The 57,671-nt window shown below is 51.1% G+C and carries 43 protein-coding genes (1 of these 43 running past the window's edge); 16 read left to right on the top strand and 27 right to left on the bottom strand.

What is annotated here, in order from left to right:
• Positions 1-287: 287 nt before the first annotated feature.
• Positions 288-3,074 carry a gliding motility-associated C-terminal domain-containing protein gene (locus CRP01_RS33795; RefSeq protein ID WP_099154509.1) on the bottom strand — a complete coding sequence of 929 codons (2,787 nt, stop codon included), beginning with the start codon at positions 3,072-3,074 and terminating at the stop codon, positions 288-290.
• A 437-nt stretch (positions 3,075-3,511) separates the two neighbouring features.
• Between CRP01_RS33795 and CRP01_RS33800 the strand changes: the two genes are divergently transcribed.
• On the top strand, positions 3,512-4,636 hold the full coding sequence (locus CRP01_RS33800; RefSeq protein WP_099154510.1) for an alkaline phosphatase: 1,125 nt from the start codon (positions 3,512-3,514) through the stop codon (positions 4,634-4,636).
• Between the two features lie 48 nt (positions 4,637-4,684).
• Here the strand turns inward: CRP01_RS33800 and rfbD are convergent, their stop codons facing one another.
• The 6 genes from rfbD to CRP01_RS33830 all read right to left on the bottom strand — a co-directional run bounded on the left by rfbD (position 4,685) and on the right by CRP01_RS33830 (position 9,895).
• Complete coding sequence (gene rfbD, locus CRP01_RS33805; RefSeq protein ID WP_099154511.1) at positions 4,685-5,560, bottom strand: dTDP-4-dehydrorhamnose reductase; 876 nt, start codon at positions 5,558-5,560, stop codon at positions 4,685-4,687.
• A 29-nt stretch (positions 5,561-5,589) separates the two neighbouring features.
• Complete coding sequence (gene rfbC / locus CRP01_RS33810; RefSeq protein ID WP_099154512.1) at positions 5,590-6,132, bottom strand: dTDP-4-dehydrorhamnose 3,5-epimerase; 543 nt, start codon at positions 6,130-6,132, stop codon at positions 5,590-5,592.
• 86 nt (positions 6,133-6,218) lie between these two features.
• The gene (gene der / locus CRP01_RS33815) at positions 6,219-7,523 is read right to left on the bottom strand and encodes a ribosome biogenesis GTPase Der (protein WP_099154513.1); all 1,305 of its coding nucleotides are present in this window, start codon (positions 7,521-7,523) and stop codon (positions 6,219-6,221) included.
• A 135-nt stretch (positions 7,524-7,658) separates the two neighbouring features.
• Positions 7,659-8,552 carry a GTPase Era gene (gene era / locus CRP01_RS33820; RefSeq protein WP_099154514.1) on the bottom strand — a complete coding sequence of 298 codons (894 nt, stop codon included), beginning with the start codon at positions 8,550-8,552 and terminating at the stop codon, positions 7,659-7,661.
• A gap of 3 nt (positions 8,553-8,555) precedes the next feature.
• Positions 8,556-9,239: a hypothetical protein gene (locus CRP01_RS33825; protein WP_099154515.1), complete on the bottom strand. Its 684-nt coding sequence runs from the start codon at positions 9,237-9,239 to the stop codon at positions 8,556-8,558.
• 74 nt (positions 9,240-9,313) lie between these two features.
• Complete coding sequence (locus CRP01_RS33830) at positions 9,314-9,895, bottom strand: hypothetical protein (protein WP_099154516.1); 582 nt, start codon at positions 9,893-9,895, stop codon at positions 9,314-9,316.
• A gap of 62 nt (positions 9,896-9,957) precedes the next feature.
• On the opposite strand from CRP01_RS33830, the gene CRP01_RS33835 reads away from it, so the two are divergent.
• The gene (locus CRP01_RS33835; RefSeq protein WP_099154517.1) at positions 9,958-10,494 is read left to right on the top strand and encodes an AAA family ATPase; all 537 of its coding nucleotides are present in this window, start codon (positions 9,958-9,960) and stop codon (positions 10,492-10,494) included.
• A 105-nt stretch (positions 10,495-10,599) separates the two neighbouring features.
• Here CRP01_RS33835 and CRP01_RS33840 read toward each other — a convergent pair whose 3' ends face one another.
• The 3 genes from CRP01_RS33840 to CRP01_RS33850 form a co-directional block, all read right to left on the bottom strand.
• Entirely contained in the window at positions 10,600-11,310 is a 711-nt protein-coding gene (locus CRP01_RS33840) for a CPBP family intramembrane glutamic endopeptidase (RefSeq protein WP_099154518.1), read from the bottom strand.
• Positions 11,311-11,343: 33 nt separating this feature from the next.
• Positions 11,344-12,525 (bottom strand): hypothetical protein, encoded by a 1,182-nt coding sequence (locus tag CRP01_RS33845; protein WP_099154519.1) that lies wholly within the window; start codon positions 12,523-12,525, stop codon positions 11,344-11,346.
• A 232-nt stretch (positions 12,526-12,757) separates the two neighbouring features.
• Entirely contained in the window at positions 12,758-13,237 is a 480-nt protein-coding gene (locus CRP01_RS33850) for a hypothetical protein (RefSeq protein ID WP_099154520.1), read from the bottom strand.
• 904 nt (positions 13,238-14,141) lie between these two features.
• Here CRP01_RS33850 and CRP01_RS33860 point away from each other — a divergent pair.
• Positions 14,142-16,568 (top strand): TonB-dependent receptor, encoded by a 2,427-nt coding sequence (locus CRP01_RS33860; RefSeq protein WP_099154522.1) that lies wholly within the window; start codon positions 14,142-14,144, stop codon positions 16,566-16,568.
• 113 nt (positions 16,569-16,681) lie between these two features.
• Here the strand turns inward: CRP01_RS33860 and CRP01_RS33865 are convergent, their stop codons facing one another.
• A complete protein-coding gene (locus CRP01_RS33865) occupies positions 16,682-17,266 on the bottom strand; it encodes a hypothetical protein (protein ID WP_099154523.1) in 585 nt (194 codons plus the stop codon).
• A gap of 87 nt (positions 17,267-17,353) precedes the next feature.
• Positions 17,354-18,019 carry a TetR/AcrR family transcriptional regulator gene (locus CRP01_RS33870; RefSeq protein ID WP_099154524.1) on the bottom strand — a complete coding sequence of 222 codons (666 nt, stop codon included), beginning with the start codon at positions 18,017-18,019 and terminating at the stop codon, positions 17,354-17,356.
• Positions 18,020-18,118: 99 nt separating this feature from the next.
• On the opposite strand from CRP01_RS33870, the gene CRP01_RS33875 reads away from it, so the two are divergent.
• The 6 genes from CRP01_RS33875 (at position 18,119) to CRP01_RS33900 (ending at position 25,533) form a co-directional block, all read left to right on the top strand.
• Positions 18,119-18,355, top strand: a complete 237-nt coding sequence (locus CRP01_RS33875) for a hypothetical protein (RefSeq protein WP_099154525.1) — start codon at positions 18,119-18,121, stop codon at positions 18,353-18,355.
• 111 nt (positions 18,356-18,466) lie between these two features.
• Positions 18,467-18,808: a hypothetical protein gene (locus tag CRP01_RS33880; RefSeq protein ID WP_143473656.1), complete on the top strand. Its 342-nt coding sequence runs from the start codon at positions 18,467-18,469 to the stop codon at positions 18,806-18,808.
• A 238-nt stretch (positions 18,809-19,046) separates the two neighbouring features.
• Positions 19,047-19,973 carry a hypothetical protein gene (locus CRP01_RS33885; protein ID WP_099154527.1) on the top strand — a complete coding sequence of 309 codons (927 nt, stop codon included), beginning with the start codon at positions 19,047-19,049 and terminating at the stop codon, positions 19,971-19,973.
• 50 nt (positions 19,974-20,023) lie between these two features.
• Entirely contained in the window at positions 20,024-21,376 is a 1,353-nt protein-coding gene (locus CRP01_RS33890) for a M24 family metallopeptidase (protein WP_099154528.1), read from the top strand.
• Positions 21,377-21,573: 197 nt separating this feature from the next.
• A complete protein-coding gene (locus tag CRP01_RS33895; protein ID WP_099154529.1) occupies positions 21,574-24,711 on the top strand; it encodes a DNA repair ATPase in 3,138 nt (1,045 codons plus the stop codon).
• A gap of 228 nt (positions 24,712-24,939) precedes the next feature.
• A complete protein-coding gene (locus CRP01_RS33900; RefSeq protein WP_099154530.1) occupies positions 24,940-25,533 on the top strand; it encodes a riboflavin synthase in 594 nt (197 codons plus the stop codon).
• A gap of 145 nt (positions 25,534-25,678) precedes the next feature.
• Here the strand turns inward: CRP01_RS33900 and porN are convergent, their stop codons facing one another.
• From porN to CRP01_RS33950, 10 genes are all read right to left on the bottom strand, one after another.
• On the bottom strand, positions 25,679-26,548 hold the full coding sequence (gene porN, locus CRP01_RS33905) for a type IX secretion system ring subunit PorN/GldN (protein WP_099154531.1): 870 nt from the start codon (positions 26,546-26,548) through the stop codon (positions 25,679-25,681).
• 242 nt (positions 26,549-26,790) lie between these two features.
• On the bottom strand, positions 26,791-28,374 hold the full coding sequence (porM, locus tag CRP01_RS33910) for a type IX secretion system motor protein PorM/GldM (RefSeq protein WP_099154532.1): 1,584 nt from the start codon (positions 28,372-28,374) through the stop codon (positions 26,791-26,793).
• Positions 28,375-28,429: 55 nt separating this feature from the next.
• On the bottom strand, positions 28,430-29,041 hold the full coding sequence (gene porL, locus CRP01_RS33915; RefSeq protein WP_099154533.1) for a type IX secretion system motor protein PorL/GldL: 612 nt from the start codon (positions 29,039-29,041) through the stop codon (positions 28,430-28,432).
• Positions 29,042-29,301: 260 nt separating this feature from the next.
• Positions 29,302-30,099, bottom strand: a complete 798-nt coding sequence (locus tag CRP01_RS33920; RefSeq protein ID WP_099154534.1) for a class I SAM-dependent methyltransferase — start codon at positions 30,097-30,099, stop codon at positions 29,302-29,304.
• A 205-nt stretch (positions 30,100-30,304) separates the two neighbouring features.
• The gene (gene porK / locus CRP01_RS33925) at positions 30,305-31,540 is read right to left on the bottom strand and encodes a T9SS ring complex lipoprotein PorK/GldK (protein ID WP_099154535.1); all 1,236 of its coding nucleotides are present in this window, start codon (positions 31,538-31,540) and stop codon (positions 30,305-30,307) included.
• A 235-nt stretch (positions 31,541-31,775) separates the two neighbouring features.
• Entirely contained in the window at positions 31,776-32,738 is a 963-nt protein-coding gene (locus CRP01_RS33930) for a PorP/SprF family type IX secretion system membrane protein (RefSeq protein WP_099154536.1), read from the bottom strand.
• A 159-nt stretch (positions 32,739-32,897) separates the two neighbouring features.
• Positions 32,898-34,946: a thioredoxin domain-containing protein gene (locus tag CRP01_RS33935; RefSeq protein ID WP_099154537.1), complete on the bottom strand. Its 2,049-nt coding sequence runs from the start codon at positions 34,944-34,946 to the stop codon at positions 32,898-32,900.
• 329 nt (positions 34,947-35,275) lie between these two features.
• Positions 35,276-36,817, bottom strand: coding sequence for a hypothetical protein (locus tag CRP01_RS33940; RefSeq protein WP_099154538.1), 1,542 nt, complete (start codon positions 36,815-36,817; stop codon positions 35,276-35,278).
• 18 nt (positions 36,818-36,835) lie between these two features.
• Positions 36,836-37,687: a hypothetical protein gene (locus tag CRP01_RS33945; RefSeq protein ID WP_233752810.1), complete on the bottom strand. Its 852-nt coding sequence runs from the start codon at positions 37,685-37,687 to the stop codon at positions 36,836-36,838.
• A gap of 128 nt (positions 37,688-37,815) precedes the next feature.
• Positions 37,816-40,191 carry a S9 family peptidase gene (locus CRP01_RS33950; protein WP_170110655.1) on the bottom strand — a complete coding sequence of 792 codons (2,376 nt, stop codon included), beginning with the start codon at positions 40,189-40,191 and terminating at the stop codon, positions 37,816-37,818.
• A 309-nt stretch (positions 40,192-40,500) separates the two neighbouring features.
• Here CRP01_RS33950 and CRP01_RS33955 point away from each other — a divergent pair, with 309 nt between their 5' ends.
• Both CRP01_RS33955 and CRP01_RS33960 read left to right on the top strand, forming a co-directional pair.
• Complete coding sequence (locus tag CRP01_RS33955; protein ID WP_099154540.1) at positions 40,501-40,941, top strand: cytochrome B; 441 nt, start codon at positions 40,501-40,503, stop codon at positions 40,939-40,941.
• A gap of 86 nt (positions 40,942-41,027) precedes the next feature.
• The gene (locus tag CRP01_RS33960) at positions 41,028-41,708 is read left to right on the top strand and encodes a sulfotransferase family protein (protein ID WP_099154541.1); all 681 of its coding nucleotides are present in this window, start codon (positions 41,028-41,030) and stop codon (positions 41,706-41,708) included.
• An 84-nt stretch (positions 41,709-41,792) separates the two neighbouring features.
• Here the strand turns inward: CRP01_RS33960 and CRP01_RS33965 are convergent, their stop codons facing one another.
• Complete coding sequence (locus CRP01_RS33965; protein WP_233752811.1) at positions 41,793-42,494, bottom strand: DUF2490 domain-containing protein; 702 nt, start codon at positions 42,492-42,494, stop codon at positions 41,793-41,795.
• A 498-nt stretch (positions 42,495-42,992) separates the two neighbouring features.
• Here CRP01_RS33965 and CRP01_RS33970 point away from each other — a divergent pair, with 498 nt between their 5' ends.
• The 4 genes from CRP01_RS33970 (at position 42,993) to agaR (ending at position 47,476) form a co-directional block, all read left to right on the top strand.
• Positions 42,993-44,141: an SIS domain-containing protein gene (locus tag CRP01_RS33970; protein ID WP_099154542.1), complete on the top strand. Its 1,149-nt coding sequence runs from the start codon at positions 42,993-42,995 to the stop codon at positions 44,139-44,141.
• Positions 44,142-44,234: 93 nt separating this feature from the next.
• Positions 44,235-45,185 (top strand): carbohydrate kinase family protein, encoded by a 951-nt coding sequence (locus CRP01_RS33975; protein WP_222845881.1) that lies wholly within the window; start codon positions 44,235-44,237, stop codon positions 45,183-45,185.
• Positions 45,186-45,314: 129 nt separating this feature from the next.
• Positions 45,315-46,340: an amidohydrolase family protein gene (locus CRP01_RS33980; protein ID WP_099154543.1), complete on the top strand. Its 1,026-nt coding sequence runs from the start codon at positions 45,315-45,317 to the stop codon at positions 46,338-46,340.
• Between the two features lie 377 nt (positions 46,341-46,717).
• Positions 46,718-47,476, top strand: a complete 759-nt coding sequence (gene agaR / locus CRP01_RS33985; protein ID WP_099154544.1) for a transcriptional repressor AgaR — start codon at positions 46,718-46,720, stop codon at positions 47,474-47,476.
• Positions 47,477-47,491: 15 nt separating this feature from the next.
• Here agaR and CRP01_RS33990 read toward each other — a convergent pair whose 3' ends face one another.
• The 4 genes from CRP01_RS33990 to CRP01_RS34005 all read right to left on the bottom strand — a co-directional run bounded on the left by CRP01_RS33990 (position 47,492) and on the right by CRP01_RS34005 (position 53,416).
• On the bottom strand, positions 47,492-48,031 hold the full coding sequence (locus tag CRP01_RS33990) for a TlpA family protein disulfide reductase (protein WP_099154545.1): 540 nt from the start codon (positions 48,029-48,031) through the stop codon (positions 47,492-47,494).
• 27 nt (positions 48,032-48,058) lie between these two features.
• Positions 48,059-48,790 carry a hypothetical protein gene (locus CRP01_RS33995; protein WP_099154546.1) on the bottom strand — a complete coding sequence of 244 codons (732 nt, stop codon included), beginning with the start codon at positions 48,788-48,790 and terminating at the stop codon, positions 48,059-48,061.
• 106 nt (positions 48,791-48,896) lie between these two features.
• Positions 48,897-51,446, bottom strand: coding sequence for a DUF5686 and carboxypeptidase-like regulatory domain-containing protein (locus tag CRP01_RS34000; RefSeq protein WP_185154586.1), 2,550 nt, complete (start codon positions 51,444-51,446; stop codon positions 48,897-48,899).
• 191 nt (positions 51,447-51,637) lie between these two features.
• Positions 51,638-53,416: a tetratricopeptide repeat protein gene (locus CRP01_RS34005; RefSeq protein WP_143473657.1), complete on the bottom strand. Its 1,779-nt coding sequence runs from the start codon at positions 53,414-53,416 to the stop codon at positions 51,638-51,640.
• Positions 53,417-53,667: 251 nt separating this feature from the next.
• Here CRP01_RS34005 and CRP01_RS34015 point away from each other — a divergent pair, with 251 nt between their 5' ends.
• Positions 53,668-57,671, top strand: partial view of a hybrid sensor histidine kinase/response regulator transcription factor gene (locus CRP01_RS34015; RefSeq protein WP_099154550.1) — the 5' portion only. The gene runs 481 nt beyond the window's last position; 4,004 of the gene's 4,485 nt are visible here — the first part of the coding sequence; the start codon lies at positions 53,668-53,670; its stop codon lies beyond the right edge, outside the window.

Genomic DNA, 57,671 nt, shown 5'->3' on the forward strand with positions numbered 1-57,671 from the left:
TAATAAAATGTTTACCCCGAAAATAGGCAAATGTGCCTAGATTCGGGGTATTTTATTTGCCTTTTCCTAAGCTAATTTATTGAAAGTTAATCACCTAGAATTTACAGGGATGGCCTACTGTAACGCTGGCTTCCAGTCGGCCGGTGACTTTCGCGGTAGTGAATTATCCGACTTCCAGTCGGATTAACGAGCGGGTTGATGGGATATACATAAGAAAAGCGGCTGGGAAAAATTCCCAGCCGCTTTTCTTATGTATTAATCCGACTGGAAGTCGGATTTACGGCGGATCAACGGGTGCTCCGGATCAATTCGATGTAACCACTTAGCTCTTCCTCCAGCGGCACGATTCCATCTACCGTTTGGGCAAATACCCGGCAGGTATAATAGTAGGTACCATCGGCCAGTTGTTCGCCCCGTAGGTTATCACCGTTCCAGTTCAGGCTCGGATCACTGGTCTCGTAAACGACCTGCCCCCAGCGGTTGAAGACCTTGAACTCTACTTCCGCTACAAAACAGTAGGGATACGGTACAAATACATCGTTCTGCCCGTCCCCGTTCGGGGTGAATGCGTTCGGCAGATCGTAGATCGGGCAGTTCTCCACGCAGACGATATTACTCCGTTGGCTTTCGTTGCCCAGCCCGTCCAGAGCGGTAACTGCGTAGCAACCGGCAATACTTTCACCCGGCTGATGATCGAAGAAATTGTCGTTTGCGTCATTGGTCATGCCGATCAGCGTGAATTCTCCGTCCTGAGTGGGGGAATAATAGATATTGTAGCTGGCTACGTCATCCGTATCCTCGCAGGTCTCGTTCGGATTGGTCCAGTCCAGTTGATTGACTAGCAGGTCGATCTGCGTACAATCCACATTGTCATCACAAATATCATCTACGACCAGTTCCGGCGGGCAGGGAGGTACATTGTCAAATGGCGTTTGACAGGCGATCTGGGAATGGTTGATCAGTGGGCTCGGCACTCCGTCTACCCGGTAGGAGCCGCTGCTGCGGATCTTGTAGCAATACTCCTGTCCGTTGGTCAGTCCTTCATCGCGGTAATTCTGGGCCGACACCGTAGCCAGTTCCTCAAACTCGCCCTGATCGTTCTGCCGCAGAATGGTATATTCATCATTTTCCCAGGGAACCATTTCCGACCAGGATAACACATTGGCCTCATCGGTCGGGGCCACCGTCAGGAATACGGAAGATGCCGGGTTGGTGGATCCGAGCGGCACGTTTCCACCGCCTACGTAGAAATTGATCTTGTAGGTATACGCTTCGGCGAGGGTGTTGAGTCCCATATCCGTAAAACACGTATCATTTGCTCCGGCGAAGGTTTCACTGGTAAAGGAAATATTAATCGGGAAAAAGTCAGCATCATCCTCCGTGATCCCTGTGGCGCGCAGCACTTCGTAGGTATAGGGTCCGGGGTTCATCACCGTATCCAGGTCTTCGGCTTTCGGTTTGGTCCAACACACCCCAATCGTTCCTTCCGAAGCGGAAGTCGTTTCCACATCGACCTTCGTGATCAGCGGAATATCCCGGTTGAGTTGAACGCATACCTCGTCCGAGGGCAGGCTCTCCACCAGATTGTAAATGTAATTCCCGGTTTCCGTTATCCTCGAGAACTGCGCCGTTACCCGATAACAGTAATTACGCCCTCGTTCTACCTGATCGTCGAGGAAGTAATATCGACCATCTACAATAGTGGGTGTAGGATCGAAATTGAGTTGGGTATAGCCAATGAGTTCCGGCGCACAGGTGTCGATCGGCGGTGGGTTGCCACCTTCCCGGCGCCAGACGATGAATCCGCGGAATCCGTCATCCAAAGTCATATCACAAACGTAGGGATTGTCCCAGAACAGTTCTACCTGCCCCGATCCGGCCTCAACGTCCAGGTTTTCCGGCGGCGGTCCGATCACTTTTATCCGCAGGGTTTTCAGAGTCGCCAGCCCAGTCGTATCTCCAAACCAGTTATCCACGCCCCGGAAGACGACCGAGTAGTATTGATCGGAAATGTGTTCACACTGCGTTTCCCAGCGGAACGTCTTGGTCAACGGATCGGCCTGGAAAGAATTATCGTTCGGCAGGAAAGTAGCCGGACTGATGTCCACTTCGAAGGGTCCACCCAGCGCGGTAAGACGCACGAGTTGTTTATCTTCAAAAGCCGGAGCCGTCACCGTTACCGGCAATTCGATCACTTCACCGGCGATCACACAGATCTCATCGTAGGCCGTTTCCACGATCGGCGGCTGGTTCGCACAATCCTCGATGAGGATCTGCATGTCCCGCACGACCGTATCAATGGGTTCACCGTCGCGGTGGGACACAATGATCATGGCCAGGTTATATTCGCCCGGTTTCTGGGGGGCATTCCAGACGATATCCCCCGTGACTTCATCGATGGTGATCTGATTATTACTCCCGCTGTTGATCATATTCGGGAAGAAGTAGTTCGGAACTACCTGCCCGACCTCCTGCAGGGGTGTGATAAAGTGATAGGAAAGACTATCACCGTCCACATCGTAAGCGTTAGGGTTATGGGTAAAGATCTGCCCGACACAACCGATATCTATCGGAGGCTGTAAGAGCACCGGCGTATCGTTACACCCCTGAAACTGGGGGTTCGGGATGGTATACGTCGTTTGTATATGGAACCGGATCTGTTCCGAGTTCGGGAAATTCACATTGAGAATGCCTCCGTTCCGGTTGGGGTCCGTCATCGAGATCACGTAAGTACCACGCGCAGCGTAGGTATGTTCCGCAATGTAAATGTTGAATTTGGTATCGTTTTCCAGCAGTTCGCCATCGGGCGGATTACCCGGGCCGTTATTCCGCAGTACCCGCTGGCAGTTGCCGTCGCCCCAGCAAATGGTGAGCGTATCCCGGTCGGCGGGTCGGCTACTGGCCTTGGTGTAGGTAATGATCGTCGCTTCAATGGTGAGGCTCTGGGTACAATCTCCCACCTGCCGCACCGAGATCTGTCCCGCGCGGTTGTGCGTAGCCAAAGCTACCTGGCTCGCCAGAAGAATGATAAAAGCACTTAGGAGATAGCGTAGCATGTAATTGTTCTCAAACATAGTATCTGGATATAGTAGGTAAACGCAGATACCTACTCGTGGTTTGTATCGTTAGTAAACTATTTTTTTCAGCAGCTGCCGGAATTTATGGTTCAGGGGCTTTACCGGCCGTTTTCGACCCGAAGACCCGTGGGGATTTACCCGGGCAGCACTTACAGTCCCGGTCAGGGGGGACTCCAGAATTTGAATCGGCGTGTTACAACTAGTTTGGTGTAAATATCAGGTATACGAGTACCAATTTAACTATTTCAACAATAGAGAACCATAAAAAGATGGGCCAAACGGTAAAATGTGCGTGTAACCGACGAAAAATGCAAATCAATTGGTCCATCTATCGGCCCCTTTACAATAACTTAAACCAAGCGTATTATGATTTATGATTCCCCTGCTTATTTTTGCCCGATTAATTTTAGCTATCTAACTGAAGAGAAAACTTCATGAAAAAAATATTCCTTGTGGCCATTATCGGCCTTTTTGCATTCAGCGCCTGCCAGAGATCAGGTTCCGTTGCGTCCAGTTCCGTGGCCGCCAATCGTTCCCAATCCCCGAAAAACGTCATCCTGCTGGTCGGTGACGGCATGGGGCTGACGCAGGTGTCGACCAGTTTTTATTTCCAGGATAAGCCTTCCAACTTTTTGCGCTTTAAACATATCGGTCTACACCAGAATACGCCGACCAACGCCAAGATCACGGATTCCGCCTCCGGAGCTACGGCCTTCTCCACCGGTTACAAATCCTTTAACGGAGCGATCGGTGTGGATGGTGATTCGATCTCCCGCGGCACCATTCTGGAATACGCCGCCCGGGCCGGAAAAAGCACCGGACTCGTAGCTACCTCTTCGATCACCCACGCCACCCCGGCTTCCTTTTTCGCCCACGTACCGAGCCGCAACCAGCACGAAGATATCGCTATGGCTATGGCCGAACACCCGATAGATTTTGCAGCCGGCGGTGGGATCAAGTTTTTCCACAATCGCACGGATTCCAAGGATCTGCTGGCTACGCTCTCCTCCAAGGGCGTGGTAGTGGACACCACCAAACTGGGTGAGCACTATACGGCTTCCAAGCCCTATGTGGCTTTCCTCGCGGCCGACGGTATGCCGCCGATGACCGATGGCCGGGGAAAATTCCTACCCAAAGCTTCGGAAATGGCGATTGAACACCTCAATCAGAATGATAAAGGCTTTTTCCTGATGATCGAAGGTTCCCAGATCGACTGGGGTGGCCACGCCAATGACGGCACCTACATCATTGAGGAAATGAAAGACTTTGACGAAACGATCGGACGGGTAATGGATTTTGCGGAGAAAGATGGAAATACCCTCGTGGTGATCACCGCTGACCACGAGACCGGTGGTCTGGCGCTTTCTTCGCTCACTACTTTCGGCCGCAGTGACTACGGTCAGCTGAATCCGACCTTTTCTACCGGGGGGCATACGGCAGCCCTGATCCCCGTATTTGCCTACGGCCCCGGAGCGGACCGCTTTATGGGGATCTACCAGAATAATGACATTTATGGCAAGATGATGGAGGGATTTGTGAAAGAAACGCCGGGTCAGTAATGTCCCGGGCTTTGGGACGTTACTTCCGTGGACGGGTGCCCTCGCGGGTTATTGCCCGATAGCGGCCAGACAACGTCCCAAAGCCTCCCTCCAGTACGGGATCTCCAGCTGAAAGGTCTTTTTGATCCTGGTTTTGTTCAATACGCTGTAGTGGGGCCGCTCTACCGGACTGGGAAACTCGTGGGATTCCACCGCGTGGACGGTGCACTCCAAACCGCTTAATTCGAAAATGGCAAGGGCAAAGTCGTACCAGCTGCAAACACCTTCATTGCTGAAATTGAAGATACCGGCCATATCCTCCCCACTTACGGTTCCCTGCCGCCAGGCTTGCAACATCTGCAGGCTGGCCGCCGCCAGATCCGGCGCGTAGGTCGGCGTGCCGATCTGATCCGACACCACCTTTAATTCATCCCGCTCGCTACCCAGACGCAACATCGTCCGGACGAAATTGTGCCCCATACTGGCGTACACCCAGGAGGTCCGGATCACCGTAGTACCGGCGTGCGCCGCGAGGGCCGCCCGCTCTCCTTCCAGTTTGGTTACGGCGTAAACCCCTTTCGGAGCGGTCGCATCCGTTTCCCGAAAGGGAATTCCCCGCTCGGTATGATAGACGTAATCGCTGGAATAATGGAATAATGGAATGGCTTTCCGGCTGCAATAGCGAGCCAGGTGTTCCACGGCATCGACATTGATCTGCCGGGCCAGAGCTTCATCCTCTTCGGCCTGATTAACGTTGGTATAAGCGGCACAGTTGATCAGAACGTCCGGTTGCGAGGCCTCCAGCCACTGATCTACGGTGGATAAATCACTGAGATCGGCGATGGAACGATCCGCAAAATGGAATTGCCACTGAGGATAGGCGCCGGTAAGGGACTTAAACGACTGACCCAACTGGCCACCGGCCCCGGTAATACAGATATTCATGGTTTAAATTTATTGGAGGACATCAGTTGCTACACCCGGTGGGCTCCCAGATCGGGCCAGGTCCGGTCCCGCTCGGTCAGGATCGCCTTTTCCAGGTCAATTTCCCAGTCAATCTCCAGGGCCGGATCATCGTAGCGCAGGCCACCTTCGTGTTCCTTCGAGTAATAGTTGTCGCACTTGTAACAGAAGATCGCCTCTTCGCTCAGTACGGCATAACCGTGGGCAAAGCCCCGCGGAACGAACAACTGCTTTTTATTCGCGGCACTCAGCCGGATACTGAAATGACGGCCGTAGGTAGCCGAGTTTTTCCGGATATCCACCACAACATCCAGTACCTCTCCCAGCACTACCCGCACCAGCTTGGCCTGGGTGTACGGCGGCACCTGGTAGTGTAGTCCGCGCAAGATGCCGAAAGTAGACTTCGCTTCGTTATCCTGGATAAAATCCGTAGTGATCCCCGCTTCCGCAAAGATTTTCCGTTGGTAGGATTCGAAGAAATAGCCCCGATCATCGGTAAATACCCGGGGTTCGAAAACCATCAATCCGGAAAAATCAGTAGAGAGAAATGGCATGAAAACAATTTTTATTGGTTGAAACTCAAATGCGGTATACGGGGGGTACCGGACCAATGAGGACCTGATCCAATGAATATCGAACCTTATTTTTGGCGGAAAAATATGCCGATAGGCACGCCGGTAAAATCAAATTTCTTCCGCAGCTGATTTTCCAGGTAGTTTTTATAAGGCTCCCGGATGTGCTTGGGGTGATTGCAGAAGAAGGCAAAGGCCGGATAGTAGGTCGGCAACTGCGTCACGAACTTGATCTTGATCAGCCGACCCCGGTAAGCGGGCGGCGGGCGGCGCTCGATGGCCTCCAGCATGAATTCGTTCAACTCGCTGGTCTTGATCTTGCGTTCCCGGTTCTCGTGTACCTGCAGGGCAGCATCGATCGCCTGAAAGATCCGCTGCTTTTCCAGCACGGAGATAAACAGGATCGGCACATCGTTGAAAGGAGCGATCTTTTTGCGCATCTCCTGCTCCATGTCCCGGGCGGTATTGGTTTCCTTTTCCAACAGATCCCACTTGTTGACCAGTAGCACGATGCCTTTATTACGCCGTTGGGCCAGGCGCAGGATGTTCATATCCTGGGATTCGATACCCGTCTGGGCGTCGATCATGATGATACAGACATCAGCTTCTTCCACGGCCTTGATCGCCCGCATTACGGAATAGAACTCCAGGTTTTCGTGTACCTTGGATTTTTTCCGCAACCCGGCGGTATCGATCAGCAGGAATTCCTTGCCGAACTTGGAATATTTGGAGTGAATGGAATCGCGGGTGGTACCGGCGATATCCGTTACGATGTTGCGTTCTTCGCCCAGCAGGGCATTGGTGAAAGAGGATTTTCCGACATTTGGCTGGCCGAGGATGGCAATCTTCGGCAATTGATTCGGTTCCGGTTCTTCTTCTTCCGGCAGTTTTTCCACTACCAGGTCCAGCAATTCACCGCTACCGCTACCGGTCATGGAAGACAGGAAGAAGGTCTCTTCAAAACCCAGTCCCCAAAACTCATTGGCTTCCATTTGCCGTTCGGCATTATCCACTTTATTGACCGCGAGTAATACCGGTTTTTCGGTACGGCGCAGCATATCGGCGATCTCTTCGTCGAGATCCGTAATGCCGGTAGTCACATCCACCATAAAGATGATCACCGCCGCTTCGTCGATCGCGATGTTCACCTGGTCCCGGATCGCCGCTTCAAAGATATCATCCGAGCCCTTTACAAAACCTCCGGTATCGATAACCGTAAAGGTTTTACCGTTCCAAAAACTGCTTCCATATTGCCGGTCGCGGGTTACGCCACTGATATCGTCAATAATGGCCTGGCGTTCTCCGATGAGTCGATTGTACAAGGTACTTTTTCCCACGTTCGGGCGCCCCACGATGGCTACTATATTATTCATTGAAAATTACTGTCTGTTTGTTGCCGCAAAAATAGGGAAATACTTACTAATAAGGTAGGCCGGGCCCGACCGATACCCGGCAGCGGGAATATTATCGCTGCGGGCCGGCTCAGATGGCCACATTTTCATTGCTACCTACTGATAGCCAAAGGACTGGAGAGAGCGGTCATCATCCCGCCAGTTCTCTTTCACCTTTACGTAGAGTTCGAGGAAGACTTTGCGCTCCAAAAAGGTCTCCAGGGCTTTCCGGGCTTCGATGCCCAGCTTCTTGATCGCATCACCGCGCTTGCCGATGATGATGGCCTTCTGACTGCGCCGCATGACATAGATGAGGGCCCGGATGCGCGCGAGATCCTCGCCGCTGTTGGTCGTGGAATCCTCAAAACTCTCGATCGCTACTTCCACCGAATAGGGGATCTCCTGCTCGTACTGTTCCAGTATCTTTTCGCGGATGATCTCGGTGGTGAAGAAACGTTCGGGCCGGTCGGTAAACTGATCCTTGGGATAGTATACCGGACCTTCCGGCAGGTATTTCACGATGTGCTCCAGCAGGCGTTCCGTATTGGTGTGATGCAGCGCGGAAATGGGAAATATCTCGGTAAAATCAATCCGGTCTTTCCAGTCTTCGATCAACTTGAGGATCTCTTCCGGAGAGGCCTGGTCGATCTTATTGATGATCAGGAAAACGGGAGCTTTAACATTTTTCAGTTTTTCGATGGTGGCATCATCCGGATCGTATTTCTCGTGTACTTCCGTCACCAGCAGCATCAGGTCCCCGTCTTCGAAAGTGGATTGCACAAAGCGGTTCATCGCGTGGTGCATCTGGTAAGAAGGGTCTTCGACGATACCCGGCGTATCGGAAAGGATGATCTGGTAATCATCCGAGTTGACGATACCGATGATCCGATGCCGGGTGGTTTGGGGTTTATTGGTAATGATCGACATCCGCTCCCCCACCAAAGCATTGGTCAGGGTAGACTTGCCTACGTTGGGTCTGCCGATGATATTTACAAATCCGGATTTATGCATGTTTTAACTTAGCGTTTCCGCAAAGGTAAGCAGTTTATTCAGATCCGGCGCAGATTCCAGGTCCAGCTTGTGTTCTTTGATATAAGCCTCCAGTTCCTTTTTGTGCCCCAGGAGTTTGATCAGGGTCTTTTTATTCGGTTTGATGGTCTTCAATTCCCCGTTCTGCATGAGGTAATAATCTACCTTGGGAAAAAACCGTTTGAACTCCACGGTCTGTCCCACATTCTGGACTGTCTTCTCGGAAACGATCGCCCGAAAATCCCGGAACACCACCATCGTACTGCCCGAATAGATCAGATTCACGAAGTGATCCCGGAAGCGGGGGTGGAAACTCGCCTGAAAGACCAGCTTTTCATCCGCATTGTCGACCTTTTCGCCATCTTCGTTCACTTCGAATTCGATCCGCATAAACCGGTCATTAGCCAGCCGGATGAATTTATCACCCTGTCGCACCTCAAATTCGCCGGTATAGATATTGTAGCGCGTCGGCATATTGGGCACGCGCTTCATTTCTTTGGTGAGCAGATCCGCCGGATGCCATTCGTCACCGAACAGATAGGGCGAATCCTTAATATCCGGATATCGTTCTTCGTTGACATCCAGACCGTTGACAAAAATGAGATCTTCGGATTGAGCGCTCAGGTTGGTGGCCAAAATGACCAGAATGAACCAGTAAGTATATTTCATAATATTGGATTGATTATTTCGGTTGGGCGGACGTTAGGATACGTCAATCCTAATTTTCAGAACCCCACATCCTCTCAATACAACCGCTTCGTTGTTGTCTGCAATAACCCTTCAATCGCCTCGTAGATCGTTTTTGGTTTCTGCGGCCGCCAGTTGATATCGCTGAACGGGCCACCGAAATTGATAAACGACTGCAGGCGGGTATCCTGCATTTCCTCTTCCACGTGGGGCAGTGTATTCAGCAGGCAGACCCAGCCGTCCTCATCGCGGATATCCTCGTACCATTCTTCGTAGTAGCTGTCGTCGTCACCGTGGAAATTCAGTACATTTTCGCAGACCAGGATAAACTTGTAGATCTCTTCCTGGATCAGTGCATCGATGATCTCCCGCTTGAGGAACATAATGTCGTTGTGTAAACAGTCGTTCCATTCCCCGATCAGTTCCAGGATGGCGTACTGCTCGATATAATCGACAAAAATGATCTTCAGATACAGTGTAGCCGATCCGAAGCTGTCCCATTGAGGATGAATATAGTAATTATAGACTTTCTGGCTGAATTGAAATTCGTCGTATTGACGACCGAAGAAGGGAGAACGGGCATCTTCTTCCGCAGTATACTCGTCTCGCCATAGATAGTGTGGCTCAATATCGTGCATAATCTTAGTCCTTCATTTTTATTTTCACCGAAGGATCGTACGAAATTACGACCTTTACGGATATGTTATCAGTTAAAAAAATAGTGATCACCGGGCCGGAATCCAGCGGAAAATCGACCCTGAGTCAGCAACTGGCCGCGCACTACTGCACGCAGTGGGTACCCGAATTTGCCCGCAGCTATCTGGAGCAGCTAGACCGACCTTATCGTCAGGAAGATCTTTTGGAGATCGCCCGGGGGCAAGCGGCTATGGAAGATCGGAAAAAACTGGAAGCTTCGCAATACCTCTTTTGCGATACCGGACTGGAAGTGATAAAAATCTGGTCTTTATTCAAATACGGGACCGTCGACCAACGTATTGAAGACCTGCTGGCGAACCGGTCCTACGATTTCTTCCTCCTCTGCAAACCCGACCTGGAATGGACGCCTGATCCACTAAGAGAAACACCTAATTCGGAAGATCGTTGGCGGCTTTTTGAACTTTATCGGCAGGAGATCGAAGAATTGGACGTACCCTTTGCAGAGATCGGCGGCCAGGAGAGCAGGCGACTGCAGCTGGCGATCGCGGCGGTGCATGAGCAGTTTGTCGTTCGTACCTGATGGATTGGCTATAAAGCCGGATAAGCAGTATATGGCCGGATGAGTCAGGTTCCTCCTTCCTACCTATTTTGTTACTGTAATTACGATTGAAAAAATTTTCAGACCTTAACCATCCTCCCCCACCGGAACGGCCTGCGCTTCTGCTTTCACGAAATATTTGACATACAACAGCACCAAAATCGGTACCAGGATCATGCCCGTGAGAAAGTTCAGCAAGGAGGTCGTATCCGTCAATTCTTCTGCTCTCTGCAACACCAGCAGCAGTTCGCCCAGCGGACCTTTGGAAAAGACGGTATTGTAAAAGAAATTCCAGCCCAGATGAAATCCGAACGGCAGCATAATGGATCTGGTCTTGGCGAAAGCCCAGGCCCAGGCGTATCCCATCAGGCCGGTCCCGATGAATATCAGGATCATCGCTACGATATTACCTAAAATACCGAAGGAAAACCAGTGATATATACCGAAAGCTATGGCCGAGATCAGAATGCTCTTTGCCGTACCGATCCTCCGGATCAGAATATACAGCAGCGCTCCGCGAAAAATCAGTTCCTCCGTCAGGACCGACCGGACGTCCCACCAGAATGAACGGGCAATCGTGGCTCCGGAAATATTTTCATTCAGTACCCAGATGCCGGACCGCAGGAATGCTTCCAGATACTGGGCCATGATGCACAGCAGACCGGTAATTAGAAATCCGGTCAGAAACTGCCGGATCCGTTTAGTGACCGGCAACAGGCCCAGGGCTAGAATGTGTTGCTTTTCAAAGAAGTAAAGTAATAGCCAGGAAATGGCTATCGCTACTAAAATTCCAATCATTTAGTGTATAAGTTTTAGGTGGCAGACTTCCATTCACTTCCTCTCCGCCCGAATCCGCTCATTCTTTTGGAACAAAGGGGCATCCGCATCGCTCATTTTCCACAAATCCGCACGCTGGTCCCGATCGCCCTTAAGATACACATCAAAAAAACTTTTGATGAATGTAAACCAGAAATTGTGCTGGGCAACTACTTTTTCGGGCAATTCGGGTAGTGCGATCATGTTGCCCGTCAAAGGCGCATGGCCGAATTCCTGCAACACAAAGGAAAAACGATCGATGCGACTGAGAGAGTCAAAGATGGCCGTATTCAATTGGAGGGATTCATTCGGGGGATCCTCGTGCTGGTGAAATTCGGCAAAAGGCACCTGAATGTTATCCGGATTAAAATAAATGGAATTGCTGACGTATCCGTTGCCGTTGTTCTTTCCATCCCAGCCGTCGATATTGACAATAGCTTCCGCTTCCAGGTTTTTCATCTGATACAGCAGTGTAGACATGCCATCGGCATTCAGGCCCAACAAACCGCTTTGGTCTTCATCCACGAAATCAAAATGACGAAGCATTCCCCGCAGGATCTCGAACGTTCTTATTCTTCGATTGATCGCGATCTGCGGAGATTGCCGGAACAGCCGGGAGGTTTGGGAGAGCAATCCGGTAGAGATCACCACGTATCCGTGACTCGCCAGATATTCGGAGAGGGTACTCATCTTCCACACGCCACCATCGTGACCGGCCAGGATCACCGGAAATTTCCCCCCTACAGGTGGAGCCTCGGGTAAGGCCGCCGTTGCGGTATTGCCGATCGCTTCCAACTGGGCGGCACTCAGTTCAACTTTGAAACCGAATTTGGCAAAACTGGAAAAGATCTCCATAGCATTTTCCCGCTGCTCTGCGGACAGTTCGGCGAAGTCATTCTTTTGGGCGGTTTTGTAAAAGTATGCTTTGAAGCGGCAGGCACGCTCCTGATCCCATTCCGCGTCGGTCGGATACCAGATGGAGATCTGAATGGGAAAAAACCGGTTTTCATTTATAGTTCCGTTCTCGTCGTACTTTGGTCCCGTGGTCCGGCTGGAATCAACGAGTTCAATGGTTTTAAAACCGACATGGTAGCGGCCGGCCTCCATTTCCTGCCAAAGTGGATAAGTATTTTGTCCGAAGCAGAGCGTACCTGGAAAAAGCAATAATAACAGATAGGTGATGGGTAAGTTTTTCATTATTTAGCGGTTAATTTTCAATAATAATATTCCACGCCTGTACACAAGCTGGTACATCTGGAGATCCGGTGCAAACCGCATCGTTCAATAGCTTAGATCTTCAAAATTTTCGAATGAAACAAACTTGCGCAGGTGGGGCGTGCGGAGTGCAAGAGAAGCGGCCGCTGATCAGTATCGGCACTTCGTTTTAGAAATCACCTTCGTTAAAATAAACAGGAACAAGCAGAATGTACTACCTATCAAATTCCCGACCAGCTTTATTTCGAAAAAAGTCGATTAGCTTGCATAAATTTTCGTTGATCTCATGATCGGAATTCCATTCGATCTTCTTGTCTCCAAATTCGAGCCGGCAGAACAATCCATCCAGAGTGATCCCATCCCAGCCGGTCAACGCGAATTCAGCCTCCAGATGTCCTGTGAGTAGATCCATTTCTTTAGCTTCCAATTTTATTTCCCGACGTTTAATCGACAGCCGGTCGAGATTATAGATCCCTTTGTCAAACCGGGCATTATCGTACGCGGCATTCCAGGATAATAGGATCAATTTGCTTCGATCGGGATCGAACTGACTGATTGAAAATGCATGCGTTAGTAGCTGCCCGAGTTCCGTGTACCGGAACCTCAATTCGCCGAAGGATTCACTCCGTGGTCCGGATAGTTCGTGTATGATTTGATCCCAATAGGCGGTCCTGCTGTTTGAAAATCTTTCCATGTATTCTAAGTTGCCGGTGCAAATGATTGTAAATGACGGAATAGCGGCTACTGTATATCTGAAGTAGTCAACGTTTCTTTATTCCTTCCCGGTCCACCTGCAGCAGATATCGTCCTTCGCTTGTTCTCAGTAAGCATTCAATATCCGGGCGGTTGCTGACGAGTTGAAGCATGTAATTTACGGCAGCTTCCCGAGTTGAAAACCTCTTAAATATTTCCCCTACCCTGGTGTGAGTTGCCAGATCGACGGTAAGGATGATCCCGGTAGAGAATTCTGCATGGGCCACTAAAAACTCAGTTTTTGACATTTTCTGCTTTTCAGGATGGGTACTAATGACCATGGGGCCAATACTCAAGTTAAGGAAAAACCTGCTTAATCCGAATCCACTTTTGTTTCCACAAGTACTCCCGACAAACCGCCCCCAGGTCCCTCCAATTTCTTTTCGACTTCCACATCCCAAAATTCCTGTGTATCTTTGCGGCCACTTTAAGGGGTGCTACCCGTGGTGATGATTTGATAATTCGATAGTGTGTTGATTTGATGTGAAAAGCCTTAAGATCATAAACTGATGAGCAGGCGTTTGTTTCCACCTCATTCTTTCCCTCTCATTTATCATTCACAACACAGGCGGCTGAGATCATACCCTTTGTTCCGGAGGAGCAACGGAACAGGAACCTGCCCGGGTAATTCCGGGAAGGGAAATCCTACGGCTCCTAGTGGAGAACATGATTTTACGGTATTCGGTATCCTAGTATTCAGCTTTCGGTAAAAACCTACCGTCAACCGAACGCGCCGTACACCGTCAACCGTGACCTTTCTCCACCTCCGCACAAGGGTGTGGTGATTCAAACAACTTCCAGCGACCCCTGCCGGAAGTATTCGATTCACCCACAATGTCTTTTTTATGTTTCGTTATTTATTTTTCACTTTGTTCCTAAGTCTTTTCGTTGGCCAGCTTGGGGCGCAGGTAGCGATATCCGGCAGGATCACCGATACCGATGGTAGCCCGCTGGTAGGCGCCAATGTCCTGATCGAGGAAACTCAACAAGGCGCCATCACGGATACGGATGGGCAATACCGGCTCAACCGGGTCGATCCGGGCCGGTATACGCTGCAGGTATCCTACGTCGGTTACCAGGGCGAAAGCCAGTCGTTTAGCGTTCCGCAAAACGGTACTGCGGGGATTACGCTGAATTTTCGCCTGGCGGCACAAAGCACTACCCTGCAGGAACTAACCGTTTCCGCCACCCGGGCCGACGCCAAAACGCCCATGACCTACACCAACCTGAACGAGGAAGAACTCCAGGCCAACAACCTGGGCCAGGATGTGCCTTATCTGTTGCGCTGGACGCCCTCCACGGTGGTCACCTCCGACGCCGGCGCGGGCATCGGCTACACGGGTATTCGCATCCGCGGCACCGACCCCACCCGCATCAACGTCACCATCAACGGCATCCCGCTGAATGACGCGGAATCGCAGGGCACTTTCTGGGTAGACCTTCCGGATTTCATCAGTTCCACCAGCGATGTGCAGATCCAGCGGGGTGTAGGTACCTCCACCAATGGTGCCGGGGCATTCGGCGCTACCATCAACCTAAATACCTCCAAAAAACGGGATGATCCCTACTTTCAGACGAATACTTCGATTGGGTCTTTCAACACCCTCAAGGGGAATGTGGAGTTCGGCACGGGGGTGATGCGCAATAAGTTCAGCCTGGACGGACGGCTATCCCGCATCGGCTCGGATGGCTACATCGACCGGGCGCGGGCCGACCTCGACTCCTGGTACTTATCGGGTGCCTACTACGGCGAAAAGAGCATTCTGCGCTTTAATGCTTTCTCCGGCCACGAGGTCACCTATCAGGCCTGGAACGGCGTACCGGCCGACCTCGTCGACGACCGGGAGACGCGGACTTTCAACTCCGCCGGTACGGAAAAAGCGGGCGATCCCTACGACAATGAAGTAGACGACTACCGGCAAACCCACTATCAGTTGCTGTACGATCAGCAACTCGCCGACCAACTGGAACTCAGTCTGGCTTTTCACCTGACGCAGGGGGAAGGTTTCTTCGAGCAGTACAAGGCCGGAGAAGATCTCGAAGATTACGGCCTGGAACCCGTTGGAGAAGTAACTTCGACCGATCTGATCCGCCGCCGCTGGCTGGACAATGACTTTTACGGTACGGTCTACGCCCTGCGGTACACCAGCGACGACGACCGCCTCACCACTACCCTTGGCGGTGGTTATCACATTTACGAGGGCCGTCATTTCGGCGAGGTTATTTGGGCCCGTTTCGCTTCCAACAGCGAAATCCGGGAACCTTATTACGACAATGATGCAGAAAAACGGGATTTCAATATTTATGGGAAGGTCAACTACGAACTATTGCCGGACCTGAATGCCTACGTTGACCTCCAGATGCGCCGGGTGAGCTACGATTTCGTCGGCGTGAATAACCAGGGTGTACCGGTACCCGCCGGAGATGAGATGAGCTTTTTCAATCCCAAGGCCGGTATCTTTTACCAGATCAGTCCGCGCACCGAAGCATACGGTTCTTTTGCCGTGGCCAATCGCGAACCCAACCGCAATGATTATACCGAAAACCCGATCGGCAGCTGGCCTCTGCCCGAGCGCCTGTACAATACGGAGATCGGCCTGAGACATCGCTGGAACAAAGCCGCGCTAGGTGCCAATGTCTACCATATGGATTATCGGGACCAACTAGTACTGAACGGTCAGATCAACGATGTGGGAGAATACATGCGGATCAACGTTCCAAAAAGTTACCGTCTGGGGCTGGAACTGGTCGGTGGATTTGAGGTGAGCCCCAGACTGAACGTCAATGCCAATGTGACCCTCAGCCGGAACAAGGTGGACAACTACACCGAATACGTCGATGCCTACGATGCGGATTTCAACTGGCTGGAGCAACAGACCATCCGCCGGGAGGATACCGACCTGGCTTTTTCTCCTTCCGTAATTGCCGGCGGTGATATAAATTTCCAGGTATTACCGGAGGGCGGAGACCACCAGCTCGCCCTTAGCCTGCTGGGCAAATACGTCGGTAAACAGTACATCGATAATTCATCCGATGAAAATAATGTGCTGGATGCTTACTGGTTCAGTGATTTCCGTCTGCAATACCGCTGGAAGACGAGCTTTTTCAAAGAGATCGGACTAACGTTTCTGGTACAGAACGTATTCGATCAGCTCTACGAGACCAACGCCTGGTCTTATCGCTACAACTATGACGGAACGGATCTGGTGGATCAGGGACTATATCCGCAGGCGGGCAGGAATTATCTCCTGGGGCTGACCATCGGCTTCTGATAAACTTTCACAGGTCATTAGTAAGCCAACGGAGCGAAGGACGCCGGCTATTTTGAAAATGGCCGGCGTCTTTTCTTTTAATCGGTAGGTAATGTCTTGCGCGTCCGGGAAATCTAGAAATTATAGGTGATCCCGAGGCGGTAATCCAAGGGAGACTCGAAGGAATTACCCGGCTGGTTGACGTGATACATCAACAGCGCTTCAAAGGCGATCGGTCCGCCGCTTCCGGCATTGTAACCGCCGCCGATATAAAATGCCCCCCGCTCAAAACGGGATACAGAGAGGTCCGAATTGAAGATCGGTTCGTTCTCCAGGTTATATTCCAACTGTGCGAAAAAGGTCGGGAAAGGCCGAATACGACCAAATACCCCAACCGCCCAACTTGTGGTATTGACCTTGTCGACATTACCACCACCGTAATTGACGCGGTAATTGTAGTACAGGAGCGAAGCCCGTGGGCCTACCGAAATAATATCATTGAATTTGAAGCCGACCATGGGCGCCAGTCCGAACTGAAACAGAGACGTAAAACCGTTGCCGTTGAATCCCAGGGTAAAGTGGCTACCGTACCAGAGACGGTGTCCGATATTGCCGCTTTCATCAAAGTACTCATCGGTATCGCGTTTGCTCTGAGCCGAAACTTCCATCATGCTGCCGCAAAGGGCCAGCACAAAAATTAAGGTAAGGATCTTCTTCATTATTGGATGTTTTGTGCAAATATAGGCTGATGCTCATTTTATAAATGCGCATACCGGCCTGAATTGTAGGTTTTAAACCTTTTTTAACTACATTTTGCCCAAAATGGAAGGATAGCCGCGAAAGGGTGGATCGTTTTTTGAGGCCTTCCACCCGCGGTATTCCTCTAAGCCTTTTTCCGTCAAAAACGGGACCAGGCCACTCACCATCAGGTCCGCATAAAAGTGGAACATCCGATCCCCGAATTCATCAAAATGGACCAACGCATCCGACAACCAGGCATCGGAAAATATGATGGTCTGAATGATGAACCGGTCATAAAGGCCGGCCACCCGCTCTTCCTGCATGATCCCGTTGGCGATCATCTGATCAGCGAACATACGGAATTGTAATTGCCGCATGGCCACCAATTGCCGAAAATGATCTTTCACCTGCCGGTTTTTCCGGGTGACGGTCACAAAATCCAGCAGCAAAAAGCGGTAATCCCACATGACCCGGTAGTTTTTCACCGTTTGCTCGTAAAACCACTGTGTACTCAGTTTATGGGGCTGGAATTCCTGAATAGAAGCACTCAGCGCCTCCACCAGTTCCATGTACAGTTCGTAAACAATGGTGTCTACATTTTTAAAATGGTAGGTCAGATTGCCCGGACTGATCCCCACTGCATCGGCAATACTGCGGATACTCACCCGGTCGAATCCCTGCTCATTCAGTTGTCGTTTCGCTTCCCGTATTATTTTATCTCTGGTTTTCATCGATACGGCAAATATACTCGTCGAAATTCACTTTTAGTACACTTGTACTATTTTTCCATTTTTAGTACATTTGTACTAAAATTACAAAATCCTGGCTAAATGAATGAAGAACACCACAATAGCGAGCCGCCGGGCGCGGACCCGTCCGCCAAAATGATGGACTGGACCGGCAAAAAATACCGAAACTTCATGGATTACGTTGCTTTTCGCGACGACGATCCGACCTGGATGCTGGGCTACAAACTGGTCCTGCGCTTTTTCGGTATACTTTTTATTATTATTCTTTCGCCCTTTCTGATCCTCGGCCTGGCCATTGCGTTTATGGCCGTGTTTTAGATCGATAAACGTTTACACCCTTTTCCTTTAAGGCCCCGTGGCAAAAGCGCTGTGGGGCTTTATTTTGGAAATATCAATAGCCTTTCATCACCCAATAAGCACTCCCTTCCAATGTGGATCCATCCAATGTACCTGCTTGCCGGCACGATTTTCATCGCGCATCAACTGCTGCAAAAGGCCTGGCAGATTAGCATTCCCCTGGCCGATCAGTATCTGGACCCGCTGCTCTGCATGCCACTCCTGCTGGGCATCTGGCAGTGGGAAAAGAAATTACTGTTCCGGCACCAGATCACCACCGGAGAGATCTGGTTACTCACCCTATTGCTGAGCCTGCTCTTTGAGATCGGCTTCCCGCTACTCTCCCCCAACTTCACGGCCGACTGGCGGGACGCCCTCCTCTATTTCGCCGGAGCGTTCCTCTTCCTAACTTTTCGCACCAAAACCTCCAACTAAAAGACTGCCCACCCACTCTCCCACATTCAAACATTCATACGTTTCCACCTTCACACGTTTAAACATTTAAACGTCTAAACGTTCATCGAATTTGCCCCTAGGCTAGCCGAGAAAAGATCGATCTGTGGCGTTAAAGGAGTATTTTATAATTCTGAATTAACGTAATTTACAGTCCAATTCAGGCAGTATTCCAGCTATGGATCGCCTGTAGGCTAAACACCATTTAAATACTACGATCATGACTACGCGCTTGCAAACGGCTCTCGCCCGCCGGGAGCAACTGAAAAAAACCAAAGCTCACCTGCAGGAGTTGGATCAGCGCCTGGAGCAGATACAATTGACCGTGGGCGAGATCAACGAACAGATCGACCGTAACGCTTCTCCTTTACAAACCATTGCTATGGCTATCGGCCGGACGCTGGTCACGGCGGACGGTAACAGCCCGGAAGCTATTGCCGAGAGGGATCACCAGTTGCTGCTGCAGCGCAAAAGACTGCAGGATGAGATGGAGATGCTCCATTTTGAAAAGGAGATCCTGGAAGAGCAATTAAGTAGCCTGCCCGAAGTGGAGCGCGAGATCGAGCACCTCAAATCAGTACGGGAATCCCAACTGTTGCATTGCTCCGACGAGCAGAGTGAGCTTTTGCGCGACGTGTATCGCCGCCAGAGTGATCTACACGATTTCCGGCAGCAGATACAGCTCGTGGTGATCAGCGGCAGCCGGGCCAGTGCCCAGTTGTTGACGCTGGCCCATCAGTTGCAAAAACTGGCGGAAGCCGGTGGCCTGTATCTGGAAACCTATATAACGGAAAACGGTGACACCTTTGCGACCTATGATTATTTAGACCGCTTAAAATCAAAAGTCATCAATGTCGGTCAGTTGTTCCCGAAGTACGATGCCGACGTCTTCGAGTTGTATCGACTGTCCCGGGCGCGCCTGCCGGAGGCCCCCGAGCGTTTTTTCCGTTTCGGTCCGGCTTATTTCAACAGCTTACTCTACCGTGGTGAAATGCAGAACGACTTTCATCCGATCTATCTCGAACTGATCGAGCTGTGGCGGAGAGTGAATGCTTCCGTTACGCAGTTTAAGAATATGATCCGGCAGATCCAGCATCAGATCGATTACCTGGATACAAAAAAGGATCAGCTTTTGGAGAACGTTTAAGGTGCGATGGATATCTTTGGTGGTTCCTAATTACCAAATCCAAATTATTCATGCACCACTTCTTTCGAACTTTGGTCTTACTTTTTGCTTTCACCTCCTTTCAGAGCGCCTTTGCCCAAATGCCCGCCATTCTCTCCCTGCAGCAACAGGGAGAAGTGCGGGATCGCTGGTTGCAGGAACGGGTAGCCACCGTCCTGCCGGAGATCATGCGACGCGAAGGGATCGACATGTGGATCCTGATCTCCCGCGAATACAACGAGGATCCCGTACTAAAAACCATGTTGCCTTCCTTCTGGCTATCCGCCCGCCGCACCACCATGCTCGTGATCTACGACAACGGCGAGGAACTCGAAACACTGGCCTGCGCCCGCTATGATGTGGGTGAGGTATTCAAAAAAGCCTGGGACAAAGAACAGCAGCCCGATCAGTGGCAGCGACTGGCCGAGATCATTGCCGAACGGCAACCCCGCAAGATCGGGGTCAATCGTTCGGAACACTTCGGCCTGGCCGACGGCATCTCTTCCTATCATTACGATCAATTGCGGGAAGTCCTACCGGAAACTTACACGGACCGGCTGGTCTCCGCCGAGCGACTGGCTATCGGTTGGCTGGAAAGCCGGACACCCGATGAAATGGCGGTTTACCAACAGATCGTGCGCATTGCCCATCAGATCATCGCCGAAGGGTTTTCCGACGCCGTGATTCAACCGGGCGTCACCACTACTGACGAAGTGGTCTGGTGGTACCGGGAGCGCATCCGCGAACTCGGGCTCGTCACCTGGTTCCACCCTACCGTTGATATCCAGCGAGCCGATCCGGAATCCTTTGATCACCTGCGCGCTTTTTCCAAACGCCCGGACCAGCAGGTGATCCAGCCCGGAGATCTGCTCCACGTCGATTTTGGGATCACTTACCTGGGCCTCAATACGGATACCCAGGAGAACGCTTATGTGCTCCGGCCGGGTGAGACCGAAGCGCCGGATTATATTCAGGATGCTTTCCGGAAAGGTTTGCGTCTCATGGATATCCTCACCGGCGAGTATAAAGCCGGTCGCAGCGGAAATGAAGTACTCGCAAGTGCGCTGAAAAAAGCCAAAGCGGAGGGACTTCAGCCGACTATCTATACCCACCCCATCGGTTTTCACGGTCATGCTGCCGGCCCGACCATCGGTCTCTGGGACCAGCAGGGCGGTGTGCCGCACAAGGGCGATTATCCGCTTTTTCACAACACGGCCTACTCCATTGAGCTGAATACCGCCGTCGAGATCCCGCAGTGGAAAAAGACCATCCGCATGATGATGGAGGAAGATGCCTACTTCGATGAAACGGGCGTCCGCTATATCGACGGACGGCAGACCGAGTTGTTCCTGATCCCCCGGCAATCCCCCTATTTGGGTAAATAACCGACAGCCGGCCGGGAGCTCCGGATGCGAAAAACAAAGTCGATCGCATCCGGGGCTTCGTCTCTTGGAGTCCGCCAAGGTGGTCGAGTTTCTCCTAGGCTTAGCCGTGAAAAATGGCCATTTCAGCCCGAACGGCCTATTTTATGGAGAAATTAATTTGTTGTTGATCCTTCAACAATGACCAAACCTGCGTGCTCATGGAAAATACTCAAAGCAAAGTTCAATCTTCAACCCCCGAAAAGCAGCACAGCCTGGAGGCCGGTACCTACGAGATCATCCGGAACCGCCTACAGCAGCAGTCCGATAAGCTGGAACTGCGCCTGGAACAGCTCAACGCGCTCCGTAAAGAAACCTTCGGAACCGTTGAGCCGCAACTACTGGCCAACGAGCGGCTCAATACCGGCAACTTTTGCATTGCCCGGGATATGTTTGCGCTGGGGCAATACTGCATTTTCGGTTATAACGTACACATCGGACTCCGCTCCGGCATTCAGCTGGCGGATGTCTTCAATGTATACCGGCTGGAAGGTAACACTTTCCGCGAGGCCGGCCTGGAATTGCTCAAGCACGAGAAGTTCGAGATCGATTTCCAGAACCTCTACCGTTATTATAAGGACGCTTTTTTCGTGCGCTTTGTCCGGCAGGGCAGCTACTTGTACATGACCTTTCAGGTATCGAACAATGCCGGCGATATCAAAGCTTTCAAATGGCTGATCCGGGAAAACGACCTCCAGTACGTAGACGCCCGGAGTGAGCACGAGATCCGGGCCGTTCAACAGTTCGAATTTCGCTGGAAACGCATCGACCGGGATCAGCACCGCAAAGGGCTTCATCCCCACGTATCCGTGCTGGATCGCGTATTTGTGGAAACCGTCGGTGGTGATCTGACGATCAAGGTGGAGGATAATACCGAAGATGGTCGGGGCATTTACCGGGAGGAAGTGCTGCATCAGGATCAGACCCTCGATGATGCCGAATACCTCTACGCCGACCTCGGCAACCTCATCGTTCTGAAGATCCGGCCCTATCAGGAAGGCTTCCGCTATTTTGTTTTTAACGAAAAAATGCAGGAAGTCCAGCGCATCGATGCGCTGGCGGACAGCGGCGTCCTGCTGCCCGACGGACAGGGTCTGATCTTTTCCAACGGATACTATCTGCAAACGGGAGAATACAAACTGTTCGAATCGGTGGGACGGGGCTGGAAATTCGAGAGCCGGATCAATGCGCCGAACGGTGAGGATTACCTCTACAGTTTTTACAATCAGGCGGCCGGACAGTCCATACTCATGGCCTATAACGTGATCACCCAGGCCGTGGAAACGCCTATCCGCTGCCACGGTTTCGCCATTTTCGCGGACGGCACCATGGGCTATTTCCGTTCGGAAGAAGAAGCAACCAAGCACCACATGATCCAGCTCTGGCAAACGCCTTTCGGCAGTAACCCGGTGCTGGCGCGCGAACACACGGACAGTTACCTGTCCAAGCTCGGCAATAAAGAGATCGTCAAGGCCATGGCGGAATGCCGGGAGATCCTGAGCCTTACCCATAAAGAAGACAGCTACGCCGACCTGTACGCAGATCTGGTCAGTCGCTGTACCGATGTGCTGGATAGTTATTACTGGATCAACCACCAGGAGACCTTCCGTCTCGGGGAGGTGCTGCAGGAGTTGCGCGACACGGCGAAAACCGCCATTGATGAGTACGAAAAGAAACTCAGCATTCAACGTACCACCCAGTCCGCTATCGAGCGGGTTCGCGCTCAGGCCCTGGACCTGTTCCGGCAGATCGGGCAGGAGAATTTCGAATCTGTTGACGTCTTCGTATACGCGCTCAGTGAATTGCGGCGTCTGAAGGGAGCCATCGTTTCCCTGGAAGAACTCCGCTATACGGATAAGGAATTCATCGCGGAGATGATGGAACGGGCCGATCAGTACCAGGAAGACCTTTCCGGGCAGTGCATCCGGTTCCTGTTGAGTGACACAGCGCTTCTTCCCTATCAGGAAAGGATCAACCAGCACCGGGATGAACTGGAAAAGATCACAAGTGCTCTCGATGGAAAGGCCCTGGAGGAAGCAATAGAAAAAACCGCCCAGGAACTCCAGCTTCTGATCGAGATCGTCAACAATCTGCACATTACCGATGCCAATGATTCTACCCGGATCATCGACCAGATATCCGCTCTTTTCGCTACCCTCAACCAGCTAAAAGGCGGTATTCAGAAGAAACACCGGGAGCTGGCCGGTACCGAGGCGCAATCTGCCTTTCGGGCCCAGATCAAATTGCTGGACCAAAGCACCATCAATTTTCTGGATCTCGCCAAGACCGGTAAGCAGTGCGATGATTACCTGACCAAATTACTGGTCCAGGTCGAAGAACTGGAAGGTCAGTTCGCGGAATACGATCGCTTTATTCCTATCCTGAGTGAAAAGCGGGAGGAAATCTATATCGCGTTTGACAGCCGGAGAAAGGCCATTGCGGAAGCGCTGCACAAGCGTACCGATCAGTTGCAACTGGCGGCGGAGCGTATTCTAAAAGGAGTTTCCTCGCGTTTACAAAACTTTCGGGACGCCGAGGCCATCAACGGCTTTTTCGCGAGTGACATCATGATCGAGAAGGTCCGGGACATCATCCGGCAACTGCAGGAGTTGGAAGACTCCAATAAGGCCGCCGCACTGCAGACCCAATTGAAAAGTCTGCGGGAAGAAGCCGTCCGTCAGTTGCGCGACCGTCAGGACCTGTATCTCGACGGAGAGAACATCATCAAGCTCGGTCAGCACCACTTCGACGTCAATGTGCAACCGCTCGATCTGAGCATCATTGAACGCCGGGGTGCGCTGTACTACCACCTGACCGGAACGGATTTTTACGAACTGATCGAAGACGCCGAACTGAATGAATTGCAGGAAGTATGGTCTCAGGAACTCATTTCCGAAGATGCAGGCGTTTACCGGGCCGAATATCTCGCTTACCGGGTTTTTCAGCAGTGGCTCCGGCTCGAAGACCGGCAAAACGCGGATCTGGAGGCTCTGGTAAAAGAAGCGGTCAACCAAAGATACAACGAAGGTTACACGAAAGGTATTCACGATCAGGATGCCCTGCTGATCCTCGACGAACTCGTAAAGCTTTACGAGACGATCGATCTGCTCCGTTATCCTTCCGATATCCGGGCTTTCGCCTACCTGCTATGGCACCACGCCCTGACGGAAGCGGATCGCCAGCTACTGCAAACGCAACTCCGGGGAGCAGGGACACTACTGCGGGTATTCCCGAACGGAAGTACGTTTGATTATCTGCGGGAGGAAATTCAGGAGGCCCTGAGCAAGCAGGTAGAATAGATCCATCGAGCAAGATCTGATCCGTAGCAGCGGGTCTGGGGGCCGATTACACCGGTGTAAAAAGTTTCCCAGTTCCCGCTGAACCGGTTCTCCTTTCTGCGCGGAGATCCACCGGCCCGGCGAATTTTGGTTGGCTCAGCGTAAAAAAACTGCATTTAGCTACTGATTACCGGCATTAAGTTGATTCAATGCGCTCGTTCCAGTATTTTGCCGAAAATTTCAAAAGGTATGTTTACGGGAATAATTGAACAGTTGGGTACCGTTAAGGAGATCCGCCGGGAAGGTAGTAACGTTCACTTTACAATTGCGTCCGAGCTCGCCGGATCGCTCAAGATCGACCAGAGTTTGTCCCACAATGGCGTTTGCCTGACCGTGGTGGATATCCGGGACGGCGCCTATACGGTCACGGCCATTGAAGAGACCCTTAATCGTTCCAATTTGGGAGCGTTGAAGGTGGGCGACAAAGTAAACCTGGAACGCGCTATGGTCTACGGAGGACGACTGGACGGACACATCGTACAGGGCCACGTAGACGACACGGCCGTTTGTACCCGGATCGAGGAAGTGGAAGGTAGCTGGTATTTTCAGTTTCGTTACCGGCCAACGCCGGAGCACTTGCTGGTGGATAAGGGCTCCATCTGTGTGAACGGAGTAAGCCTGACTATCGTAAATCCCGAGGAAGACCTGTTCTCGGTAGCCATTATCCCCTACACTTACGAACATACTAATTTTCAGCAGTTTACCGTAGGCTCAAAGGTCAACCTGGAATTTGACGTACTCGGCAAATATCTGGCCCGCTACGCGGCGCTTTACATGAAATAGCGTTTAACGAATAACAGGCTGACAAAAGAAAAGGGACCCAGAACAAATCCGGATCCCTTTTCTCGTTTCTTAATGGTAGATACACTTATGCGTATCCAATATATAAGCGATCAGTTAGGTAGATCAGCAACTGACCGGCCTGATATTAGTACGACCAAAGATCGTGTTCGAAGTTGAAGATCTCCTGACGGATCTTGTCCGATTCCCACAGACGATCCACACCGGACAGATAATCCTGGATACGTTCGTCTTTTACGTTGGAAGCTTTGAAGATATAGCTGGCGAACTTACGCATCTCGAAAATATCTCCCCAAGATAGCGGAGAGTTATCATTTTCGCCGTTAAATGCGCGTTCACGGGCCAGGATTTCCCGGGCAGCCGGGTAGTATACCCAGAACAGCGGGCGCTCGTATTTGAAGTTACCGTTTTCATCGCGCTCATCCAGCAGTGGGGCGATACCCATGATCCGCACCTGCAGCGTAGAAGATTCCTGGTCGAAGAACCAGATCTCTTTCAGACGAAAACGTTTTACATCTTCGGGGTTCAGGTCGTTGGATACGATCTGAATTTGTTCTTCGTAAGTTTCGGGGTCGAAGGTGGTCACTGTGTCCACACTGGAACCGATCGAGTTAACTTCGTCGATGGTCATTTTGTTGGAGAACTTATCATCTTCCGCACTGTAAACAGTGATCTCGCCGGATTTGGCAGCATCCATCAGAATGGTAAAGAAAGGACGTTCCGGATAAGAGAAAGGAAGGTTCATTTTTTCGCGGACATCGATTACACGCCAGATGCGTTTTTCCCAGAGGATGTCGGCTTCGCGAACGTGATCATAAGCGAGTACCCGCTTTTGAACGATCGTTCTTTTTTCTACAATATCATCCAGCGGACGATCTTCTTCTACTTCTTCCTCGGCCCCGATCATCATAATATTGCCGGGCTCCTGGGCAGTTAACACACCGGAAAAGCAGAAGAGGAGCATGCTAAGCCCCAATAATTTCACAGCGATCTTCATGGTTCAATAGATTTTTTGAATAGCAAAAGTGCATCAGTTTAACGTAGTAAACAAGCAGGCTATTACACTTTAACAGGAATAAATACCCAAAAATAAGGTTTATCCCTAAAATAGTACACCTGCTTAAGCTAACGAGCTAAGCAGGTGCACTATTTTATCTAAAGGAAAAAATTTTTCAGGCTTGGGGCGGAGAGCCGGGAGCCTGGGTGATCCCAAGCTCCAAGCACCTGGCTCCATGCCATTTATTTAATCTTGAATACCATGGAGTTGATGGTACGACCGGCTTTATCACCAGGGCATCTTGCCTTCACATTTTCGAAGTAGTAGATGTCTCCGGGTTTGGCCTGGCCTACCAGACGACGTGACTTATCGTTGTAACGAGCACCCGGGTTTACAGATTCAACCGGATCCTGACGTTTCGGTACGTATACCAGGTTATAACCCTGAATATCGCACTTCGCGTCGAAGTCGAAGTTGTCCAGGAATGCACCTACACCCTGCTGAGCTTTGAACTCACCGTTACCCATTTCACCGCCAGAGCTTCTGGACAGACGAGCAACGGGGTCAGGGATACGCTTCACGCGGAAGTCGAAAGAAGTAGAGGACAAACCACCACCGGATACCGTGATCTTGGCTTCACCCGGCTGGCTTACGGTTGCGGTATATTTACCGTTACCGGCCCGGGACAGGCTCAGTCCGCCACCACTACCGGATACGCGCAGGTCGTTACTGGATACACCGGCAGCAACTACAGATACCGGGTTTTCAACACCGATGTAGAATACGTTCATCTTATCGGCAGAAACCGTTACCGAACGACGTCCAACCTCATATTCGAAGTCTTTGGAGTACGTTTCTACCTCACCGGTAGTCGGGTTGGTCAGGGTGATATCTACTTTGTAGGATTTCACACCCGTACCGCTTGTTCTGGTCTCGTAGCTGGCGATACCGTCTTCTACATTCAGAGAAGATCCGTTCACCTTGATAGACATGTTCTCGTATACAGATCTACTGGAAGCACCGATCGTGATATCCGCTTTGTAGGGCTCACCAGCGATCACGTAGCTCTTGGGAGCAGAAGCGATCGGGATGAAGTTGTCCACCTTGAAGGTTGTAGCACCTACCTGGTTCACGAGGTAGTTCAGTACAGCAGCTTCGGAAGATTTCATATCGTTCTGGAACTTCCGGAAGATCGGGAAAGTAGATGCCAGCGGCATGTGGTTGAAAGTGAAGTGTTGCCAGCTTACCGGCTTTTTCACCTTGGTTTCCCAATCATCACTGATGTTCAGCGTGATACTTTTCTCCAACTCGGCCAGTGATTCCTCGTTGATGCTGGTACCTTCCGTACCGTCCAGTTGGTTGATAACGCTCAACAGTTCCTGACGAGAGTTCAAGATCTTCTCTTTCAGTTCGGCACCTTCCGGTCCTTCACCGAGTACACGAGTAGTGATATCTTTATTTTTGTAGCCTTTCGGGCGGCCGGCATACTTTTCGTGATCTTCCGGATAGTATCCTCCGGTAGCGTCTACCAGTTGTTGCCGCAGGCTATCAATGTAGGTATTGAATTCGCGGGACAGGATTCTTACCTCTTTGGCCGCATCCACGAGAGGGCGGTATTTGGAGAGGTCCTGCTCTGCGTTTTTCTCCAATGCAGTCAATGTAAACTCATTGGACTCATCGATAACATTATTGGAACCTTCAATCCCTCTATCGATCATAAAGAAGGCGTTGATGATCTCAGCTGATACGTTCAGTGCCAGCATGGCAGTCAGTACCAGGTACATCAGGTTGATCATCAACTGCCGCGGTTCCTTTGGAATTGACATAATTTTCTAATTTTTTTCGGTTTTACAAAAGATTCCCGTTAAACGTCGCCGGCAATTAGCCTCTTACGCTTGACATGGCAGAGATCACGTTACCGTAAACGTTGTTCAGGGCAGCGTACTGCGCATTCAGGGAACTGATGTTGGAGTTCAGATGAGACAGGTTCTCCTTGTAAGCCTTAGCCTCTTCCACACTATCTCCCAGATCGGCCATCGCCTCGTTCAGCTTAGTGTAGAAGTTACCCATTGCTCTGATCTGATCCTTGGTACCGGAAAAGTCAACTTCCTGCAGGGCCTTCAGAGAAGAAAGGCTCTTAGACATTACCTGTAGCTCAGAAAGCATACCTCCCAGTTGCTGCTCCACTACCTCGCCGTTCAGGGCAGGAGTCTGGATCTGCGGCTGCTGCGGGCCGGCAGTCAGTGGCTGGAGCGTAGAGTTGTATTTGTCCAGTCCTGGGTACAGCTTGTGCCAGTAGTAATCCGGCTCAGGTCCAATGATACCCAGGAAAGCAAAGATAACCGCCTCAGTGATCATACCCACGGTCAACATAAAGTCCGCACCTTCCCAAGATTGAATTTTGAAAAGTGCTCCCAGCAGTACTAATGCAGCACCAATACCAATAATGAAATTCTTAAAATACTTAAAGCCTTTTGTTTTTACGAAGCTCATTTTATTAAAGTCTTTTACTGTGAATAAATGGATGGAGTTTTACCAATTTTCGGCTTTCGCCAAAAGCTTTTACGGTTTTATAATGCAGGAAACAAAAAAAGTAACACCCTGCAGAAAAAAAATTTAAATCTTTTTTGAGGAAGCGGTTTTTATACAATTTCCCGTTCTATTCCGGGCCGTTTCACCGTACTCAGCCAGGATTAGGGCCCCACGACCTGCCGGGTCGCAACGGCCGGAAAGTGCAGAGATCCTAACGGAATTTACTTGGCTTGTATCAGGTAATAGGCGCAGGTAGTCACAAAATTCCTCAGGTAAGGGACATTTCCCAGGATACCCATTTGCCTTCTTGGCTGAAGGTTGAACTTGTAACGATAAATCGGATTGATCAGGTATAATTGCTTGCCTAAAATGTTAAAATTTGTCTGTCGGGCTATACGCTCGAACTGACCGATGGACAAGCCGGTGTCCTTGATCTCCAATAATTCCTGCACCACGTGTGGCGCTTCGCCACCGGCTTCGAGTACCTTTTTATAGGCCGGGGCCGGCAACAGGTGATAATAGGGTAATTTGGAAAGCACGCGATGGCGGCAGATCTGCTGATGGCCGCCGAAGGGCATTTGCCAGGGTGGAAAGCCCAGAAAAATATATCCTCCCGGCCGGAGAAAAGAGCCCAGCTTGCGCAGCAGCTTTTCCTGATCGGGAATATGTTCGATCACATCTTTGAGTACAATGAGGTCGAAAGGGCGTTTAAAATCCCGTTCCGGCACTACATCGTACACATTTTTGGCCATCAGTTCCACCCGTTCGTCCCGCAGCGCGTCCGCCAGATAGTGGCGGGCCAGTTCCAGGCGTTGCGGCAGCAGCTCTACGCCCACTCCGGTGCACCCCAGATCCAGGAAAGCCTGCAGCACGCCGCCTTCGGCGCAACCCACTTCCAAAACGTGATCGTCCGCCCGTATACCGGCGTATTGCTGAATGAAGGGGACCACGTATTCCGCAGCGTTCTCCCGCTGCATTGCAAAATACCGGTCTTTATCCTGGTGAAATTCGAAGGCCATTTAACTAACGGGTCGAAAGATCTAAAGGTGGAAATGTTGAAAGGTCGGGAAATGGAAAAGTACAGAAATCCGATTCAATTGCACCTACAAATACTTTTCCACATTAACACCTATAAAACTTATACACATAATAAAACAATATGGATACCAGCCCGAGAGCTGATATCCATATTGTCACTACTGAGCAAAAATACTTGCCAATAGCTTAGAAATCATTGATAGAACGACCCAGGAAGGTCAATGCACAACGGAAACCGATGTAGGATTTGGTTGTGTCCTGGTATTCCCATTCGCGGGTACCGGTCTGCATCATGTACATGATGTCTTTCCAGGAGCCGCCGCGTACCACTTTACGCTTCCAGGCATCGGGATCATCGTCTCTCGCCTCGTAGGTAATGGTTGGGTTCAGGTCGTGTATGAAGGAAACTGCGTTTTCGTCAAAATAGGATTCGGTCCACTCGGCCACGTTACCGGCCATGTTGTACAGACCATAATCGTTGGGGAAGTAAGCATCCGCTTTTACGGTATACTGACCACCATCTTCCGGATAGTTACCTCTACCGGGTTTGAAGTTCGCCAGCAAACAGCCTTTGGCGTTGCGGACGTAGTAACCACCCCAGGGGAATGGAGCGAGCTCTTTGCCACCCCGTGCTGCGTATTCCCACTCGTATTCGGTAGGCAGACGGAAGTCTTCGGTGTTTACATCACTACCTTCGTAGGTGTTCCACAGGTTCGTACGCCAGTAACAGAACGCACGGGCCATGTGCCAATCTACCCCTACTACCGGATAATCATCGAAGGCTGGGTGCCAGAAATAGTTACGGGCCATCGGCTCGTTGTAGGAGTAAGCGTAGTCACGGATCCACACCATCGTATCCGGGTAGACACCTACTTTCGTACGCTTAATGAACGAGTTACGGGGAGACTTACCGCGATCGTGCGCAGCGCGTTTCCAGTCGTAGACCTCGTATTCGTATTCGAATTTATCAACATCCCATTCTTTACGGCCGGCAAAACGGTCATCGCCCTGATAGTAAAGATCTTCGAGGGTTTCATCTTCCCAGTCGATCTCATACTCCCAGTCGATCCGTTCTTCACCCGTCACGTCGTCCTCGATGTAGTGATCGAGATAGGCGTGCGCCAGTGAGTCTCTCACCCAGTATACAAACTGGCGGTACTCATTGTTGGTGATCTCCGTATCATCCATGTAGAATCCCTGGATGGAGATGGTCTTTTGTCGTTGAATGTAGGTATTACTGATATCCTGATCACTCGGACCGATGGTCACGGTTCCGGACGGGATATACACCATACCGTAGGGATTGATACCTTTCCAGGTGGGGCGGTCTAGTACGCCGGTCAACTGACCGCTTTCGCGTCTACCGCAAGAAGCTACCACTACTGCGAGCAGCACCACTAAAACTTTGACGAAGTTTTTCATGTTAACACCCAAGTTTTCCTTCAGATAAATAAAAATAAAAAAGAGCCGTAAATATAGACTGTTTATTGGTCTCCACAAAATCACGCCTCCACTTTCACACCCTCCAGTTTGTTAATTAACAAGCTGGAACAAGTTCCGGTAACTATTGGATGTGAATATAATATACTTTTCAATAATGTATATATCAATTTCACTGCAGCCGAACAGTGCAGCTGCGGGCAGCGAATGGGGCCATTTAGAGCGATCGGGGGTTGTAAATGATCGCCGGTGGCCGGCCACCCATAATCCGTTTATTCAAATTGTAGTTGATCATGATCTCGTGGGTACCGTTCTGGACGGTATTGAAACTGGAGATCGTGATGTCGTAAGCATACCCCAGTGTAACTTTTTCACTGAGTTTTAACCCTGCCAATATGCTAACGGCATCATTGGAAGTATTATTATAACCTCTAAACGCGGCACCTAAAAATATATTGTCGTTGTACTGAAATATTGCGGAAAAATCCATCTGAGTTTGCACCGCGTCCGACCGGACAAAAACGGAGGGATGTAAGACGATATTGTTGGTGAGGTCAAAATGGCCGGTCAGGGTAAGATAATAGGCCCGATTTAAAGCGAGTTGCAGGTTCTCCAGCGTCACCTCCGGCTCGGTAATATTCTGCACCGAGATCCCGCCTTCGATACGTTCGTTCTGAAAGTATACGCCGGCCCCAAAAGTAGTGACGTTAGCCGTTTCGATGGTATTGAACAATCCGATATCCTCGTGGTTGATGGCGCCATCCTGGTAGCTGCCGTCCGGTGTACGCAGCAGGCTGCCGTCAATACTGCGCTGGGCCCAGGCCGCCGAACCGCCAATGGACAGTATACTCTCACCGATGAATTTCTGATAATTGTAGGAAAGGGTCGCGGAGGTAAACTTGCGCGCCCCGGTGGCATCGTTCTCCAGATGAAGTCCCACCCCGCCGGAAGCGAGATACAAGGGCATGTGTATACTCACATTCTGGGTGGTCGGGCTGCCTTCCGGCCCCACCCACTGGCTGCGGTAAACGCCGGTAAAACTCAGGGAGTGGTCCAGCCCCGCGTAGGCGGGATTGAAGTTGACCCGGTTGTACATGTACAGGGAGTACTGTGCCGGCTGCTGAGCCTGCAACCCCAGGTAAAAGCCTAAAAAAAGGATCAGGGTAAAGCCGTACTTCATATAGCTGATAGTATGATGTTAGGATGCTGTGAGATTAAGCGTGTATCCGGAAGCTTTTCCCGGCAGTAAAAACGATCATTTTTGCAATAGCCCGTAGGCCCGCTATCTAATCCTCCTCCTCCAGCATCAACAGTGTTCGGACGCACCGCAGTGCGTCGCTTATTTAGTTTTCTCGATCTGTGTCATCAATGCCTCTATATTCGAAACGGGTAGTTGACAACTATAGTTTTGACAGAGGTATATTTTAGTGTCGTCCGTTACACTTTTTCCCCGCAACAGCGGAAAAGTATCGTTTTGCGTCTCGCTTAACATTATAATACTTCCCGGCAGATAATGTTCGCGCAACTTCCGAATCGTGGTTTCCGCCTCCCTTCCGAGTACGGCGATCTCCAGCGGAGGGAACACCGTGGCGCTCAAAGAAGCCGCCCAGTTGGCGAAGGAAGTCGGATATTTCCCGACGGTGTCCTGTACCTTACGCAACATCTCCTCCGCGATCTCCCGCCAGTCGTTCCGGTCGAACAAAATACTTAACTGCAGCAAATTGGCCAGCATGACCGAATTGCCGGAGGGAGTAGCCGAATCGTAGAGATCTTTACGGCGCAGTATCAGGTCCGATTGTTTGCGGGAAGTAAAATAAAATAATTTATGTTCTTCGTCAAGGAACTGCGTCACTACCCAGTCGGTCAGTTCCGCTGCTTTTTCCAGATATTCTGCCTCAAAGGTCAGGCGGTAGACCGCCAGTAAGGCATCGATCATGAAAGCGTAGTCGTCCAGAAAAGCATCGTACTGCCGGTGCCCCTCCTTATAGACATGGTAAAAGCCTTCACCGTCTTCCTGCAGGAAGTGTTCCCACAGGAAATGCAGGTTATTGACGGCTTCGCGCTTGTACTGCTCCTCTCCCAGCACGGCCGCCGCCCGGGCGTAGGCCTTTATCTGCAGGGCATTCCAGGAGAGAATGATCTTGTCGTCCAATCCCGGACGAACGCGATGCGAACGCGCGGCCAGCAGCAATTCCCGGGATCTTTTCAGGCTTTCCTGCAGATCCGGAAGCGCCATATTATGCCGTGCGGAAAATGCTTTTTCGTCATACGGACGCCATAATATATTGTGTCCTTCCCAGTTGCCGCCCTCGCTGACATCATAAAAGGCACAAAAAAGGGCGGCTTCATCACCCAAAATAGTTTCGATTTCGGACTTTTCCCATACGTAAAACTTCCCTTCTACTCCTTCCGAATCTGCATCCAGGGCGCTATAAAATCCTCCTCCCGGAGCGGTCATCTCCCGCTGGATAAAACCGAGCGTTTCGGTAATGGCCCGCCGGTATCGCTCCGCTCCTGTTACCTGGTAGGCATCCACCAGCAGGTCGACCAGCAGGGCATTGTCGTACAGCATTTTTTCGAAATGCGGCACCAGCCAGGCTTGATCCGTAGCGTAGCGGGCAAAACCTCCTCCCAGCTGATCGTAGATGCCGCCCCCGATCATTTTATCCAGCGAAAGCTGTACGTGCTGCAAAGCCTCCGGCGTATCGAAGTAAAAATGGTGCCGCAGGAGATATTTGAGCCCCATGGAACCGGGAAATTTCGGGGCGCCGCCAAAACCACCGTAAGTTCGGTCAAACTGCTGGGCCATCTGCCGGTAAAGGGCCTGGAGGTAATTCCGGTCCACCGCTACCGCCGCTTCCTTCCCCTGCGGCGCCCGCAGGAACAATTCATCACTGCGACGAATGGAATCCGTCAGCTGCTCGGCCTGGGCTTCTACTTTTTCCCGTTCCTCCCGAAAATTGTGGATCATGTATTCCAGCAAACGCGACCAGGACGGCCGGTTGCCCATCGGTCGCGGCGGATAATAAGTGCCGGCAAAGAACGGCCGGCCGTCCGGCAACAGGAAGCAATTCAGCGGCCAGCCCCCGGAACCGGAAATAGCCTGGCAGGCTTCCATATAGATCTGATCAACATCCGGGCGTTCTTCCCGGTCCACCTTGATGTTGATGAAATGCTCATTCATAAAGGCGGCCACCGCTTCGTTCTCAAAAGATTCTCGCTCCATTACGTGACACCAGTGGCAGGTGGAATAACCGATACTGACCAGGATGGGTTTATCTTCTTTTCGGGCCCGCTCGAAAGCCTCGGGTTTCCAGGCGTACCAATCGACCGGATTGTGGGCGTGTTGTAGTAAATATGGGCTGGTTTCGTGTTGCAGTCGATTCATAGACAGTATTCGCAGGTCCGGTGGTTAAAAATTAAAAGAAGGTTATTGGCGGTGGCAAGGTCTTCGGCATACGGCCAACCCGCCACTTTTCCGGCATGACGAGCATGTACCGGTCAAACCTACGCTATTTTAACAATATTTGGTGGTAATAGTTAGCCGGCGGCGGTATTGCGGTAAGGATGGTCGGCTCCAAGGGATTAGCCACGCCCGTACTGTTGTATTCTATGCTTGGCGCAAAGTGCCATAGTCCAAAAGTGCTGGTGGCAGTCAACTTCCCCAAACACTTCGATCCGTATAACCGAAGCGTCGGCTTCCGGCAGCCCGGTGAACTAATAGTTCTGAAGCACGTCCTTCCGGTGCAGCAGGAACTGATCATCCGGGATCAGTGCCAGCGCTCTCTGGATCAGCCAGCGGGCATTCACATAATCCGCATTCCGAAAATAATAGGCCGAAGCGGAAGTGTAGGCGGTAGTGATCCAGGATTCGCTCCGCGGTGTAAGTCCGGCCTGGGCCAACACCTGCTCAAAAGCTTCCAGGCATTCTCGGCCACGGGCTTCATCTTCACCATCGAAGGCCCGGCGGGTTCGTTCGGCCCGGTAGCAGAGCTCCATATCCAGAAACAGGGCTTCGTTGCGCAGAAAAGGATAATCCCGGCGATATTCTTCTACGATCTTCAACCCCTCGTCCGGATCCTTCTGATTGCAGAGTGACCGCAGCAATAGCGGCGTCAGAATGGCCTGTATCTTGGGATCATTGGGCCGGTAGTGGCTCAGACTATCCAGGTAGGTAGTTACCTGGTGCGGTTCGTGCCTGCCGGCGTGAAACTGTGCCATCTCAATAAAGTAGATCTCTTTCAACTGTTGCAGGATCGCTAGCTGACCGGAAAAAACCCGGCGGTATTGGTCGTACAGCCTTTCAAAGGAGGGCTGATCGTTTTCGCGAAGCAGATAATACTCTGCCAACTGGGCAAAACGACGAACCAGTTCCAGCGATATTTCGGAACGGGGATGCAGGCTGTATAGCTCAAACAGGGGCTCGACCATGGTCGAATCCTGACCGCTTTCGCTGGCCTGCCGGTAGAGAATGGCGTAGCGGACCAGGTCCAGCTTTGGGTCCGTGTAGTAGGTCCGGGCCCGTTCCAGTGCTTCCACGGCCGCAGTGGCCTTACCCTTCGCGTAAAAATCCAGGGCGCGGCGGTAGAACAACATGCCGGTCAGCTCTGCCGGCAAAAGACTTCTTTTTTCGGCTCCCGCACTGTAGGGCGTGACCATGGCCCGGTGCAGTGAATTTTCCGGTCCGAGTTGCAGCGCATCCAGCACGTTCAGCAAATGAGACTGTTCCTCTTCGCGGGCGCGCCGGGCCGGCCGGTTTTTCCCCCACTGATCGATGGGCAATAAGGTGCCGTCTTCCAGGGTGATCTTCGCCTGCCCCTGTTCCCAGTACAGCTCGTGTTCCATGGCCAGCTCGTCCAGCAGCATGGAGATCAGGGCCGCTGCCGTCAGTTCGTTGTATTGCCGGGCTTTAAACAGACTGCTAAAATCCGCCAGCCCCCTGTAGGAGCGTAGGTAGCGGTTTTCTACTTCATCCCGGATCAGTTCGATCGCTTTTTTCTGGCGTTTGCGTTTCACTTTCTGCCGCTCCAGCTTTTTGGCGGTAGCCCGGATCTCCTCCATGACGTAGGTCAATCCCCCGCCTTCATTCTCGGAGGTGGGCGCCAGGTACATCCTGATCTTGCTGGGGGTGGAAGTCTCACCGGTAGTTTTGAAACTGATCTTTCGGTTACTGTAATCGGTCGGAATATAGGTCTGCGCGCCGGCAAAACCAAGGGTGAGCAGACTCAGTAGAAAACATGGGATTAATGATCTTAGCATATCGGTCGGTTCTTATTCTCAATCCGCCGGCTTTTCGCCGGTACTCCGCAGGTTGACGATCTTTCGCAACAGATCGAACCAGAAGGGCGCTCCCAGAGAAATGGCGATGGCAGTAATGATCCATCCCAAAATCTTGACGGCCCAGTTATACACGCTCATCTCCGCCAGGTTGATATTTTGCCAGCCCATTCCCAGCGGAGAGCGCAAATCGTCTACATTGCCCTTCATTCTTCGCACCTGCTCCAGCGCGGCTTCGTACTCCAGGTCCGTCCGGACCATCCCGTCCACACTTTCGTTCTCCGCCACTGCTTCGGCCGCAGCTACCAGTTTGTCCAGAGTTTCCGGATTGGTTTCCAGGCTGCGGTACAGCGCCAGGGTATCCGCGTTGAGCACTACGGCCATCACGATACCGACGATGATCAGGATCTTCTGCGTCATGCGTTTGTAATAGCCCGATGCGCGATCCATGATGCTTTCGTACCACTCTCCGATTCGCTGCTTGAACACGTCGATCTTGCCGTCGGCATCCCGGATCAACTGCTTGAGGATGCGTCGCATCTCGTCGTTCTCCAGAGCATCGATCTTCGTCTTCAATTGTGATTCCAGACCATCTTCTCCCAGAATAATATCAAAGAGAATGGTTCGAAAGGAATCATTATCGATATAAGAGGGTGGGTTGGAAACGCCTCTTCCGTATTTAAAAGACAGCTGTTTATAAAGGGGATTGGTAATAAAGGCCTCGTAAACGCCACTACTACCTTTTTTTTCGTCTATCAACAAATTCTTGAGGGTCATCTTAAGGTTGCGCCCCCGTAATCTGAGCATCGCCGCCAGTAATTCCATGATACTGGTAGCAAATAAACTCAACATCAATAGCACAAATATAACGCCAAGTACAACGGTTAAAATTGCCATTTATTATGGATGATAAGGTGATTTAGTGTGGTAATGATCTGATTGTTTGACAGTTTGATGGCCAGATGCCTAAAGATAAGGAATCATTTCAATGTCTCTTGAAAAAGCCGGAATATCCTTTTGTATTCGTCGGTCCAGCTGCTGGGCTCCACAAAACCGTGGCTTTCCAGCGGAAAAACCGCAAACTCCCAATTGTCCTTACCCAGTTCGATCAGGCGCTGAGCCAGCCGTACCACATCCTGAAACTGCACATTGGAATCGACCATTCCGTGCAGGATCAGCAACTGATCTTCCAGGCCTTCCGCAAAGTTGATCGGCGAACTGCGCTGGTAGGCGATGCTGTCCGTAGTCGGCGTATTCAGTATGTTGGCAGTGTAGCCGTGGTTGTAATGCGCCCAGTCCGTTACCGAACGCAGCGCGGCTCCGCTTTTAAAGGTACCCGGATTGTTGAAAAGCGCCATCAGGGTAATGAAGCCCCCGTAGGAACCGCCGTAAATACCGATGCGGTCCGCGTCCACATCCCATTCATCCACCAGGTATTTGGCTCCATCCACCTGGTCGGACAGGTCTTTGCCGCCCATGTGGCGGTAAATGGCCGTCCGCCAGTCGCGGCCGTAGCCATCACTGGCGCGGTAATCGATGTCCAATACGGTATAACCGTTATCCACGAGGATATTGTGGAACATATACTCCCGGAAGTAACTGCTCCACCATTCGTGGACATTTTGCAGGTATCCGGCGCCGTGTACGAAGATCACCGCCGGTCCGTCCGGTGTCGGATTTTCCGGACGATAGATCCGGGCCGGTACCTGAGCCCCGTCCGCAGCGCGGAAGCGTACGATCTCGGGTTTGCGCCAGTCATAAGTACCGAAGGCTTCGGTGGTGGATTCCGTCAGGCGGGTCATTTCCGCACCGGCTTTATTCTCCATGACGTAGAGTTCCCAGGGTTGGTTGGAAGTGGAAAAGCGGATAGCCAGATATTTTTCGTCGGGCGAGATATCTACTTCGTGCCCGCCCTTGCTTTGGGTGATCTTCTGCATTTTACCTCCCATGGCCGGCAGGTGATAGAAGTGGTGTTCGTGGGGACTTTCGGCGTTCGAAACGATATAAAAGGTACTGCCGTCATTGGAAAGCTGCGCGCTGATGATCTCGAATTTGCCGTTGGTCAGCGCCTTCTTATCTCCGGTCTTCACATTCAGCAGATATAAGTGGGAAAACCCGGTTGCTTCGGATTGAAAATAGATGTGCTCGTTGTCCGGCAGCCAGCCGATGGTGCCTCCGGAAAAATTCCAGCCGGAAATACCGGGGCCGCCGACCCAGGCCTCGTCCCGCTGGCGATCCAGCAATTTCAGGGATCCGGTTTCCAGGTCCAGTTGCATGATCCAGCGATCTTTGTTATCCAGCGAACGAATGACGACCACGGCCTGCCCGTTATCGGAAAAATAAGGGCCGGCAACGATCACATCCCGGTCGTTCTTATACTCGCGTTCAAATTCCTCCTCTCCTTCGTGGTATTCGAAGAGATAGGCCGGTTTTTCTTTAATGCCGGGAATTTCACCCGTCTTGATGGTGTAAAAAGTATCCCGCTGACGATCGTATAAGTAGGAGTCGTAGCTATCCTGAATATCGCCTACCTTCGGGCGGGTGCGGGCCATTTCCGCGTATCCCGATTCGGTGACGTACTGGGGCATTTCGGATATTTTATCATCCACAGTGGTCGTCAGGCGGTACGCTACGTATCTCAGATCGGGACTGGCCGTCATCCCGCCGATCCGTTTGCTGCCGTAGTAGATCTCCACCGGCCGGTCCGGCTCCAGTTGCTCGCGACGTTTGCGGCGGGCGTCGCTCACGGCCTTGCGTTCGCGCAGCACGTCGAACAACTCCATCTGCTGGTCTTCCAGCCACTTTTTCTGGCCCTCGCTGGAACGGCTGGACCGCTTGTTGCCCTTAATGAAATTAGTCAGCTGGGTGATCTCACCGGTAGCGATCTCCCAGGTGAACAGGTTATTGTCCGATTCGTAGACGATAAACTGATCATCTCCGGAAAATTCCGGGCTGGATTCATACCCGACCGTATTGGTCAGCTGCCGGGTTTTTCCCGTGCCCGTTTCCATCCAGTAGAGATCCCCGTTCCGGCTGTAGACCATCTGATCCCGGTCCGTATTGTAACTCCCGCGTCCGGGCATAGCTTTGAGCTCTTCATCGGTCACTTTTACCGGGCGGTTTTCGCCAACCCGTATGCGGTAGTCCGAACGCAGGGTATCGCCATCGGGATTCCAGCTGAAATATATGGTGCGACTGTCCGTTCCCCAGCGAACGCTTTCCGGTAAATATCCCACAAAGTCCTCACCCTGCATGATCTGGCGGATCTCCAGGCTGGACCGGTTGGTGACGGAAGGTTGCGCGTAAGTGAACAAGGGAATGGTAAATAGGCAAAGGCAGTAGAAAGTTAAACGCATACTATCTCGAATAAATTAAAGTGGTCATGCAAACCGGCCAAAGACAACGGAAAGGAGAATAGAACACCGGACCTTTTTACCGGAAGCGTTCTTAATCCGATCTTCCGGCCGATCCACCGCTACCCCGCGACTTGCATCAATTAGGTGAATTCTTCAGCTGGAAAGATAAGGAATTCAGGCGCGAATATGTTTAGAATGTAAAAAATTAAAATCCCCCGCACGGCAGGCTCCAAATGTCCCGTAGCTATACTACCTTAGCAACCATCCACGAAACTATGTCATTATAGTTTCTAACCAAAAAAAGGCTATATGTATCAAATTCTAAAACACGCGCACTCCGGCCTGCGCTGGATTGTGCTGATCTTACTGATCGTTGCCATCGTGGGAGCATGGCAAAACTGGCAAAAGAAAAATACTTACGAACCCAAGGAACAACGGCTGGCGCTCTTTACCCTGATCGTTTGTCACCTGCAACTGTTGCTGGGTTTGGTGCTTTATTTCATCAGTCCGATGGTGCAGTTTTCCGGAGAGACCATGAGTAATGATGTACTTCGCTTCTTCACCGTGGAGCATACGACCGGCATGGCGCTCGGGATCGCGCTGATCACGATCGGATACAGCCGGGCCAAGCGGCAGGCACCCGCAGCGAAAGGGTTTAAAACCCTCGCTACCATGTACTTACTGGGGTTGATCCTGATCCTTATTTCCATCCCCTGGCCATTCCGTGGTCTGGGTGCAGGATGGTTTTAAAAGATCAGTCAAATAGCATATATTTGACCAGCGGCTGGCTTAACCTGGATTAAGTCAGTCGTCTCTTTTTTAACCAACGCAAAACGATGGCCATACAGATTATCGGTGCGGGTTTTCCGCGCACCGGAACAACGACCCTGAAGCGGTCTCTCGAAATTCTGGGATTCGAAAAATGCTACCACATGAAGGAGCTTTTGCTGAATCCCGACATGCTCCCCTACTGGCAGGAACTGGAAAAAACCGGGAGCACGGACTGGGACACGCTCTACGAGGGCTACGTCGGTTCGGTAGATTTCCCCTGCTATCCTTTCTATAAGGCCCACATGGAGCGCTATCCGGATGCCAAAGTGATCCTGACGGTCCGTCCGTTCGAATCCTGGTACAACAGCCTGTACACTACCGTCTGGCAGGCCGGGCCGCAAAACCTGCAACAGAAACTGGTGATGATGGCTAAAATGGCCTTTAACCCCCGGTTGCGGAAAGTGATCAACTGTATCAAATTCGTGCGCGGTTTCCTCTGGGAGAAACAGTTTGAGGGGAAATTCGAAGACAAAGCATTTGTGGAGGAGATCTTCCGCGACTACATTGAATCCGTCAAGGCCTTCGTACCCGCTGACAAACTCCTGGTTTACGATGTGCGCGACGGCTGGGAGCCGCTCTGTACATTCCTGGGGGTACCCGTTCCGGACGAACCCCTTCCCCACCTCAATAAAAAAGAGAACTTCAAGTCCATGCTCGGGGAATTGGTGAAAGGAAATAGAATTTGAGCCTGGAGATTTATACATCAGGACTTTGGAGTGACGGGAGAACTGCAGCTTCTCTTTTCAATTCCAAAGTCCTGAGATTACCTGCTAAAAACTATGGTGCAGGCTCAATTGTAGCTGGCCTTTGCTGATGTTGTCGGTAGTTTGCTGCATGTAGCCCAGTTGGGTGCGGAAGTTGTCCGCCAGGCTGTAACCGAGGGCCCCGTAGGTACGATTGCGGTCAAAAACTTCCACCATACGACCATCCCCGATATTTCGCCCACCGTTGATGAATAATTCATTGTACAATGCCAGATAGACGGCACCTTTTTCCAGGGTACTCTTGTTGAAGGGTACGTTCAGGAAAATAGCGTAACGCCAGCGGGTGCGGGTATCCTGGCCTTCCACCCAGCGCTGTTCAAAGCGGAAGCGGTGGGTCAGGTAAAAACGCGAGCCGACTTTCTGGGGCAGCAGTGCTTCCTGATAGATCCGGCTTTCGGCTACGGTAGCCGTTCCATCCCCGAATTCGCCGGTCGTGATGTTACCGTAGCCCAGAGTGAATTTGATGGATGAATTATTGGGTTGGTAGGTAAGTCCTCCACGGAGCAATAGTTGCTCCAGATCTCCGCCCAGGTCCCAGTTCCGGTACTGGATATCCCCCTGGAGTCCAAAATTACTCTCTCCAAAAGTTGTGTTCCAAAAATACATGTACCAGGCGCCGGTCTGGCTTTCATCTACCTGGCTGGACAAGGTAGTGGGTATAAGGCTCATACAGCTTAGGGCGAATAGGATAGGTAGTTGTTTCATCATTTGCAAGTGCTCTAATTCTTTTATTGATAACAAAGTTAACATTGATAATAGCAACACTTCAATATTAAGCATTGTTTTTAAGGGACCAGAAGCGCAAAGATCAAAGGCAGGTAAGGACACGAGCTATATTCCCGAAGGCCCGGGCTTCGGAGCCGTTGGATTAACGGCCCCGTTTTTCGGATTGGGTGAGGGTTTGGTTGGTTTTGTTTGCAAGCGAGGCACGTGCTCCGGATGACTTCATTGCAGCCTTGCGTGCGCAAGGCCGCAATTGAATGCTTAGGATTCCGAAGTCGTTAATCAAAACATCAGACCGCCACCGGTCAGGAGCGGCGGCCTTTCAACAATGAACAATTTTTCGCTTTAAATGCTTTCGCTAAGATAAAAAACTATCTAGATTAAAGAATAAAAGAAAATGTGAAAACTTTCGATTATTTGCCTTTTTACTATTTTTGTTCGTAGGAGTCACCAATTCACAGCCAAGTAAAACCATTTAGCAATATGAGTAAACAGGCCGCGGGTGAGCATACCAGGTGTGAGATCTTCGGGCAGCCCGATCTATGGCAGTCCGTCTATCAGTTGATTCTGGCTCAGGAAACCGACCTGCAGCTCTTCCTGACACCCCTGCTCCAGCGTGCCGATCTACAGATTCTGCTCACGGGTGCCGGTTCATCGGCCTTCATCGGCGAAGCCGCCCAGGGTATCGTCCAGGAAAATACGGGCATTCCCACCCGGGCGGTAGCCACCACCGATCTCGTGACCTATCCCACCCATTATCTCCAGGCGCACCACCCTACCCTGCTGGTTTCATTTGCCCGCTCCGGCAACAGTCCGGAAAGCGCGCAGGCCGTTATCCTGGCCAATAAGCACTGCCGGGAACTCTATCATCTGGTGATCACCTGCAACGGGGAGGGCCAGCTGCTAAAAAAAGTAAGCTTCGATCCCCGGAACGCTTTTTGCCTGGTATTACCGGATGCAGCCAACGACAAAAGCCTCGCTATGACGGGGAGTTTCACTTCCATGCTGCTCAGCATCCTCCTATTATCAGATTTCCGTAATATCCGGGCAAATGAGGCCCGTGTGGATTGCATCATTGCCCAGGCAAACCGTATCTTGGACCGGCGAAAAAACATCAGACTTCTCGGAGAAGCGGATTACGAGCGGGTAGTGTTTTTGGGATCCGGGCCTATGCTGGCAATTGCCCGGGAGTGTCACCTCAAATTGCAGGAATTAACCGATGGAAAGATCATTTGTAAACACGATTCCTTTCTCGGTTTCCGGCACGGTCCCATGGCAGTGGTAAATGCCAAAACGCTACTGGTTTATCTCTTCTCGGAAGATCAGCACGTTTTCCAGTACGAACGTGATCTGGCCCGGGAAGTGATGCGATCCGACCGGATAATGGGTACCGTTCATCTCGGGCGACACCTTCCCGGAGATCCGCACGAGCGGTTAAACATCGATCTTGATCCAGGATCAAAAGGTTTAAATGTTATTCCCGCCACACTGATCGGGCAACTACTTGGGTTCTATAAGTCTCTGGCTTTGGACCTGGATCCGGATAACCCATCGATATCCGGTACCATCAACCGGGTAGTGAAAGGTGTAATTCTCTACGAAAACCGGCCCAACTACACGGATACCCCATAATTTGCGTTAATAAAGAACCTACACTAGCCTCCCACTTTATGTCTGCACACCGTAACCGGAGTGTAACTGACGAACTGTGTAAATGAATATGATATGTCGATCCCTAAGAAGGGTTTGTTTGTAGTAGGCGAACTTAATGTAGATCTGATCTTTAACCAAATTAACGGATTTCCGCAGCTGGGCACTGAGATCGTGGCGAACGATATGGTCCTGACCCTCGGCAGTTCTTCGGCAATTCTGGCCGCCAATGCAGCGGCCATCGGCATCCCGACGGCTTTCTGCGGAGCGGTGGGCCATGATGCCTACGGGGATCTGGTCATTCGCGAGCTACAGGCGCAAGGGGTCAACACCGACTTCATCCGGATCTCCGAAGAACATTCCACCGGCATCACCGTGGTCATGAATTACGAACAGGAGCGCGCCAACGTCACCTATTGCGGTGCCATGGAAGCCCTTCGTATGCCGGATATTCCCTGGGAACATATCGCCCGCTTTAAGCACTTCCACATTTCCAATTTTTTCCTCCAAAAGGGGATCCGGGCGGATATCACCGAAATTTTTCAGCGGGTGAAAGCGGCCGGGCTTACCACTTCTCTTGATCTGCAATGGGATGTAAGTAATCGCTGGGAATTCGATTTCCGCGCCTGTCTTCCCCACGTGGACGTGTTCCTGCCCAACGAGGCGGAAATGCTGGCTCTGGCCCAATGCGACAACCTGGAGGCCAGCATCGAGCAACTGGCCCCCTATACCAATATCATGGCGATCAAACTGGGCCAGCAGGGCAGCCTCGGTATTCAGGGGGGCAACCGCTTTCGGGTGAAAGCCTTTGAACTGCCCGATTACGTGGATTCAGTAGGAGCCGGGGATTCGTTCAATGCCGGATTTCTTAAAAAATTCCTGGAAAATGCACCGCTGGAAACCTGCCTGAAGTTCGGCAACCTCATGGGAGCCCTCAATACCACAGCGGCCGGCGGCACTACGGCCTTCAGGTGCGGGCTGGGCATCGAACACCAGATCAAAAGGCTGCTGCCGAACGGCTGCTAGACCGCCAGTGCCAGCCGGCGGGATGTCTCCTGGCAACAAAGCGACCGATTTACGATCATTTTTTTTACGCCTAAAGAAAAAGTTACGAACTTAGTCGGGCAGAACTTAAAGTTGTGAAAATCGTCGTTTATGCTCAAGCGCTTTATTGACGCCCACGTCCATTTAAACGCTTACTCTCCGGCACTGATGAAGTTCGCCGAAGAGCAGGGGGCCCAATTCCTCTCCATCAATACCGATGTACCTATTTTTCCCAGCCTGGATGAGCAGGCCCGGGTGATTGCCACCTATCAGTCCGGACATCCCGAAAAAGTACGGCATACCACCAGCTTCGACATGCAGGACTGGCAGAAGAAGGACTGGTCCATGCGGGCAATCGACCGGATCAAAAAAGGGATAGACCAGGGAGCAACCGGGATCAAGATCTGGAAGAATATCGGTATGGACCCCACGCTGGTCTATTCCGACGGCCGCTTCCTGATGATCGACGATCCCAAGCTGGCCCCTGTACTGGAATTTATTCAGGAAAATGACCTCCTGCTGATCGCTCATCTTGGAGAACCGCGCAACTGCTGGCTGCCCCTCGAAGCAATGACCGTGGATTCGGATCGGGAATATTTTGAAGAGCATCCGCACTACCATATGTACCGCCATCCGCAGTATCCGTCCTACGAAACTCAGATCCGGGTCCGGGACCAGATCCTGGAACGCTATCCGAACCTGCGATTTGTGGGGCTCCACCTTTTCAGTCTGGAATGGAACCTCCGGGAAGTAGAACAAAGACTCAATCGCTACCCACACACCATGACGGATCTGGCCGAGCGGATCTGCCACGTGCAGCTGCAAAGTATACAAGACCGGGAAGCGGTGCGGGATTTTTTCATCCGGCAGCAGGATCGGGTGATCTACGGAACGGATTTCATCTACGATGGCTCCCAATCCCCCCGAGAAGCCGGCCGGCATCTCCGGGATCTCTGGGAAAGGCACTGGCGTTTTTTCGCCACCGAAGACCGGTTGCAGGCACCTCAGTTTTCCGGTACTTTCCGCGGCCTCGGGCTGCCTCTCCACGTTCTGAAAAAGATCTTTTACGAAAATGCAGTCAAAACTTACGGCTTTAGCCAGGCAGTACAGCACGCAACTGTCGAAAATTTTTCTTAACTACGCAATCAGTTGCGTAAATGTCCTCACCAAAGCTGGCTTTATCGGCTGATTAGGCCTTTCTCCAGGAATAGATTCCTATCTTTGGGGAGATAGGAGAATTTTTGACGAATTCCTGCTAAGGAAGGAGCCGCGTTTTTTTGTTGTAGTTTTCAGCCACAAAGTATACCAGTCTGCCCCTGTATGAGTTAGTGAACCGATCGCTCAAATTATCGATTCTTATAATTTGGGGATCTTTTGTGTCAACACCACTTGTACTCCGGCTCTGGTGGATTGTCCTTCGAAAACCCAATAACAAGATGTAAGCCCCCCTTGAACAACCAATACTTGCGAATACCGGTAATGAAGAAAAGCTTTATAATCAGTCAGTAAACACCATGAGTAAAACCGCAGAACGTAGATCCAGGATCCTGAAGGAACTGGATGAGAAAGGACAGGTGAACGTATCTTTTCTCAGTGAAACCCTGGGAGTTAGTGAAGTTACCATTCGCAATGACCTGGATAAACTCGAAAAAAATAAATTGCTGATCCGTACCCACGGAGGAGCATTTAAAGCAAGTAACATTGCGCTTACGGTTAGTGAAAAGAAGAAGATCAACCTTGAGGTCAAAAGGTTGATCGGCAAAAAAGCGGCTACCCTCATCAAAGACGAGGACAGCATTATCCTGGATTCCGGCACGACCACTTTTGAGGTATCCAATCATCTCGGACATTTCCAGAAACTGACCGTAATCACCAATGCCCTGGATATCGTCAACAACATTTCCAAGTACGAGAATATCGAGGTATTTATGCCGGGCGGGTATTTGAAGGAATTTTCCATGTCGCTCGTCGGCCCCATGGCCGAGCGCAATTTCCGCCAGTTATTCTGTAACAAACTTTTCCTCGGAGTGGATGCGATCAAACCGGAGATCGGGGTTTTCACCCACCACGTAGAAGAGGCATACCTTAACCAGATCATGATCGAGATCGCCGAAGAGGTGATCATCGTGGCCGATTCCACAAAGTTCAAGAAGTCCAGCCTGGCGTTTATCTCAAGCTTTGATCGCGTAAGCCGGATCATTACGGACGATAAGATCGATCCGCTCTTCGCCAAACAGCTCGAAAAACAGAACGTAGAAGTGATCATTGCCTGACCCCGCGTTGCTAATTCAGAGTTTTTTCATGTTGCGGGCCAGCGCTTTCAACTCGGAAGGCCGGGGGGCGTAGACTTTAGCCAGTTTGGCTTCTTCGTCGAAGATCATATACCAGGGGATCTGTACCCCGCCACCGTTATTGAAGAGTGCCCGTAATTGTTTTTCCAGAGCCGGATTCACCAGCAGGTGATATCCCTTGAGATTGAAATGTTGGATAGCTGCTTTCCACTGCTGCTCCCGTCTGGGTTCATCTACCGAAAGGTAGAGAATATCAAAATCATGTTCCCGGGCCAGTTCCTGCAGTTTTTCATTGTGCTCGAATTCCTCAATGCACGGTCCGCACCAGGTCGCCCAGATATCAACGTATACTTTTTTCCCGTTCAGAGCGCCTACTACCTCTTCCAGAGACTGGAATTGCTCACTGTTCTCGATAAAATGAATTTCATTTTCAACGGACGTACCCGTGACTACCGTCGATGTAGAAAAGGCCAGGCTGCCCTCTGCCACGGGTAGTTCCGGCGTAAGCATACTCAGTATCAGATATAAGATCACCATAGCGCTACTTTTTAATTCGGAAAAAATTTAAACCAACTCATCCTCACTGTAATCCGGTTGTTCCGGCCGCTCATCCCGGGGCCCTTCCATATTGATGCCCTTCGCTATATCAACGTGGGAAAAGCCGGACCAGTTACTGGCTGCCGGGTCAATTTTGTAGATCCCGGGGCCGTTGGTCCCAACCTTATCCAGATATTGATCGATCAGCTGGATCTCCGCCGGTGCGAAGTGGGCGAGCAATTCGGCCATCCGCTTGCGGTCCGTAATCCCGTGGGCGACCGGTACCGGATGGAATTCGGCCCAAAACGGGTAGCCGTGCGGGTTGTCGTTGTAAAGCGCAACCGTAGGGATAAGTTTTCCGGGGACCAGATCCTCTTTCGGCAATCGGGTCTCCACGATCTTCAGCACCGGGAAGCGACCATACCCTTTAGTCATATCGGAAGCGACAGCCACCAGCACGGGATCCAGTGAAATGACCCGACCGGGATTTACGTCCCCTCCTTTGAAACGGTTATAAACGGTAGCCCAGTACCAGACATTGTACAATAAAGCCCCCAGGAAAATGAGCCCAAAGATCCAGTGCACTTTCAACATTAAAAAAAGAGAAACGGCCACACTTCCGAGCGCCTTGAGCGAGCGGGATGGGTTCATCTTAATCCATTGGAAATAGTTGACCTGCATTTTACCGGGAACGGTAGGCTGGGCCTGCCCGTCGAAGAAAAGTCCTTTATGGGGCTGATCATCAGAGAAATCGCTCATTGCTGTTATTTTTTAAAACTCCCATCAATATCGCCAATAAAAATTACCGATAAAAACTTTAGCGCATGCTTTTGCCGGAGGCCCGGGAAAACGCCGACCGCAATGTTTAAAAATCGAATGCTACCGAAAGGCGAAAGGCGAGGTTCTCCCCCACTCCACCCGGCAGGTGATAGGCCCCGTAGCGGTAATATACGCCACCGCCGAATCCCAAGTAAGCAAAGTTCACATAGTTGAGTCGAATGATGTTATCCAGTACCAGGCCGGCTTCCGCGTAGCCTTTCTCCAGGGTATTGAAGGTGATGCCCTCGTGCCGGTCGGGATCGGATAAAGTTCCGACAGTAAAATGATGTTCCAGGCTGATAGACGGCTGCAGCCACTTCGTTTTGAACAGAAGGGTACCGAATTCCTGTCGGAAGAAAAAGGAGACATAACGATCCGACAGAAATTCGTACGGATCCATGGTCTGAAAAGTATTGCCCACCGTCAGCCACTGGAACTCGCGGCCCGAACCGGCGCTGTTGTAGAGTCGGCTAACGGGTACCGCACCATCCGTGACACCGCCTTCCAGCCGATAAATGGTCTTGCCCAAATAAAGCAGACGAAAACGCTGGTCAATAGCCAGCCTTACCTGCCAGTAGGGATACTCGCCTTTCCACAAACTACCAAAGCCTCTTTTTACGCTGAGCGAAAGTGCGGGATAAGCATGCTCCGAGCCATCCGGTACCCGGTTGCCAAACAGGCGGCGATACTGCTGCCCGTAGGCATAATGCAGATGAATTGCCGCTTCCGGAAGATCATACTCCCGATCCGGCTCCGATTCCGGCGTCGGCCGGAAGGCATAATCGTAAAGGGGTTCCAATACGGAACGTGAAACTTCCAGTCCAACCTGAAGATACCGTAGGGACTGGATACGTAGGAAAGTCCCGTAGCGCTCTTCGCGATCCATCCGTCCGGCGTACAGCCGCCGGGAAATGAAGTCGGAAAGCAAGGGAAAATCCATGGCTCCCGCCTCCCGAATGTCCTGCTGGTAATACCACTGCCATTCCCAGCGCCGGTCCCAGTCCGGAAAAAAGCGGATCTCGCCACCGTATTTCCAGGCTCGGTCCCGCAAGCCATATCCGGCGTATCCGCCCAGGGTGAACCAGGAAGCCAGGTTTTCGCCGGTGTAGAGTCCCAGCCCGAGTCGAATATTCTCATACTGATTGAACTGGACCAGTTTGGGTAGCGAAAGATCCAGCCAGCCCAGGGGCCACCGGCCCCTTCCGAGCGCTTCCAGCCGCTGCATCCAACCATCAAAATTATGCTCAGCGCCCAGGCTATCCACCAGCTCGTAGGTCCGGGTTTCCAGCGTATCCAGCGGTTGGGGACGGTGCTGGATCCAGGTTTCGTCGGCCACCTGGAACGCCGAATCCGTGAAAACGTAGCGGTCATTTTGTTTGAATGCCTGCCGGTCCAGATCTGGGTTCATCTCTGCCTCCCGGATATAACTTTTCCCGCGGATCTGCAATCCCAGGTCAGGGCTCGGATATTTCGGCATTCTAATCTCATAGTTCAGTTGTGCCGGAAACCAGTGAAGCGTATCCGGCCGATCGTATAATTGCTCGATCCGAAAATGGATCAGTCCGGTGTCGGCCGGCTCGGCAATGATATTTTGTAGGCCGTAGCGATGGGTATTGACGTACAGTACCCCTTTCAGTCCATTGAAATTCTTATGTTGCCGGGGATGGAAGGTGATAAGGTAGATCGTATCGGTTTGCCGGTACAGGGTATCCTCCAGGTGGAAAAAATACCGCTGCGGGCTACCCGGGCTGATGGGGTTCAGGAATGCCTTATCCAGCAGCATTACCTGCTCATCGTAAAAGGAAAATGGCTGTACATCATTGGCCAGAGCGGTGAAGGGGGCTTCCTGCAGGCCGGACACCCGGTTCGCCAGGATGGTTTCCGCATAAGCGGCCGGGGAACGATATCGCCGCTCGGTCAGCGATTCCATAAGAAAGAGGTGGTGCTCATCGGCGCTCTCCATCAATTTCAGCAGGTTGGCCTGCTGCCGGTTGAGCGTCACACTATCTGCCTCCTCGTTCTCTTCACTGATCTTTTCCCGAAAATTGTCCGTTCGGGGCAGCCAGGACATCACCACTTTATTGTAGGTGCGGCAACGGTAGCTGTCCAGCTTTTCCGGATTGTTCCGGTGTCGGTTCCGGATCACCTTTTGCATGATCAGATCGGCAGGATTGACGCCGGCCACTACTTCCACCGCCGCAAATTCGTAGGCGGTCTCCTGCATGCGGATCCGCCAGGGCGGCTTTGTATCTATAGTATCCAGTGATAAATACAGGTCTTCATAACCCACAAAACTAAAATGGAGCTGCCGAACCGGAGGCGCGGCCGGCAGTTGAAAGCGGCCGTCAATATCCGTGGTGGTACCCAGTCGGGTATCCTGGTTGACAACGATATTTACAAAAGGGAGTGGATGTCCCGCCGCATCGAGTACTGTTCCGGACAGAGGTATCTGTGCCACCGTGGGGAGGCAAATACCCAGCAGCAGCCACACTACAGCCAGTACCCGGTACGGATGGAAAAATAGCTTCAGATCGGATATCGAATTTACGGATCGGTTCACTTCGGACGGACTTATGGTTTTTTTTCTGAAACTCAAAGATGGAGCATTTGTTGGGAAGCGGATTGCATTTTAGACCAGTAAGTCCGATCCCCATTCCTCATTAGGTTTTTGATTATGAATGCAAGGGTGAGAAGGTACGGGGCATACATTAGGCCTAAAACCAGAACAAACTATACTGGAATAAGAATGAATTTCGCCTCTGTCAATTATCACCAGTAGGTCCAATACTATCCCTTAGGGTGCACGAAATTCTCAAAGGGCGGATATCCCTGTAATGGAACGAATAAAAAGTCGTTTTCGTAACCGCTGGGATCATAAGGATGGGCTTTATTAAAGGCTTCTCTTATCAGATCCATGGCCCTTTCTTTATCATTTTGCCGGGCGTAAAGATGCGCCTGAGCGATCAGATAACCGGCATCCTTGGTTTTATCGTACCATTTATCCATCTCCAGCAGCGTATCCTGTGCTTTGGCACGTTCGCCAAGCGCCAGATAGCAACTACCCAGTCTCGATAACTGCAGCCAACCCGGCCCCTCTTTGGTCACCTGTAACCAGTTCGGTCCCTTTTCCCGGGTAGCCTTCTGTAACCATGGCAACGCCTTTTGGAACTGGCCGGCCAGATAATACAGATTGCCCAGCAGGTAACTATTGGTTTCCTGGGTGTCGCTCTGTTCCATCGCCCAGGCCAGGCCCCGTTCGGCCCAGTAGTTCTGCTCCGTTTCCCGCTTTCGGTGCCCATAGCGCTCGGAAACAAACAAAAAAGTCAACAATTTATCCGATACTAAGCGGTCGCTGTGCAGCAGGTCCTGCATCAGATCCTCCAGCCTTTCTTCCTGGTGTTTGGCGATCAGGATCTCCGCCATCCGATCGTAATAATTCCAATGCTTGCGCAAATTGGGAGGAATACGCTTCAGGATCTGTTCCGCCTCTTCGTAGCGCCCGAGTCGATAGAGATTATGAGCGTAATGCCGATGCCACCAGGTATTGAACTCATGCCTCAGATCGACGTGCTCCGGGTCGATTGCCCCCAGAATACGCACGGATTTTTCCGGCATATTCAGGTCATTGGCGATGATTCCCGTTTCCAGATTGGTCATCAATTGCTTCGGGTCGATCTCGAAATTCTTGATGATCGCTTCGTAGGCAGTCCGCAGGTCTTTATTCAAAATAGCCTTCCAGTGTAAATACCACTGCATATGCGTCTGGGGCAGGCGTTCGATATCAATCCGGCGATTGATCAGGCCAAAAACAGAATCCGCCTTCACTTTTTCGCCATCCATGAAATAAGCTCCGGTCACAAACAGATAGGGCATGAAAAAACTACTGTCTTTCTGAATGGCCTGATTGAGTAACTCGATACATCCCGCAAAATTGGTACTGTAAAGATCCGTTCCTTTCTGGTACAACTGGTAGGCATCATAGGCCGGCGGATCCTGGGCGACTCCCGGGGAAAATTCGTGTCCCTTTGCAGCAAATGCAGTTGCAAATTTTTGCTGAAGCTGACTGACCAGAAGCAGTTGCTTCCCTTTTGGACCCTTCACGGTAGGCATCACTAATTCTGCCTGACCGGTTTCCGTGTCAATTACCTCGCTTTGAAAAACCAGTTCCTGCCCATCAAGCTGGTAAGTTCCCTTCAACACCTTTTCGGCGCCCGTCCTGGCCGCAAATTGTTCCCAACCATTATCGTTTTGGGCAAATTTGAGGTTATCCTGAATGTTTTCGAAGCTGACGATTTGTACGTTGCCCAGATAGACCAGCCCCTGGATAATCCAATCAGAAGCCATGACCCCCAGCACATCCAGACTGGGATCATCGGTATGGTTCTCGAACGGTAATACGGCAATTCTGGCTTCCCTGATCGCCCTGGACACCAGACGATTAGGAGTAAACAGGAGGTCCTTGAGGATGGTCCAGGAAATTATAGCTGTAAATAGAATGGTTATTATTACAAAAATCCTTGACCACCCGATCGTTTTTTGGGAGGGATTAGCAGGTTTAGCTGACATTCTTCAGATTCTTTTAAAAAAATCTAATTGCTACAACTTGTTTCAGTCGATCACTGAGGAACAGCGGAATCAAAAATGATACTTTTTTTGCTTACGAAGGTCACTATTCGCGGGTTTCCTTTACGACTTTTGGGAGAAAGTACCCAGCCGATACAAAACCTACCCGGCGATTTGCCAAAGATTAATGGGAATTTGCTTACCTTTTCTTTTCTGAATAAATCTACGAACGCTACAACCGGGATAATGCAATCATGCCATTTTACTGCTTCTTTCTATTGTTGCTAGCTTTATGCTTGAGCGGTTGCCACGCCAATCAGGAGGAGGAAACCTATCCGAACCACTACTCTGTCAAAGCCGAAAAAATTACTCCGATCCCTTTTTATGTCACGCCAAACGGAGATACCGTAGATATCAGCCAACCGATCCGCGCAAAAATTTCCCTGGATACCAGTTATGCTTTATCAAAAAATGCTGTTCCCATTCTAGGTCAGCAGGTATCCCTACTGACCGCGAATAAGCAAGCAACCAGCTCTCCGGTCCGGATTGCCCCGGGGGCAGCACTTTCGGACATTTTGGTCCACGGCGATACTTTGCGCACACAAGAACAGGCGCTCCGTGGAAAAAAAATGAAGATCTCCAAATCCGCCTACCAGAAGCTGGACCCACCGGTCTTACTCGATAACACGGATCAGGCAATCCGTACGCTCGGCGCCGACCAGGGCCTACCCCCCAGGCCGCACCAGTTACAACTTAAGGATAACAAGGGCAATCTTTGGTTTACTTCCCCTTTGAGTATCAGCAGGTACGACGGCGTGTCCATGAGCGATTATATTTTGCCCAGCTCGGGGCTGAACGGGAACAAAACCCTGTTTCAGGATTCCCGGGGAAATATCTGGATCGGAACGCAAAACAAAATCATCCAATACAATGGAACGGATCTTACGGTATACGACAAATCCGACTTTGGAGACACCGAATTTGCCGAAGATCAGCGGGGAAATATCTGGTTCGCCAGCGGAGGCAGTCTGTCTTACCTTAAGGATTCTACACTTGTCCGGTTTACGGACCTGGATCAACACGGTCTTATTGCTAAAAAATTGTGGGCAGACACCCGGGGGCATATCTGGGTATCCGCCCAAAGCCGGGCGCAGTCTGCATCCCCCACCCGGCAATATCTGCTTCTATACGACGGAAAAAATATCCGCAAAATCAGAGATAGCATTCCGCAGGTCACAAGTATGCCGTTTAGCAGTATCCAGGCGGATAATAAGGGAAATATCTGGATGCTGGGCGTTTGGCAGGAGCAAACCACCCTGGTGAAATACGATGGGACCTACTTTTATCAATACCAGGAAGTACCAGGTTTTGACCGCAACTCCCCGTCTGCCGATCAGCTCTTTTTAGCGGGGGAGGATCGCATGATCATCAAGCGCTCAGATGGAAAGCTGATCGATTTTGACGGCATGCACTTTGACCGGATCCATCTGGATACCTCAATTGCGGATATTAACGGAATCATCCTGGACGATGCCGGAAATAGATGGTTTACGGTCTCCGGCAATCCCAATCTCTATGTATACAGCGCCAAAAAATTCGAGTATTTTGATCAGACTGACATGCAGGAACTGGGAATGGCCGACCCCAATTCCTTCATGGACCGAAAAGGCCGCGTGTGGTGGAAAAACAGTAAGGCAACTCAGCAAAACGGTTGGTCCGTACTCTCGGGAGATACACTGACCAATCTCACTTTCCCGGAATCCATCAAAAATCCTTTCTGGTCAGACAGCGATGGAGGGATTTGGGATAAAGGGGAAAATGGAGTCAGCCGCTATTCCAATGGATTGGTCGAAACTATTCCAAGCAGCGGAGCGGTAGAGCGGATTGCCGAGGATAATGCAGGCAACTTTTGGATACCAACCGCCGATCAGCACCTGCATATGCTGACTGACACTGGTTTATTGACTACCACCTACGAACAGGACCTGTTCGAGAGCATCACGGGATATAATATGGACGGTATCCTGGTGGACAGTCGGCAGCAATTTTGGACCATAGGAAAGCTCAATTCCAATATTGCCCGATTCGATGGTACCTACTGGACCTACTTTCGTTTCCCTACAACGGAAGAAAAAAGCCTGAAATTTAATGCCGCCATCGATCCCATTGAGGATAATGCCGGTAATATCTGGTTCATCCTCGGAAAACATGCCCTGCTCAAATACGATGGGGAAGCATTCTGGACCTATAACTTTGACCATCTTAGCGAGATCAGCACCTTCATCAAAGATGATAAGGGAAGGATCTGGCTGACGACTACAAACGATGGGATAGGCGTGTTTGACGGGCAGCAGCTACAGCTCTTTTCCCAAAGGGAGGGACTGCTGGACAATCAGGTATATTCCATTTATAAGGATTTTGATAACAGGATCTGGGTCACTTCCGTGAACGGCATCTCTATTGTTGAAGAAAAGAGCGCTCAAAACTTTGCCGTTCTGACCATTGGAAAAGCAGATGGACTGACCTCCAATTTTTTCCCATTGGATAAAACGATCTACTTTTCGGAAGACAAACAGAAAGCCTACATCAGGGCCCTTTCGGGTGTTGCTTTTTTGATTACCAAAGACCTGCAAAGCCCCGAATCGCCGCCCCGTGACCTAAGTTTATGCCAGATCGATATCAATCAGCAATTCATCGATTTTGGCCGATTGATCGAATACGAATCCATATTGGATGAGTCCTACTCAGCAGTTCCCGAATTCCTGAATTATCCGAATAATTTATCCATTCCCCATTACCTGAATCATCTCACTTTTTACTTTACGGCGCACAACTGGGAAGCCCCCCACAAGATCCGGTATAGCTTCAAAATAAAGGATATTGATCAGGATTGGAGTTTACCGCAAGCGGAACCAAGCATTGATTACCGCAATCTGACCTACGGCCAACATACCCTTCTGGTAAGGGCAAAGAACGAACTGAACAGTTGGAGTGAGCCTTTTGCCTATCAATTCAGCGTACGTCCGCCGTGGTGGCGTAGCGGATGGGCCTATAGCCTTTATTGCCTGATCATCGGTACCGTCCTCTATTGGATATTCCATTACTTCCGGGCGAGGCTGAGGCTGCAAAATGCGCTGGCATTGGAACAACAGGAAGCCAAACGCCTGAAAGAGCTGGATACTTTCAAAAGCCGGTTGTATACGAATATCACCCACGAGTTCCGGACCCCGCTGACGGTAATCCTGGGCATGACGGATCAAATTCAGGAGAACCCCAAAAGTTTTCTGGGAGAAGGCCTACATCTGATCAAGAATAATGGCCGTAACCTGCTGCGCCTCATCAATCAGATCCTCGATCTGTCAAAAATAGAGGACCAATCCTTTAGTCTGAAGCTGGAGCAGGACAATATCGTTGCTTACCTGAGCTACCTGACCGAATCTTTTCGAACGTTTGTCAACAGCAAAAACCTGGCACTAGAATTTTCCTCCGATCTCGAATCGCTGATCATGGATTATGACCCCGAGCAGGTCAAACAGGTGATGACCAATCTGCTGTCCAATGCCATCAAATTCACGCCTCCCGAGGGACTCATTCGTGTCGCCTTGTCCAGGGAACACGATCAGCTCCTCATTAAAGTTTCGGATACAGGTATCGGCATTTCGCAAAAAGATCTGCCCCAGATTTTCGACCGTTTCTACCAGGTCGATAATTCCGCTACCCGCAGAGAAGAAGGGACGGGCATCGGTTTGGCCCATACCCTCCAGTTGGTAAAGCTGATGGGCGGAAATATCGAGGTGGAAAGTCAGGTTGGTGAAGGAACCGCCTTTATTATTACGCTACCCATTGCCCGCAATAGCCCCCTAGCACCTCATACGGACGAACGCCCGGCCATTCAACCGCCGACCAAAGCCGAATTCGAAGCAATTGAGGTGGAGACCAGCGCGGAGGAGGAAGACGCGAAAAAACGTCCCCAACTCTTGATCATTGAAGACAATCACGATGTGATCCGCTATCTGCAATCCTGTCTGGCGGATAACTACCAGATCGTTGCGGCTTACAATGGTAAATCCGGGATAGAAAAAGCGCTGGAGAATATTCCGGATTTGATCATCAGTGATATCATGATGCCCGAAAAGGATGGCTTTGAAGTATGCGATGCTTTGAAAAATGACGAGCGGACCAGTCACATCCCGATAATCCTACTTACCGCCAAGGCAGATGAGCCCTCCCGGATAAAGGGCTTGCGGCGGGGAGCCGA

It is taken from the genome of Flavilitoribacter nigricans DSM 23189 = NBRC 102662 (assembly GCF_002646595.1).
Lineage (GTDB): Bacteria > Bacteroidota > Bacteroidia > Chitinophagales > Saprospiraceae > Flavilitoribacter > Flavilitoribacter nigricans.

Coding starts and splice junctions, on each gene's coding strand:
- CRP01_RS33795 (WP_099154509.1), bottom strand. CDS start 3,074: ATGTTTGAGAACAATTACATGCTACGCTATCTCCTAAGTGCTTTTATC.
- CRP01_RS33800 (WP_099154510.1), top strand. CDS start 3,512: ATGAAAAAAATATTCCTTGTGGCCATTATCGGCCTTTTTGCATTCAGC.
- rfbD (WP_099154511.1), bottom strand. CDS start 5,560: ATGAATATCTGTATTACCGGGGCCGGTGGCCAGTTGGGTCAGTCGTTT.
- rfbC (WP_099154512.1), bottom strand. CDS start 6,132: ATGCCATTTCTCTCTACTGATTTTTCCGGATTGATGGTTTTCGAACCC.
- der (WP_099154513.1), bottom strand. CDS start 7,523: ATGAATAATATAGTAGCCATCGTGGGGCGCCCGAACGTGGGAAAAAGT.
- era (WP_099154514.1), bottom strand. CDS start 8,552: ATGCATAAATCCGGATTTGTAAATATCATCGGCAGACCCAACGTAGGC.
- CRP01_RS33825 (WP_099154515.1), bottom strand. CDS start 9,239: ATGAAATATACTTACTGGTTCATTCTGGTCATTTTGGCCACCAACCTG.
- CRP01_RS33830 (WP_099154516.1), bottom strand. CDS start 9,895: ATGCACGATATTGAGCCACACTATCTATGGCGAGACGAGTATACTGCG.
- CRP01_RS33835 (WP_099154517.1), top strand. CDS start 9,958: ATGTTATCAGTTAAAAAAATAGTGATCACCGGGCCGGAATCCAGCGGA.
- CRP01_RS33840 (WP_099154518.1), bottom strand. CDS start 11,310: ATGATTGGAATTTTAGTAGCGATAGCCATTTCCTGGCTATTACTTTAC.
- CRP01_RS33845 (WP_099154519.1), bottom strand. CDS start 12,525: ATGAAAAACTTACCCATCACCTATCTGTTATTATTGCTTTTTCCAGGT.
- CRP01_RS33850 (WP_099154520.1), bottom strand. CDS start 13,237: ATGGAAAGATTTTCAAACAGCAGGACCGCCTATTGGGATCAAATCATA.
- CRP01_RS33860 (WP_099154522.1), top strand. CDS start 14,142: ATGTTTCGTTATTTATTTTTCACTTTGTTCCTAAGTCTTTTCGTTGGC.
- CRP01_RS33865 (WP_099154523.1), bottom strand. CDS start 17,266: ATGAAGAAGATCCTTACCTTAATTTTTGTGCTGGCCCTTTGCGGCAGC.
- CRP01_RS33870 (WP_099154524.1), bottom strand. CDS start 18,019: ATGAAAACCAGAGATAAAATAATACGGGAAGCGAAACGACAACTGAAT.
- CRP01_RS33875 (WP_099154525.1), top strand. CDS start 18,119: ATGAATGAAGAACACCACAATAGCGAGCCGCCGGGCGCGGACCCGTCC.
- CRP01_RS33880 (WP_143473656.1), top strand. CDS start 18,467: ATGTGGATCCATCCAATGTACCTGCTTGCCGGCACGATTTTCATCGCG.
- CRP01_RS33885 (WP_099154527.1), top strand. CDS start 19,047: ATGACTACGCGCTTGCAAACGGCTCTCGCCCGCCGGGAGCAACTGAAA.
- CRP01_RS33890 (WP_099154528.1), top strand. CDS start 20,024: ATGCACCACTTCTTTCGAACTTTGGTCTTACTTTTTGCTTTCACCTCC.
- CRP01_RS33895 (WP_099154529.1), top strand. CDS start 21,574: ATGGAAAATACTCAAAGCAAAGTTCAATCTTCAACCCCCGAAAAGCAG.
- CRP01_RS33900 (WP_099154530.1), top strand. CDS start 24,940: ATGTTTACGGGAATAATTGAACAGTTGGGTACCGTTAAGGAGATCCGC.
- porN (WP_099154531.1), bottom strand. CDS start 26,548: ATGAAGATCGCTGTGAAATTATTGGGGCTTAGCATGCTCCTCTTCTGC.
- porM (WP_099154532.1), bottom strand. CDS start 28,374: ATGTCAATTCCAAAGGAACCGCGGCAGTTGATGATCAACCTGATGTAC.
- porL (WP_099154533.1), bottom strand. CDS start 29,041: ATGAGCTTCGTAAAAACAAAAGGCTTTAAGTATTTTAAGAATTTCATT.
- CRP01_RS33920 (WP_099154534.1), bottom strand. CDS start 30,099: ATGGCCTTCGAATTTCACCAGGATAAAGACCGGTATTTTGCAATGCAG.
- porK (WP_099154535.1), bottom strand. CDS start 31,540: ATGAAAAACTTCGTCAAAGTTTTAGTGGTGCTGCTCGCAGTAGTGGTA.
- CRP01_RS33930 (WP_099154536.1), bottom strand. CDS start 32,738: ATGAAGTACGGCTTTACCCTGATCCTTTTTTTAGGCTTTTACCTGGGG.
- CRP01_RS33935 (WP_099154537.1), bottom strand. CDS start 34,946: ATGAATCGACTGCAACACGAAACCAGCCCATATTTACTACAACACGCC.
- CRP01_RS33940 (WP_099154538.1), bottom strand. CDS start 36,817: ATGCTAAGATCATTAATCCCATGTTTTCTACTGAGTCTGCTCACCCTT.
- CRP01_RS33945 (WP_233752810.1), bottom strand. CDS start 37,687: ATGTTGAGTTTATTTGCTACCAGTATCATGGAATTACTGGCGGCGATG.
- CRP01_RS33950 (WP_170110655.1), bottom strand. CDS start 40,191: ATGCGTTTAACTTTCTACTGCCTTTGCCTATTTACCATTCCCTTGTTC.
- CRP01_RS33955 (WP_099154540.1), top strand. CDS start 40,501: ATGTATCAAATTCTAAAACACGCGCACTCCGGCCTGCGCTGGATTGTG.
- CRP01_RS33960 (WP_099154541.1), top strand. CDS start 41,028: ATGGCCATACAGATTATCGGTGCGGGTTTTCCGCGCACCGGAACAACG.
- CRP01_RS33965 (WP_233752811.1), bottom strand. CDS start 42,494: ATGATGAAACAACTACCTATCCTATTCGCCCTAAGCTGTATGAGCCTT.
- CRP01_RS33970 (WP_099154542.1), top strand. CDS start 42,993: ATGAGTAAACAGGCCGCGGGTGAGCATACCAGGTGTGAGATCTTCGGG.
- CRP01_RS33975 (WP_222845881.1), top strand. CDS start 44,235: ATGTCGATCCCTAAGAAGGGTTTGTTTGTAGTAGGCGAACTTAATGTA.
- CRP01_RS33980 (WP_099154543.1), top strand. CDS start 45,315: ATGCTCAAGCGCTTTATTGACGCCCACGTCCATTTAAACGCTTACTCT.
- agaR (WP_099154544.1), top strand. CDS start 46,718: ATGAGTAAAACCGCAGAACGTAGATCCAGGATCCTGAAGGAACTGGAT.
- CRP01_RS33990 (WP_099154545.1), bottom strand. CDS start 48,031: ATGGTGATCTTATATCTGATACTGAGTATGCTTACGCCGGAACTACCC.
- CRP01_RS33995 (WP_099154546.1), bottom strand. CDS start 48,790: ATGAGCGATTTCTCTGATGATCAGCCCCATAAAGGACTTTTCTTCGAC.
- CRP01_RS34005 (WP_143473657.1), bottom strand. CDS start 53,416: ATGTCAGCTAAACCTGCTAATCCCTCCCAAAAAACGATCGGGTGGTCA.